Source organism: Spongiactinospora sp. 9N601, from assembly GCF_044326295.1.
Lineage (GTDB): Bacteria > Actinomycetota > Actinomycetes > Streptosporangiales > Streptosporangiaceae > Spongiactinospora > Spongiactinospora gelatinilytica.
On the sequence record NZ_JBIRBB010000015.1, the window covers coordinates 1 to 55482 of the forward strand.

The window sequence follows — 55482 nt, forward strand, 5'->3', positions numbered from 1 at the left end:
CCCCCACCCCCGCCCCGGCCCGCCGATCCACCCCAGCGGCCTCCCCGGCGGCGGCGTCATCCCCCGCGGACGGGTTCTCCCCAGGCCAGATCACCCTCGGCGCCGTCCTGGCCCTCGCCGCCATCGCCATCATCACCTTGATCGCCCGCCAATCCCGCTAACCCCTCCCCCCTCCGGCAAGGGCCGCGCTCCGCGCACCCAACGGCCTTCGCTCCGCTCAGCCGTATTTCTTTGTGTCGGGCTCCGCGCGACGCTCGCGCCACCGGCTCGGCCAAGAAACCCGCCGCACAGTCTCCCGAAACGGCACCACAAGATGAGATCGCGGAAACTCCACATCGAGCCTGGCGTACTCCCTTGAACACGCACCGACACGACCGTCCGGCAGATTGCGCTCTTGGTCAGTGATCGGGTTGTGGGACACCATCATGGTGACCCGCGCGTTCGGGCAGGCCGTCGCGTACCTGGAGATCGGCTGTGGTCCGCTGGTACGGCTACGGCTCACGCCGGGCGGCAGGGTGGTGTTCTCTCATGCTCCCGCTGTGCCGGGCAGCTACGGCGTTCGGGTCGAACCGGCGCCGGATGCGGATCACGTCGGCACCCTGATCGTGGAAGGCCGCTCACCAGGGGCTGTGCCACGACCCGGTGCGGTCTAGGTGTATTGACCACGAACGTTATTGACATCCGGCGGGCGAGCTGTCTGGGCGGTGAGCTGTGGCCCCGCCCTAGGTGGGGCCTGTGCGGTGGTCTTGGTACGGCAAGCCCGGTGACCGTCGCCGCCCCGCCCCGCCGTGCCCGTCCGCGCCTTGTGCCCGGAGCGGACGCGATCATGGTGTCTCGCCGCGAAGGTGTGCGGCTACGAACTCGTAGGCGAGGTCGCCGATGGGCCGGCCGAGTCTGCTGCCCGCGGCGAGGGAGTCGGGGAAGTGGACGCCGCCCAGGAGTCTGCTGCGTGCGCAGTCTCGCGCCCACTCGGTCCAGGTGTCCCAGGCCAGGGTGGTCTGCCGCCGTGGGGTGAGGCCGGGTTCGATGACGGAGCCGCCCGGGGCGAAGGTGACCGAGAAGCCGAGTTCGTCGGTCCCGGTGAACCGGCGGGCGGCCTGGGCGTGGGCGAAGGAGAGTGCCGATGAGGTCGAGGGGTATTCGGGATGGTCGCGCGTTTCGATGTAGCTACGCCACTCCTTCCCCTTGATGTCGCTGACCGTCCCCTGCCCCGGGCCGCCCCAGGCGGTCACGTTCTGGTCGCCGTAGAGGAACCGGACCGCGCTGAACGGCCGCACCGCGTCATAGCGCCGCTTGAAATGCCACACGGCGATGGCCGCGTCGAAAATGGCGACGTTGACCAGGAAGTTGAGGGCGATGTACCGCTCCAGCGTGTACCCGCGGGTGTCGGCGATGTGCCATACGGTCGGCGGGTACGCCTTGAACTTGTCGTCGAACTGCTCCGCGAGCAGCTTTGTCGCATCGGTCAGTTCGGCGGATGCCTTCAGGATCTCGTCCGTCTGCCGTTTGTAGCCCTGCCGGTTGCGCGTCCAGTCGCTGTTTTCCGGCGGGGGCACCTCGAAGCGCTGGGGATTTCGGTAGGAATATGGGCGGGTGACGGCCAGTTGCGGCGTGACGAACTCCTGCGCCCGGAAGATGCCGTTGCCCTCGGTGACGATGTTCGGCTGCCAGCGGGACGGGTTGTGCAGAACATGCGCCGTGTTGACCGGACGGTATCCCAGATAGTCGGCGTAGGGCTGCCGGTTGTACTTTCTGCCGCCTTCGTCCCCGAGTTGGTTCATGCCGTCACGCAGCCGGGCGGCCAGCACCGAATTTCCGGCCTTGTTGCCGATGCCGGCGGGCGTCGTGGTGTTCTCGGCGGTGTCGTCGGGATTCAGGCCGACCGATGTCATCATGTCGCGCCAGTGTGCGCGGAACCGTGGCATTTCCGTGCTGAGGATGCGGAAGCTGGCGTACATGATGGCGATGTTGCGGTTGCGGTTCGTCCTGCCCTCGGATGCGGGCCTGCGGCCCAGGTTTGACGCGACCCCGATGGCCGTGGGGTGATATGGCGCGGTCGAGTCGAACCAGGCGTTGTTCAGGACCACAGCGTGCCGCAGAAAGAGCGAGACATCGCTGCCACTGACCCCGGTGGACAGGAACAGGGGCAGTTCGGCGGGGATGACCACCTCGCGGATGGCGTTTCCGGTGTCGAAGTCGAACGGAACGGCCGCCGAGGCGTGGTCCGCGTGGGCCGTACCGCTGACCAGGCGGTCGAGCGCGGCGGCCGGGAGCAGTGCACCGCCCGCGACGGCGCCTTTGAGGAGTTGTCGCCGGGAGGACATCATGGCCTCCAGTCGGGGGCCGGGGCCGGTGGGCGCGAGGATACGCGACCGCCTCATTATGTGCCGCGCCAATGGCGATCACAATTGATCTGACTGACATAGGACGACATAGGACACGGTGCTGATTTCCCGCCGCCCGCTTTCGGAGGGCATTACGTAGGTTAGAGGTATGTTCTTCGAGCCTCAGCCCGAAATGCCAGAAGCAGCAGACCCTCCGCCCCGGCCAGGGCTGCCAGGTTGGTACGCGCCGCCCGACGAAGAGATGGGCGCGGTGATGGTCAGTGGTCTGACTCTGGCCCGTTCGCCGAATGTCGTGATCACGGCGCCGACGATCTGGGCGTTCAGCACCGGGGGCCTGATCGAGGTGGACATCGTCACGCGGCGCGGCGCATTGTCCCCCGATGATTATCAGGCGCTTCAGATGTCGCTGTTTCCGCATATGATCGCCGGGGCGAGAGCCAAGCGACTGCCCGACCAGTTGCTGCGGTTCGGGGTGCGGTTCGGTGACGGCACCAAGGCGAGCACCGTCGGCCAGCGTTTCGACAGATCGGCGCTTCCGCAGGAACCACCGCGCCCGCCGGAGCTCTCGCTACTGTTCGGCGGGATGTCGATGCGTAGCGGTGGCGAGGACGCGGGTGTCATGCGGGTAGGGCTGTGGCTCTGGCCGTTACCGCCGGCCGAGGCATTCGAGCTCGGCGTGGAATGGCCCGCCGGGGGCGTCGGTTTGAACATTGTGAGTGTGGACGGCGCGGCGATCGTGGCGGCGGCCGGGCGGTCGGTTCCGTACTGGCCGGACGCGGCGGAAAACGAATGACCGAGCCTTTCCCGAATGGCCTCCGTTGTCGGGCGAGATGAGGAGCGGCAGATGGGCGATCAGAGGGTGATCATCAACCTTGACCCCATGGACCCTGTGGTCCTGGCCAAGGACACGGGACGGACGGTGATCGTGGGCGTCGCGGATCCCGCCGAGGCCGCGCGGGCCGTGCCCGGTCTGCTGGCCGATGGGGTCGAATCGATTGAGTTGTGCGGTGGGTTCGGGCCGCTGGCCGCCGTTCCGGTGGTCGAGGCGGTCGCGGGCCGGGTGCCGGTCGGGCTGGCGCTGTTCGGGATGGAGTCGCTGACCAGCGTGGCCGCCTACAAGGCGCGCGCGGAGGCGGGCGAGCCGATGACGGCCGCCTTCATCATCATCGTGCCCGGTACCGATCCGCAGGCCGATCGTGAGGTGCGGGAGCACGAGGGCGGGCGGGCGCTGTTCGTGGCCGTGCCGGAGGAGTCGGCCGCCCCTGAGGTCGCCGCCGACCTGCTGGCGTCGGAAGGCATCGAACTCATCGAGCTGTACGGGGGCTTCACCCCGGCCGGGGCCGCCCGGGTGATCGAGGCGGTCGACGCGAAGATCCCCGTCGGCCTCGCCGCGCACACGTGATCAGGCCCGTGCCCGGCCGCGTTCGATGCCGAACATGGCCAGGCAGGGGTCCAGGCCGGCGATGGTGACCTGGGGACGGTCGGTGGCCTCCCATTGGGCGCGGCTCATCCGGAAGCGCTCCGACATCCGGGCGTTGCCGTCCACGGCGTAGCGGGCCACGCCGTCCGCGCGGTAGCCGAGTTTGCGGGAGATCGCCAGGGCGGCCGGGTTGTCGGCGAAGGTCTCAGAGACCGCGTACGCGGCGTCGAGGCCCGCGAAGGCCAGGTGGAGTACGGCGGAGCGCATCTCGGTACCGATCCCGCGCCCCTGGAACTCCCGCCCCAGCCACGACCCGGTCAGCACCTCGCCCAGCACCGCGAACTCCTTGGCGTGCGCGTGCTGCATGCCGACCGGCCGGCCGGACTCGAAGACGGCCAGGCCGAGCGCCCAGTCGGACGGGCTCCAGGACCCAAGGTGCCGCCAGTGGCGGCGCAGGAACTCCTGGGCCCGCTCGGCGGGGGTCCGGTCGGCCCAGGAGTTGAGGAACGGGCTGCGGCCCGGCTCATGGATGCCCTGGGCGGCCACGTCGGCCAGCGCGGCCAGGTCGTCCTCGGTGGGCGGGCGCAGCTCAAGCCGGGAGGTGCGGACGCGCAGTCCCAGCAGCGGCCAGTGGTCGGAGAGCATGCGCCATTCTCCGGCCGCCCCCCGCCATCCCGCACCCGGTTTTCCGTGAGCCGGAAGCCGGGGGAGAGGATGGACGGTATGAGCATCCGCAGGGCAGTGCCCGACATCACCACCGAGGCGATGGACGAGAGCCGCGCGTTCTACCGCCGGCTGGGGTTCACCGAGGTGATGAACCTGGGCTGGGTGGTGACCCTCGCCTCCCCGGACAACCCCACCGCTCAGGTGATCCTCATGACCAGGGACGAGACCGCGCCCGCGCAGCCGGACATGAGCGTCGAGGTCGATGACGTGGACGCCGTCTACGCGGACGTGCTCGCGTCCGGCGCGGAGGTCGTCCACGCGCTGCGGGACGAGCCGTGGGGAGTACGCCGGTTCTTCGTCCGCGACCCGAACGGCCGCGTCGTCAACGTCGTCGGCCACCGCTGACCCACGGGGATGGTCAGTTCACAGCGGTGTGGTGCATCTTGTTGCTCACGTCGTCGGCGAGCTTGACCAGCAGCCGCTGTAGCTCGGCCCGGTCGGAATCGGACCATTCGGCGAGCGCCGCGCCGATCCATTTGGCGGTGAACCGTCTGCATTGTTCGGCGGTGCCCAGGCCCTGCGAGGTCAGGTTGATCCGCCAGGCCCGGCCGTCGCCGGGGTCGCGGACGCGTTCCAGCAGGCCACGTCGTTCGAGGGCGCAGACGTGCCGGGTGATGTGGGGGCTTTCCACCTGAAGGGCGTCGGCGATGGCGCCGATCCTGCGGGGTTCGCCCGCTTCGAGCAGGTGGACAAGGATCTCCGCGTCCGGGCGATCGATCCGGACTCCCGCGGCGTCGGACAGCGGCTCGGTGGTTCTGGCGCGCTTGAACATGGTCACCAGGCGACGGAAGGCCGCCACGGTCGTGAACAGATCGTAGCCCACTATTGCTTACCTAACTTAGGTATGTATCATCGTCCCTTGTTACTTACCCAAGTTACCTAAAAGGAGTCTTTCGTGGCGACAGTCACCGCGCCCGAGCGCCGCGCCACAGCCGGCGGCAGCCCATGGCCCGCCATGGTCACCCTGGCCTTCGCGACGTCCATCATCGCCGTGCAGAGCACCGCGATCCTCCCTCTCCTGCCGGTGCTGCAACGTGAACTCCACACCAGCCTGCCCGCCGTCACCTGGGCGCTCACCCTTGGCCTGCTGGTCAGCGCGGTCGCCATGCCGCTGCTGTCCAAGCTCGGCGACATGTACGGAAGGCGCACGGTCATCCTCGGCGCGCTCACTCTGTTGGTGATCGGCTCGGTGGTGGCCGCGCTGGCCACGTCCCTGCCCTGGCTGCTCGCCGGACGGATGCTCCAGGGCTTCGTCTCCCCCCTGCTGCCGCTGTCGATCGGGCTGGCCAGGTCGTTGCTGCCGCGCCACCAACTGGCCACCGGCATCGGCGTGCTCAGCGCCACCATGGGATTCGGCGGCGGCGGCGGGATGATCCTCGCGGGCCTGGTCGCCGGCGACTACCAGGCGCTGTTCTGGATCATCGGCGGCAGCGGGGCCGTGGCCGGGGTCCTGGTCGCGTTCCTGGTCAAGGACCCCGCCCCGGTGCGCCGCGGCCGTCCCGACCTGCCCGGCGCGCTGGTATTGACCATCGCGCTGGTGGCGCTGCTGCTGGCGATCAGCCAGGGGGGCTCCTGGGGCTGGACGTCGCCGGGCGTGCTCGGGCTGTTCGCGGTCGCCGTGGTGGCGGCGGTGGTCTGGGTGGCCATCGAACGCCGGGTCGCCGAACCTCTGGTCGAACTGGCGATGCTGACCCACCGCGGCACGGTCGGCGCGACGGTGGCCTCACTCCTGCTCGGCTTCTCCTTCTTCACGGTCGTGACCGGGATGTCGAACTTCGCCCAGACCCCTGCCGCCACGGGGTACGGGCTCGGCGCCACCACCCTCCAAGTCGGCTTCTTCCTGCTGCCGAACACGCTGTTCATGCTGGTCATCTCGCTGTTCTCGGGGCAACTGATGCGCCGCTTCGCGGCCTCCACGATGGTCGGCGCCGGGTCGCTGATCGTCGCGGTGGGCGCTCTGTGGCTGGTGCTCTCGCACGACACCGGCACCGACTTCTACCTGGCGTCCGGCCTGCTCGGCATCGGTCTCGGCATCGGCTACGCGGCCCTCGGCACGATGGCGGTGGAGCACGTGGACCCGGCCAGCACGGCGCTCGCCGCCGGCATCAACGCGCTGGTCCGCCTCATGGGCGGCAGCATGGCGGGCGCGGCGATCGCAGCCGTCCTCGCCTCGCTGCCGGGCGAGCCGGGCTACCAGTGGGTGTTCGCGGTCGCGGCGGTGGGCGCGGTGGTCGCAGCGGTGTTCGCGTTCGTGTTCGGGCTGCTGAACCGCAACCTGGTCCCCGCCGCCTGAACCCAGGTCGTTCGATTCGCGCCCGCAGGCCCGGTGGCGGCGGCATGATCGGAGCATGGCGGGCGTGGAAGCGGTCGTGGCGAGCGTGGGCAAGGCGGTGGCGGAGCGGGCGGTCCGGGAGTGGCTGGCGGTGCGCGCCGGGCGTACCGAACGCGAATCCGACCTCACCGAACTCGTCCAGGTCACCTTCCGGGACCGGATGCTGCGGCGGAAATTCGAAAACCAGGTCGAGGGTATCGCGCTGGCGGTGGAGGACCGGCTCCGGCCGTTGATCGAGCAGGAGTACCGGGGGCTGGACGAGGGGGCGCGCGCCGCCGTACTGGCCGAGGTCACCGACGCCCTGCGCGCGGCCGACCTGTCCGACGCGGCGCTGCTGGCCGCCGACGGCGACGCCGTCAAGCTGGCCGAACGCGTGGCCGACGCCCTCCCCGCGCCGAACCTGGGCGAGGCCGAGGACCGGCTTTTCGCGGTGCTGCTGGCCGAGTCGCTGGAGTGCGTGGTGCGGATGGTCCAGCAACTGCCGCAGTACCTCCCGCGGGTGGCGACCGAGTCGCTGGGCCGGCTCGGCGGCCTCGCTGAGCAGATGGACCGCCTGCTCGCCCGCATGCCGGTGCGCTCGCTGGACGCCCCCGAGGGCCGCCAGGACGACGCGGCCTTCGAGCGCCGCTACTTGGACCACGTCAGCCGGGTGCTGGACGAGGTGGAGCTGTTCGGGGTGCGGGTGGAGACCTACCGCCCGCGTACTTCGCTCAGCGTCGCGTACATCAGCTTGAGCGTGTCGTCCGGTGACCCGGTACGACGTACGCCGCTGGACCGGATGCCGATCGCCTCGCTACGGGAGGACGGCGAGCGGAAGCCGGGCAACGTGCGCATCGAGGAGGCTTTGGGGCGTTCCCGGCTGACGTTGCTGCGCGGGGAGGCGGGGTCGGGCAAGAGCACGCTGCTGCGCTGGCTCGCGGTGACGGCGGCGCGCGGCGGGTTCACCGGCGAGCTGGCGGAGTGGAACGGCTGCGTACCGTTCATGATCAAACTCCGCAGTCACGCGCACGGCCGGTTCCCGGCCCCGGAGAGCTTCCTGGACGACGTGGCGCGTGAGGTCGCGGGGCGGATGCCGCGCGGGTGGGTAGAACGGGTACTCGAACTCGGGCGCGGCTTGCTGCTCGTGGACGGCGTTGACGAGCTGGTCGTGCGGCATCGCCCGGCCGTCCGGCAGTGGCTGGGTGGGCTGCTGGCCGCCTACCCCGGCCTGCGGATCGTGGTCACCTCCCGCCCGGCCGCCGCCGAGTCCCGATGGCTCGCCGACGACGGCTTCTCCAGCGCGCTTCTCGAACCGATGACACCCGAGGACCTGCGCGAACTCATCCGCCAGTGGCACATCGCCATCCGCGACTCGCCGAGCCTGCCGTGCGCCCCGGATGAGTTGGAGGCTCATGAGGGGCGGCTGCTGTCCCGGCTGGAGAGCAACCCGCACCTGCGGCTGCTGGCGGCGACGCCGCTGCTCGCGGCCATGTTGTGCGCGTTGAATTTGGACCGCCGCGGGCAACTGCCGCACCGCCGGATGGCGCTGTACGAGGCGGTGCTCGCGATGCTGCTGGAACGGCGGGACGCCGAGCGGGGGATCGATGATGTCGTCTCGCTGGACCAGGGGCAGAAGGAGTGGGTGCTGCGGCAACTGGCCTGGCGGCTGGTGTCGATGGGGCGGTCGGAGCTGTCCAAGGCGACGGCGCTCAAGTTGGTGGCGCAGAAGCTCGCGGCGATGACCCGGATGCCGCACTCGGCGGAGGAGGTACTGGACCATCTGTTGCGCAGAAGCGGGGTGATCCGGGAGCCGGTACCGGGGCGGATCGACTTCGTGCACAAGACCGTGCAGGAGTACCTGGCGGCGAAACAGGTCGTCGAGGACGAGGACATCGACGCCGTTGTGGACCGGGCGCACCTGGACCAGTGGCGCGAGGTCGTCATCATGACGGCGGGCCACGCGACGGGGCGGCTGCGACGCGACCTGCTCGCGGGCCTGCTGGACCGCGCCGACGGAGAACGGCACAGGCGGCGGCTCAGGCTGGTGGTGGCCGGATGCCTGGAGTCGATCCAGGAGTATCCGATGGACCTGCGCGACCGGATCGACGCGTGCGTTGCGGCGGTGATCCCCCCGAAGAATGAGGAGGAGACGAGGCTGCTGGCAGCGGTGGGGGAGGAGATGCTACGCCGGTTGCCCGACGATCTGCGGGGCCTGTCGGAGAAGCGGGCGGCCTTCCTCGTGCGAACGGCCTGGCTGATCAACGGTGACCAGGCGATGGAGAAGCTGAGTCGCTACGCACTCGATGGCCGATGGGATGTCCAGGGGCAGCTCGTTGCGGGGTGGGACTACTTCGACTCGGCGGCGTATGCCACACGGGTGCTGGCTCAAGCGCCGCTCGGCAACGCCGTGACCCTTCACGGGCATCGGCACCTCCGTCATCTGGAACGACTCCCGAACCTCACCAAGTTGCAGGTGATGGCGCCGGTCTCGGACCTGAGCATTCTCACCGATAGTCCACGGCTGCGGTCTCTCACATTGACCGCCGGCAGCATGGAGAACATCGCCCCTCTCGCGGAACTCGGCGACCTGGAACACCTCTCGATCAGGTTGCTGGAGCATCGCCGGATCGACTGGAGGCCGCTGGAGCGGCTTTCCCGCCTTTGGGGCTTCTTTCTCTGGGGACCATACGACGGGGACCTGTCGTTCCTCGATCGGCTTCCTCGCCTGCGCACGCTCGGGCTCGACATGCAGGAAGGGCAGGACCTTGGGCCATTGGCCCGGCAGGTCCAACTCCACTCGCTCTCCCTCTATGGCAGCGCGTCGATCGACGTGTCCGCCCTGGCGGACATGACCCACCTGACAACGCTCCGGCTAGCCCGAGTGTGGATCGGTGACACTGCGAGCATCGCCGTCGCCTGCCCCTCCCTGAAGGATCTGACCTTGGCGGAGGTGCCCGGCGTGGCTGATCTCGCAGGACTCGACTCGTTGCGGCTGGCCGAACTAATGATCCTGGGCGGAGGTGTCACCGACCTCCGGCCACTGCGAAACCAGACCGAACTTCGCATACTCTCGCTCAACGATCTCCCAAGCGTTGCGGACCTTTCCCCGCTCGCAGACCTTCCCCACCTCATGCAGGTCCATCTGGGCAGGGTGGCGGAGGGTATCGATCTTGCACCGCTTGCTGGCCTGCCCGACCTCCGCGTCACCCTGAGGGCGGGCCAGAGGGTGGTCAACGAGCATCTGCTGGGTGGGCGCGTCAGGACCGTACCTGTATAGGGTCAGGAGGGATGCGAGACGCACCTCATCTCCCTGACGAGACCATCCGAGAGACCCTGGACGCGCACTTCGGTCTCAGGCCCACCACCCTCGAATTCCTCCCCCTCGGCAACGACTCCGCCTCCTGGTCCTTCCGCGCCGATGACCACTTCCTCAAGGTCCGTGCCGGAGACGGCCATATGCCAGGCGCCGCCGTACCCGCGTTGCTCTCGGACATCCCACACGTACTCGCCCCGATCCGTACGATCGACGGAAGGCCCTACGCCACCGTCAACGGCTTCGCGCTCGCCCTCTACCCCCTCCTCGACGCCGCCCCGGCCGTCGAGGTCGGCATGTCGGCGGAGCACTGGCGGACGATCGGGGAGGCCATCAGCAGGCTCCACGCCACCCCCCTCACCCCCGAACTCATCCAGGCCGCCGACCGCGAGACCTACCGCCCCGGCAGGCGAGAACTGATCCCCGCCATCGAAACAGCCCTGCGCACCCCCCAGGACGACATCGTCAAAGAACTCGCCACCCACTGGGCCGCCCGCCAGGAGATCATCGACGGCCTCCTCCGCCGCACCGACACCATGGGCCCGAGGCTCGCCGCCGAGGAGCCGCCCGTCGTACTCACCCACGGTGACCTGCACACCTGGAACATCCTGATCGACGACCAGAACAACCTTTGGATCATCGACTGGGACGAGGCCGCCGTCGCCCCCAGGGAACGCGATCTCATGCTGGTCATCAAGGGCATCGGCCCCGGCCTGGTCAGCGAGGACGACACCGCCGCCTTCTTCCAGGGCTACGGCGAAAGCACCGTCCCCGACGAACGTCTGCTCTCCTTCTACCGCGCGGGCTGGGCCGTCAGGGACATCGCCGAGTTCGGCGAACGCGTCGTACTCGACCCCCGCCTGAGCGACGCCGCCCGCCAAGACGCGGTGGAGGGGTTCCTGAGCCTGTTCGAGCCGGGGGACATCGTGGAGATCGCGGGCTGAGTACGAGGACCCGGGTAAGACTTAGGTAGATCTTCGCATGCGGACTGCAAGCGGGACGCGGCATGCTCGCTCCTATGCAGGAGGCGAACGGCGGCAAATGTCCTGGTTGCGGTGGGCCGCTGGAGCAGGCGGCTGACGCCTGCCCGCGTTGCGGGCTGCCGTTGCGCGGGCCGGTCGCGCATGAGTTGTGGCAGGTGGACGTGGCCATCGCCGGGCTTGACGGGGAACGCGCCCGTCTGCTGGCCCGCCGTACCGAACTGCTGGCCGTACTCCGCCGGTCGCCCGCACCACCCGCACCACCGAACCCGCCTCGGCGGGAGCTTTCCGTACAAGCCACCCAGAACATGCTGCTCGTGCTGGGCGGCCTGCTGCTCATCATCGCCGCCTTCGTCTTCACGGTGGTGAGCTGGGGACATCTCGGCATCGGCGGACGGGCCGCGGTGCTCGCCGGGCTGACCGCGCTGGTACTGGCCGCGCCGGTCGTACTGCTGCGGCGCGGGCTGACCGCGACCGCCGAGACGATGGCGGCGTTCGGCGTCGCGCTGATGGTCCTGGACGGCTACGCGGCCAGGCAGGTCGGCCTGGCCGGTTCGGACGCCCTGCCCGCCCCCTACTACACCGCGCTGGTCTGCGGACTGATCGCGGCGCTGCTGGCCGGTTACGCACGGCTGGTCAGGGTACGGCTGGCCGCCCCGGGCGCCGTGGTGTTCGCGCAGGGCGTCCTGGTCATGCCCGCGCTGAAGCCCGGCGGCGACTGGATCGCCGCCGCGTTCCTGCTGGCCGCCGCGCTCGACACGCTGGCCTGGATGTACCTGGACCGCCGGCAGAGAGGGACAGCGGTCAAGGCGACGGCGGCGGTCTGCGGCGCGGTGGCGGCCGGTTTCGGCATGCTGCTGGCCGCCTACAGCGAAGCGGCCATCGCGCAGGACGTCACACGGGCGCTGACCCCGGCGGCCCTCCTGGCCGCCGCCGCCATCGGGATCTTGGTCATCGTGTCCGTTCTCGCCCGCGGGGAGAAGGCACCGGACGCGGTGCGGGTGCTGACCGCCGTCGCCGTGGTCGCGTTCACCGTGGCCGTCGCGACGCTGCTGGGTCACGCCACCGACGGCGGGCCGGTCGGCTGGCGGCTCGTCGCCTGCATGGTCGTCTCGCTGGCGCTGTGCGGCGGGACGTTCGCCCTCCCCGACGCCCTCGTACGGCGGGCCGCCACGGTCACGGCCGGGATCATCGTCCCGCTGTGGCTGCTGCCGATGGCCCCCGAGGTGATCGCCACGCTGGTCGCGCCGCTGCGCCGGGCCGTCGAGTCGCCCTGGCAGCACGCCGCGCTGATCTGGGGCATCGACTGGCCGCCCGCCTCCACCGCCGCGCCGGCCGCGTTGCTCCTGCTCACCGCCGCCGCGCTCATCGTGCGGGCGCGCCACCGCAGGGCCGAACCGGTCGCGCTCGTCACGGCGGCGGTGGCGCTTGCGGTCGTCCCGGTGGCCTTCCGGCTGCCGGAACCGGCCGCCGTGGCGGTGGTGGTCGCGCTCACCGCGGCCCTCGCGGTGCCCGTCGCGCGGCTGAAAGGCCGGCGGGCCCCGCTCTACGGCGTGGTGGCGGTGCTCGCCGCCTGCCACGCGGCGGCCTGGGCGCTGAACGACGAGACCGCCACGCTCGCCGCGCTGCCGGTGCTGGCCGTCGTCGCGGCGGCGGTCGCGGTGACCGGGCGGGCGGCGGGCGTACGGCCCGCCGCGGCCGGAGCCGCCGTCGTACTGCTCGGCGGGGAGGCGCTGGCCGTGGGGATCTCCGCCGGGCTGCCGCGCGGGCAGGCGGCCTTCCCCGTACTGGCCGTGGCCGCGCTGGCCGCCCTCACCGCCGCTCGCACAAGCACGCTGGGCACTGAGATCGGGGGATATGTCCTCGCCGGGGCCGGGATCCTGCTGACCGCTCCGGACCCCCGGCTGATGAGCCTTTCGTGCGCGGCGGCCGGGGTACTGGCCGCCGGTACCGCGCTGCGCCCCGACCGCCGCCGCCACCCGACGTTCCGGACGGCCGCCGCCCTGCTGCTCGCCGCCACCTGGCTGCGGCTGTGGGCCGAGGACGTGGGCGCGGTCGAGGCGTACACGGCCCCGTTCTCGCTGGTGCTGCTCGGTTTCGGATGGTGGCGGGTCAGGCGGGCCGCGGAGGGCTCTCGCCCGTCGTCGTGGTCGGCCTATGGCCCCGGCCTGGCGTTCACGATGCTGCCCAGCCTGCTCGTCGCGCTGTCCGACCCCGGCTGGGTGCGCCCGCTGCTGCTGGGCTGCGCATCGCTGGCCGTACTGCTGGCGGGGGCCCGGTGGCGGATGCAGGCGCCGGTGGTGCAGGGCGGCTTCACCCTCGCCGTGCTGGGGATCAACGAGCTGATGCCATGGATCTCCGACCTGGTGGTGCTGCTGCCCCGCTGGGTGCCGATCGCGGTCGGCGGCGCGCTGCTGGTGGCGATCGGCGCGACGTACGAGGCGCGCAAGCGCGACGTACGCAGGCTCCGCGACGCCCTCGCCAGGCTCGGCTAGAGAACCCGGCTAGAGCCGGGGCACGAACGGCTCTCCGCGCAGCGCCCGATCGACCAGGTCGATGGCGGCGGCCAGGCGGACCAGGCGCGGCCCCTCCTGGCGGTAGGTCTCCAGCACGGCCTCGACGGCGTGCGGCGGCAGGTGGTCCTTCAACTCGACCGCGGCGTTGCGATAACCTGCCCTGGCCGCCTCGATGGCCGCGCCCACATGGTGGACGGCCATCCGGGACAGCGCGACCGGGTGGCGGCGCAGCACGCCGTAGGAGCGGTAGTCGGGCGGCACGGCGTCGAGCAGCCACGCGACCGCCGAGGTCTCCCAGTCGGGGCTGCCGGGCGGGCGGACCCCCTCCGGCCAGTCAGGTGGCACATACACCCCACCATATTAATCGAATTCCTGTTCGATCGCGTTCCCGCGCCGGTGGCGCTAGCTTTCGTGACGTGAGCGAACGCATCGGAGTGGTCGGAGCGGGCATTCTGGGTCTGGCGGTTGCCCGTGAGCTGGCGAGATCGCGCGGGGCGGAGGTCACCGTGCTCGACAAGGAGCCCGGGATCGCCGTCCACCAGACCGGCCGCAACAGCGGCGTCGTCCACGCGGGCATCTACTACCCGCCGGGCTCGCTCAAGGCCCGGTTGTGCCGGGAGGGCGTGGGCCTGCTGCGGGAGTACTGCGCCGAGCACGCCCTGCCGTACGACGAGGTGGGCAAGCTGGTGATCGCCGCCAACCGGGGCGAGCGCGCGGCGCTGCGCGGGCTGGCCGAGCGGGCCAGGGCCAACGGCGTCCCGGACGTCGCCGAGGTCGACGCGCTCGGCCTGCGCGAGATCGAGCCGCACGCGGTGGGAGTGGGCGCGGTCCACTCCCCGCACACCGCGATCGCCGACTTCGCCGCGGTGGCCCGCAGGCTCGCCGCCGACGTGACCGAACTGGGCGGTTCGGTGAAACTGCGGCACCCGGTCACGGCGCTGCGCGAGTCCGGTGACACGGTACGGGTGCTGGCGGGGGGCGAGCGGTTCGCCTTCGACCGGCTGGTGTCGTGCGCGGGCCTCGGCACCGACGCGGTGGCGCGGATGGCCGGGCGGGCGGGCGACGTACGGATCGTCCCGTTCCGCGGTGAGTACTTCGCGCTGGCCGGCGCGGCCAAGAGCCTGGTACGCGGCCTGATCTACCCTGTCCCCGACCCCCGCTACCCGTTCCTCGGGGTCCACCTGACCCGCCGCATCGACGGCGAGGTGCTGGTCGGGCCGAACGCGGTGATGGCGCTGGCCTACGAGGGCTACTCCTGGCGGCGGATCCGCCCGGACGACCTGCGCCGCATCCTGACCTTCCCCGGCACCGCGCGCCTGGCCGCCGGGCATTGGCGTACCGGCGTGCGCGAGGTGTACGGCTCGCTGGCCAAACGGGCGTTCCTGGCCGCGGCCCGGCGCTACGTGCCCGAGCTGACCGGCGGCGATCTCGTCCGGACCAGCGGCGGGGTGCGCGCCCAGGCGGTGCGCAGGGACGGTTCGCTGGTGGACGACTTCGTCATCGACGTACACAGCCGGGTGGTGCTGATCCGCAACGCGCCCTCGCCCGCCGCGACCTCCAGCCTGGCCATCGCCCGGCACATCGCCAAGGTCGTCCCCTGACCTAGTGCTTCTGGGGACCCGTAGTCTGTGGTTTTAACAGGAATCTCACCCGACCGGGCAAAGATAGTGCAGTGACCGATTCGCCGGAAGCGCGACTTCTGATCGTCGAGGACGAGCCGAACATCCTCGAACTGCTGGCCGCCAGCCTGCGGTTCGCGGGTTTCGAGGTGGCCACGGCCAAGGCCGGGCTGGAGGCGGTGTCCGCCGTGCAGCGGCACCGCCCCGACCTGATCGTGCTCGACATCATGCTCCCCGACATGGACGGCTTCGACGTCGTGCGCCGGTTACGCGGCGGCGGGACGCACACCCCCGTGGTGTTCCTGACCGCCAGAGACGCCGTGGAGGACAAGATCCGCGGCCTCACGCTGGGCGGCGACGACTACGTGACCAAGCCGTTCAGCCTGGAGGAGGTCATCGCGCGCATCCGGGCGGTGCTCCGCCGTACCGGCGGCGACCCGGCCGGGCCGCCGCCGCGCATCTCCTTCGCCGACATCGAACTCGACGAAGAGAGCCACGAGGTCTGGCGCGGCGGCCGGCCGGTGCCGCTGTCGCCGACGGAGTTCAAGCTGCTGCACTACTTCATGTCCAACGCCGGGCGGGTGCTGTCCAAGGCCCAGATCCTCGACCACGTGTGGAACTACGACTTCCGCGGCGACGCCGCCATCGTCGAGTCCTACGTCTCGGTGCTGCGCCGCAAGGTGGACAACGTCGAACCGCGGCTCATCCACACCCTGCGCGGTGTCGGTTACGTGCTGCGAGTACCCCCGTTGTCCTGATGGTCCGGAACCTGTTCCGGCGGACCCCGCTGCGGATCAAGCTGATCGCGGCCATGCTGGCGCTGCTGGCGTTCGGGCTGACGCTGATCGGCGTGGTCAGCGTGTCGGTGCTGAAGAGCTACCTGATGGACCGGGTGGACGGCCAGCTCCACCTGCTCGGCGTCGAGGGCGAACGCCGGATGGAACGCGGCCTTTCGGCCCTGGCCAACATCCGCCTGCCCGCCGACGTGACGGTCGTGCTGCGCCGCCCCGACGGCCGGACGATGCTGACCGTCAACGGCATGGAGACCGGCGGCGTGCCACCGCCCGACGTGTCCGGCCTGTCCGGCGTGTTCGGCCCTCACACCGTCGGCGCGACCTCGGGCGACGCCAGGTGGCGGGTCCAGGCGTTCGCGGTGGGCCACGCGGAGCGCCGTACGCTCATGGTGGCCATGGACCTCAGCGAGGTCACCCAGATCACCGGCCGGCTGGCCATGATCGAGGTGCTTGGAGGCTGCGGAGTGATGCTCACCCTCGCCGGGGTCGGCGTCACCATCGTGCGGCGCAGCCTGCGCCCGCTCGCCGCGATCGAACGCACCGCCGCCGAGTTCGCGGCCGGTGAGCTGGGCCGCCGGGTGCCCGACGTCGAACCGCGCACCGAGGTCGGCCGCCTGGCCAGCGCCCTGAACGGCATGCTCTCCCAGATCGAGGCCGCCATGCAGGCCCGATCGGCGTCGGAGGCCGCGGCCCGGCGCTCGGAGGAGAAGATGCGCAGGTTCGTCGCCGACGCCTCACACGAGCTGCGCACCCCGCTGACCTCCATCCGCGGCTTCGCCGAGTTCTACCGGCAAAACCCGGAGGGCGACCCCGCCGTACTGCTGCGCCGCGTCGAGGACGAGGCCGCCCGGATGGGCCTGCTGGTGAACGACCTGCTGCTGCTCGCCCGGCTGGACCGGCAACGCCCGCTGGCCGCCGACCCGGTGGACCTGCTCGCGCTGGCCGCCGACGCCGTTCACGACGCCCGCATCCTGGCCCCCGACCGCGAACTCACCCTGTCCGTGGACGGCGCGGCCCTGATCGTCAGCGGCGACGAAGTACGGCTGCGCCAGGTGATCGCCAACCTGGTCACCAACGCGCTGACCCACACCCCCGACGGCACCCCGATCACCGTGCGGCTCAGCGCCGACCGCGGCTCGGCCGTACTGGAGGTGGCCGACGAGGGTCCCGGCCTCGCGCCCGAGCAGATCGAGCGGGTCTTCGAGCGCTTCTACCGCGCCGACACCGCCCGCACCCGGGCCGCCAAGAACGACGGCGGCACCGGCCTCGGCCTGGCCATCGTGGCCGCCCTCGTCGAGGCGCACGGCGGCACGGTGTCGGTCACCTCCCAGCCGGGCCGCGGCGCGACGTTCCGCGTGGAACTTCCGCTGGAACCCATCACCTCCGACTGACGAGCGTGCGGCCGTGCGCGACTGTCAGCAAACGCTCAGCGACGGCTGAGCCTGGGTCCAGCGGGCGTCGGCACAGTGGGGGCTTGTGCGAGCAAATAAGGCGGGCGATTTCGGTGGCTGAGCAGGAACCGGCCGCCGGCCGTTCCCCCGAGGCGCGGCTGCTGGTCGTGGACGACGAACCGAACATCCGAGAACTACTGTCGGCCAGCCTGCGCTACTCCGGTTTCGAGGTGATCGCCGCCTCCGACGGCCACGAGGCCGTGGCGCTCGCCGAACGCGTCCGGCCCGACCTGGTCGTCCTCGACGTGATGCTCCCCGACCTGGACGGCTTCGCCGTCGCCAAACGGCTGCGCGCGGGCGGGCGGCGGATGCCCGTGGTGTTCCTGACCGCCCGCGACGGCACCGACGACAAGGTCCACGGCCTGGGCGTCGGCGACGACTACGTGACCAAGCCGTTCAGCCTGGAGGAGGTCGTGGCGCGCATCCGCGCGGTGCTCCGCCGCACCCGGGGAGACCTGGAGCTGCCCTCCCGCCTCCAGGTCGCCGACCTGATGCTGGACGAGGAGGCCCACCACGTCGAGCGGGCCGGGCAGCCGGTACGCCTGTCGCCGACGGAGTTCAAGCTGCTGCACTACTTCATGTCCAACGCCGGGCGTGTGGTGTCCAAGGCCCAGATCCTCGACCACGTCTGGAACTACGACTTCGGCGGCGACGCCGGGGTGGTCGAGTCGTACGTCTCCTACCTGCGCCGGAAGATCGACAACGTGGAGCCGCGGCTGATCCACACCCTGCGAGGGGTCGGATATGTCCTTCGCGCGCCCCGGCACTGAGCTGCGGAGACGCCTGGCGCTGAAGAGACGCCTGGCCAGGACGCCGCTGTGGGCGCGGCTCGTGGCCGGCACGCTGGTCCTGGTCGCCGCCGCCATCGCGCTGACCGGCCTGTTCGCGGTGCAGTCGCTGCGCACGTACCTGATGGAACGGGTGGACCACCAGCTCAGGGCCGCCACCAAGCCGCTGGACCGCGGCGGCGACGAACCGCCGGAGGCCCCCAAACTCCGCCCGCAGCGGCTCTACGGGCTGTTCCACATGGTCGTCATGGACGCCGGGGGCAACGTGGCGCGGACCATCGCCGAATCCACCGACGGGTCCCGGCCCGCGCTGCCGCACCTCACCCCCGGCGAGTTCGCCCGGCGCGAGGGCCGGCCGTTCAGCGTCGGATCGGTCGAGCCGGGCGGCCCCCAGTGGCGGGCGGTGGCCGTGGTGGATCGGTACCGGGAGAGCAAGGTCGTCGCCGTCAGCCTGGCCGACCTCGACCGGACCGTCTCCCGGCTCGTCGTCATCGTCACCGGGGCGGGCAGCGCCGTACTGCTGATCCTCGGGCTGGCCTGCCACTGGCTGGTACGGCGGAGCCTGCGCCCGCTCGGCGAGATCGAACGCACCGCCGAGGCCATCGCCGGGGGCGACCTGTCGCGGCGGGTGCCGCCCCGGCACCGCCGTACCGAGATGGGGCGGCTGGGCAGAGCCGTCAACGGCATGCTCGCGCAGATCGAGAAGGCGCTGCGGGACCGTTCGGAGTCGGAGACCGCGGCCCGGCGGGCCGCCTCGGCGGCGCAGAGCTCGGAGGAACGGATGCGGCGGTTCGTCGCGGACGCCTCGCACGAGCTGCGTACGCCGCTCACCTCGATCAGGGGCTTCGCCGAGTTCTACCGGCACAACCCGGCGGGGGACGTGGGGTCACTGCTGCGGCGCATCGAGGACGAGGCGGCGCGGATGGGCGTACTGGTGGACGACCTGCTGCTGCTCGCCCGGCTCGACCAGCGGCGTCCGCTGGAACGGCGTCCGGTGGACCTGCTCAGCCTGGCGGCGGGCGCGGTGCTGGACGCCCAGACGCTCGCCCCGGGGCGGCCGGTGGAGCTGGTACGGCTGGACGAGGGGGACGGGCCCGTGGTGGTGGCGGGGGATGAGGCGGGGTTGCGGCAGGTGCTGGGCAACCTGGTGGGGAACGCGCTCAGGCACACTCCGGCGGACGCGGCGGTGGTGGTGCGGGTGGGGGTCTCGGCGGCGGGGGAGGCGGTGGTCGAGGTCGCGGACGAAGGGCCGGGGCTGGCCGCGCCCGATGTGGAACGGATCTTCGAGCGGTTCTACCGGGCGGACCCGTCGCGTAGCCGGGCGGAGGGTGAGGGCGGTACTGGGCTGGGGCTGTCGATCGCGGCGGCCCTGGTGGAGGCCCATGGGGGGACCATCGGCGTGGACAGCGCGCCGGGGCGGGGGGCGGTGTTCCGCTTCCGGATCCCCGCTCTCCCGGACGCCGCTGAGGGATCTAGGCGGTGACCGCCAGGAGGCGGCGGAACAGGCCCGACGCGGTGATCGCGCCGACGTAACGATCACCGTCGAGGACCGCCACCAGCGGGGTGTGCGACTGGGTCATCAGCGCGGCGATCTCCATCGCGGTGGCGTCGGGCTCCACGACGGCAAGGCTGATCTTCTCGTCCGGCAGGACGTCACGGACGCGTTTGCCGGCCAGCCTGGCGCACATCTGGTCGGCGTGCCCCTCGTCCACCACCCGGGCCAGCGCGGGGTCGGCCTGAATGTAGGGCGGCACCACCATCCGTAGGAGCTGCGAGCCCGGGAGGATGGCATGCGGACGCCCGTCGGGGTCCATCACGATCACCCCGACCAGCCGCTGCTCGGCCATCAGCCGTGCCGCGTCCATCGCGTCATCATCGATCCCGACGGTGGGGAACGGCTCCACCAGATCAGCAGCACGCACTCTGCGAAGGTAACACCGAATGCTGCTGGTTAGTGCGGCATCTACATCTTCTTGACGGCGGTCCTGGCGCTTCCGAGTCGGTACGTCGTACGGCAGAGCCCAGTGCTCGCCGCCCACCGCCGCCAGTGGCCCCCTTGTGCCCGGCGTTTCGCGTGCGCCGTGGTACCTCGCCGTTCCAGCACCGGCCAACAAGCGCCCTTCCCAGCCCCCGCCTACGGCGGCCCGCGCTCCGCGCGCAGGGGCCGGGCTCCGCCCGAGGCGCCGCGCTGCGCGCGCTGGATGGGCTTCGCCCAAGGGGCCGCGCTCCGCGCAGGTGGCCGGGCTCCGCCCAAGGTGGTCGCGCTTCGCGCGCAATCGCCCTCGCTGACGCTCGGCCTGTTCTTTCTCAAGCGGGCTTCGCCCAGGGGTCGTGCTCCGCACGTTGGACGGGCTTCGCCCAAGGTGGTCGCGCTTCGCGCAAGGGCCGGGCTCCGCCCGAGGGGTCGCGCTTCGCGCAAGGGGCGGGCTCCGCCCGAGGGGCCGCGCTGCGCGCATTCGACCTCGCTGACGCTCGGCCTGTTCTTTAGGGCCGGGCTTCGCCCGAAGGGTCGCGCTTCGCGCGCTGGATGGGCTTCGCCCGAGGGGTCGCGCTCCGCGCAGGTGGCCGGGCTTCGCCCAAGGTGGTCGCGCTTCGCGCGCTGGATGGGCTTCGCCCACGGGGCCGCGCTCCGCGCAGGTGGCCGGGCTTCGCCCAAGGTGGTCGCGCTTCGCGCGCATTCGACCTCGCTGACGCTCGGCCTGTTCTTTCTTCCTGTCGGGCTCCGCCCGACGCTAGCGCCACCGACTACATCGGGAACCCAGGCACCCTGCCCGAAGACCGCCCACCACTGCCCGGCACCTGCCCTCCACCTCACACCAGCGCGCACCATTAAGGGCAGTCTCCGCTTCCTGTAATTGTCACTTGAATGGGACTTAGGGAGATACCGTTTTCTGTAGTCCGCCATCATGGATATTGCAGAGAGTGGGTGAAATGTCCGTTTCTCTTAAAGTGCTCGAAATCCCTCACCTCGCCACGGAAACCCGCAGGTCACCGAGGGTGCTCCCCGCGTACGCGGGGATGGTCCCGTGAGAGGCGGGCTGCGGTCGGCCAGCCGGAGGTGCTCCCCGCGTACGCGGGGATGGGCCCGACCTGCTGTACGAGTACGACCCCGAGGCCGGGTGCTCCCCGCGTACGCGGGGATGGTCCCATGGGCTACATGCCCGACATGCTGGCCCTGAAGTGCTCCCTGCGTGCGCGGGGATGGTCCCTCGGCTACCTCACCCCCGAACACAAGGAGAAGGTGCTCCCCGCGCGCGGGGTTGGTCCGGGGCTGGTACGGGCGGTGGTTGTAGCACAGAGGGCTCGTGGAGGACGGGCACCGCGTGAGATCGACCACTCGTTGGTCTCTTCCGACACGACCGTGTACCACTCGCCCCAGGCGAACCCTACTCAGTCACTCCCAGGGCATCCGGCCATGCCCTTCTTCATCTGCGCCTTCTCCTCGGGAGTGAACTGCGGCGGGTCCGGCTGTGCCCAGGCGAGTACCTGACCCGGTGCCCACGGCACCGCGCTCTCGACGTACCACCCCCCAGGCACCTCCCGAGCCACCTCCGACTTCTCGCCCACCCTGAACTCCTCAATAGAACCCCCCCGCTTGGCCAGCGCCGCCCGCACCTCATCCACCGTCATGCCACGAAACCGCACACAATGCAGCAACTCACCCGCCGCATCCACCCTCCCCGCAAACTCGTACCGCTCACCAGCCCGCGCCGGCCGAGCCAAGCCGAGCCGTATACGGCCCTTGAAGTCCGCCGGAATCCGGAACGAGACCGTGCATCCGCCGCCAGGCAAGTCGCACCCCACCGACTCCTCCTTCACAGGCGTCGTGCCCTCCGCCGTCTCAGAGAACGCGAGCTGCCCCGCCACGCTCGGCGAGCCCGGCGCGGTGAACAGCCCGATGTCGAACCCGCGCGCCTTGAACTCGGACGTGAAGCGCTCAGGATCGGCGTAAAGGTCCTTGACGGTGACGACCCAGTCGTCCCCCACCTGCTGGAACGCCAGTGCCGCGTTCGGCGCGATGCCGATCGGCGCGTCCGCAGGAACGAAGGCCAGTCCAACCACGACGGCGACCGCGCCCAGTACCGCCGCGAGAGGGATCACCACCGCCCGCCGTACCCGCCGCAGACGCCCCCCCTTGACCGGCGTCGCGACGATCGTCTCGAACAGCGCCGCCACCTCCGCTCCAGGCTCCGCCGCCTGCGGAACGGGGTCGATGGCCGCCACCATACGGTCGATTCTGCTCACAGATTCTCTCCCCTCAGCTCCACGATCGCCTGGCCTTCCTCGACGGTGGCCAGCCCCAACGCCCTGGCCAGCCGCTTACGCGCGCGGTGCAACCGGATGCGGGCCGCCGTCCCCGTACAGCCGAGTACCTTGCCGATCTCCGGACCGCTCAGCCCCTCCCAACAGGCCAACGCCAGCACTTCGCGGTCACGGACGGAAAGGTCGTCGAACGCCTCCCGCACATGGTCGAGCCCATCGGCTCTGGAGGCAGGCCGCGTGGCCGACGCGTCCTTGAGCCGTTCGGTCAGCCCGGCCCGCCGGGACTGGGCGCGCCGCTGGTTGGCCAGGACGCGGCGGGCCACGCCGTACAGCCACAGGCGTGCCTGCTCGCCCTCGGGTACGTCGGCGATGCGCCGCCACGCCGTGAGGAACGTTTCGGACAGCACGTCCGCCGTGTCCTCAGGCGAGCCGGTACGGCGGGCGGCGTACTGGTGGATGGCCGGGTAGTACGCGTGATAGATCGCCTCAAAGCGATCTCGCGCGCCCGGGGGATGGGTCACAGATGACGCTCCTCATACCAAGATGTCAGGACACCTCGGTACATGTCCGGCACCTTTTCCGAGCGTTTCACCCCACAGCCGGCCTACCAGCCGTGGGGGGTCAGCTCGTCGAGCAGGGCGGTGACGGTCTCGCGTAGGCGGTCGGCGACCTCGGCCGGGCCGTGGCCGGCGCGGATGAGGCGGCCGGACTCGTCGATGACGGTCTGGGAGATCCAGGCCAGCGTCATGCCACGCAGTTTCGCGACCGCAGCGGACGGTGGCGGCGGGTCCGTGGTCGCGGTGATCGCCTCGGCGAGGGCGTCGGCGAGGCGGTCGGTGCTCTCCAGGGCGAGCCGCCGTACTTCGGGACTGCGCACCGACAGGTGCCCGATCGCCCCCCTTAGCTCCTCGGAGGCCATCGAACGCGCGTAATCGGCAAGCGCGAGCGCTTCGTCCCGAATGGCGGCGGCCAGGGGAGTGCCGGGCGCGTGGTCGCGTACGGCGGCGACTAACCGGGCGCGTACCTCGGCGTCCCGGTCGAGCACCAGGTCACGCTTGACCGGGAAGTGGTTGCAGACGGTCTGCTCGGACACCTCGGCGGCGCGGGCGATCTCGATGACGGAGGTGTGCTCGTACCCGCGTTCGGCGAACAGCCGCGCCGCGACGGGCCACGGGTACCCGATGATGACGGCCCGCCACCTGGTGCCGATCAGTCTCAGTACGGACGTCGAGGTGACCGTTTCATCCGACATGTTCACCCAGATGCGGGCGGCCTACCAGGCCGGCCGGTGGGCGGGGCACGGCTCGGCGGGCGAGCCGGAGTTGTCGGTGCGGGACGTACTGCGCATGGCGACCCTCGCCGGAGCCCGCGCACTCGGCCTGGACGACCGCACCGGCTCCCTGACCCCGGGCAAGCAGGCCGACCTATTCCTGCTCCACTTCCTGCTCCGCGCGGACCGCCCCGACGTCGCGCCTGTCTACGACCCTGTGAGCACGGTGGTGTTGCAGATGGACCGGGTACATGTGGACACCGTCCTCGTCGCCGGACGTACGATGCTCCGCCACGGCCGCCCACTCACCGACGACACGGCACTACTGGCTGAGGCCGCCAAGGCATCCGCCCGCCTCGCACCCCTCCTGTGAAACGCGATCAGATACGGGTGAGTTGATCGTGTTTTACTGCGTGGATGAATGCCTGCCACTCGTCGCGGCTGAATAGCAGGTGGGCCTCATCAGGTCGTTTGGAGTCGCGAACTGCGAAGACGGCTCCAACCCGCGCAACTTCAACGCAGTTGTCGCTTGTCGCCATACTCCGCGTGCTCTTCACCCAGACGACGCCGGAGAGATCTACGTCGAATTGGTTGATCACACCCGGCCTCCCTTCATTCGTTAAGGCAGGGCGCGGCTGTACTGCCGCCACTAGGCTTCCTCCAGTCACCATGGGACAAGGGGAAGGGGCCGGTATGGCTGGGGAAGCCCAGGAAGTCGAGGTCAAGTATCAGGTTACTGACCTTCGCGCCCTAGAGGAATCCCTGGCCCGCCAAGGGGTCATCTTGTCGGCTCCGGTACGACAGGACGATCAGGCGTACGCCGAACCCGGCTGGTCCTATGGGCAGAGCAAGATCGGGGTGGCGTTCGCGCGGCTGCGCACCCAGGGCGGCCGGCACTACTTCACCGTGAAAAAGCCGCTCGCGAACGAGATGGCGTGCCTGGAACGGGAGACCGAGGTCGCCGATCGCGAGCAGATGCACGAGGCCGTCATCGCGATGGGCTTCCGGCCGACCGTACGGATCGTGAAGACCCGCCGCACCGCTCACCTGGACGGTATGACGATCTGCGTGGACGAGGTGGAACACGCCGGGGTGTTCGTGGAGATCGAGCGGACGGTGGACGCTGCGGAGTCCGGCACCGCCGTACAGGAGCAGTTGGACGCCTTCGCGTGCTCCCTCGGCGTGCGGTTGCAGCGCACCACCGACACCTACGATTCCCTGGTTCGCGCCGCACTGACGCCTGCCTAGAACAGCGTGACCTTGGTTGGCATGTGAAACGCCCGGCCGGGGCGCGGCCGGGCGTGTTACGCGATCAGGTGCCGTTGAGTTGATCGTTCTTCACGGCGTGGATGAACGCTTGCCACTCGTCGCGGCTGAATAACAGGTGGGCCTCATCAGGCCGTTTGGAGTCGCGAACTGCGAAGATGGCGCCTACCCGCGCGACCTCAACGCAGTTGGAACCGTGTGCCGTGCTCCGGGTGCTCTTCACCCAAACGGCATCGGAAAGGTCTACGTCGTATCGGATGCGCACGCCCTGCCTCCCTTCGCTCGTCATTCAACGCTCTTTTTGATCGATTGCAGGTGCCGGACCGATTCGTCCGGCCCGAGTGCGATGGCGCGAAGGTGATCGAACGTCAGGGTGAAATGTGCGATCTCCTCCTCTTTCTCCAAATATAGACTGCCGATCGCAGTTTCCAGGTAGACGAGTGGTGCGGACAACTCTGGATTCGGGAAGTCCAGCAGGACGAAGGCTCCGTTCATTCCGGGGTGCGCACCAACGGAGGAGCGGACCACCTGAAGGGTGATGTTCTCCTGCTCCTGGGCTTCGATCAGGCGGTCGATCTGGTCACGCATGATCGCCGGTCCGCCCACGGGGCGGGTCAATGCCGCCTCGTCGATGATCCCCCATAGTTGCGGGTGGCCATCGTCGCCGGTGAGGATGCTCTGCCGCTTCATCCGCGCTGAGACCCGCCGCTCGATATCGCGCGCCACCAGGCTGCCGCGCATGAGCGCCCGCGCGTATCCCTCGGTTTGGAGCAGACCAGGGATCAACGTCGGCTCGAATGTGCGGATGGCCGAGGCTTCGGCTTCCAGCTCCACGTAGGAGTCCGGCAGAATGTCCTGATACCTCGCCCACCAGCCCTTCTCTCGTGCATTCCGGGCGAGCTGGACGAGCGCCTCGCGCTGGCGATCTTCAGCGATCCCATACATGTCCAGCAGGTGACGCATGTCAGCGGGCGTGACGCCGGATCGCGCATTCTCGATGCGGTAGAGCTTGGTGGAATGCCAATCAAGGCGCTGGGCGACATCTTCGCGGCTCACCTCCGCCGCTTCGAGTGAACTGGCGAGCAACGCCGTACGACACACCCGCTCCGGCGAGCCCGGAGGGCGGTTGGTCGTCGTGATCGCCTTCCCGGACCAGGTGACATTGCGCCTGGAGGTGATCGATCAGGGGGCGGAGACGGTACCCCGGCCACGCGACCCGGACTGGGACATGGAGTCCGGCCGGGGGCTGTGGCTGGTGGAACAGGTCTCGCGGTCCTGGGGGGAAGCCGCCCTGCGGGACGGCCGGCACGCCATCTGGGCCGATCTGGAATCCAAGCGGGCCGCGTGAGCTGCGTGCAGCACGTGGAGGGCTTGGAGGCGGTCCGGGCCGAGCCAGGCCGCGCAGCTTCGGTCCGGCTGCGGGACACGGCGGGGCGGGGGTCGGTGTGGGTCAGCCGGGGGCGCTGGACGGCCTTCCTCGCTGCGGTACGTGCGGGCGAACTCGCGCCAGAGCGAGGCACGATCCCGGGTTCGGTACGACTCCCCCTCGGGGACCTGTTCTCGGGGTACGTCGTGTCCGTCCTGACCACCAGTGAGCAGTCATGGGAAGCCTTCCAACACGCAGTGATCAACGGCGACTTCGACGACATCTGACCCCATGCAGCCCGGTCTACGGGCAATCGACTGCCGGACTTGCCCGGGAACTTCACTTGTGGCCACACCGACGCCATGCCGGTCAAGATCGCGAGCTCGTCGCCGATGGCTCGGTGTTGGTGTGCAGCAGGACGGGCGGGGCGGCGTACCGGGTCAGGTGGATGGTGAGGGTGCCGCAGGGGCAGCGCAGGTAGAGGACTCGGCCGAGGGATGTGGGGTGGGTGGAGAGGATCTCCGGCTGGATCGTGGAGTCGCAGGTGTCGCACGGGGTGGTGTGCATGGCTGGACCTCGTTCGGCCACGGAAGTAATTTAATTAGAGGCGAAGTTAGATTACATTGGGGCTTATGGCGAGAACCAGTCCTGCCGAGGTGACCGGTTATCGGAACGATGGGGTCGGTACGGCCGTGGCGCTGATCAATGCCGTGACCATCGGCGAGTCGCCAACGGACGCGGAGACGTTGGGTCCACTGCTGGCCTCGTTCAACTTCAAGGTGGACGTACTGCTGACTCCCGACGAGGTGGAGGCTCTAGCCGCCTGGGCGCGGGGGTTGCGGCCGGTGTTCGTTGAGGATGATCAGGAGCGGGCCATCGGGCTGCTCAATGAGTTGATGGTCGATGTGCCCATGCAGCCGCACATCTCCGATCACGGCCTCGGCCCCCACCTCCACTACGGCCGCCCCGGGGCCGGGCTGGTCGATCGGGTCAGGGCCAATACGGCGGTCGCGCTGGCGTTCGTGCTCTGTGAGTACGGTGGCAGCAGGCTTGGCGTGTGCGCGGACGCCGGGTGTGAGCGGGTCTATGCCGACATCTCACGCGGCCCGCGCCGCCGGTACTGCTCCAAGACCTGCCTGAACCGCAACACCGTCGCCGCCTACCGCGCCCGCCGGTCCGTGCCCCAGGGCGAAGGGCCGGTGTGATGCGACGGGCGGAGGCTCGACGCAGCCTGCTGATCCTCGCCGGATCGCTGTTACTCATGAAGTCCACCTGGTTCTCCGCGACCGCCGTGATTCCCCAGGTCAGAGAGGTGTGGCAGGTCGCGCCGGAGGCCGTGCCCTGGCTGACCATCGCCGTGCAGTGGGGGTTCATGGCGGGGGCGGTGCTGTCGGCGGTGTTCGTGGTGTCCGACGTGCTGCCGCCGATCCGGCTGATCTTCTTCAGTTCGGCCGGGGCCGCCGCCGCGAACCTGGCGCTGCTCCTGGCCGGCGACGCGCTGACCGGCGGCCTGGCCCGGTTCGCGACCGGCTTCTTCATCGCGGGCGTCTACCCGCCCTCGCTCAAGCTCATCTCTACCTGGTACCGCGACGGGCGCGGGGCCGCGATGGGGCTGCTGGTGGGCGCGCTGACCGTGAGTACGGGCGTACCGCACCTGGTCAACGGCCTGGGCGGACTGAACTGGCGTACCGTCATCGTGGCCACGTCCGCGCTGACGCTGGCCGGTGGGCTGATCACGCTGACCTTGATCAAGGAGGGCCCGTACCCGTTCCCGGTCGCGGTGTTGAACCTCCGCCAGGTCGGGCTGATCCTGCGTGACCGGGGCACCCGGCTGGCCATGATCGGCTACTTATGCCACATGTGGGAGCTTTACGCGATGTGGACCTGGTTCCTGCTGTTCTTCTCCGAGGCGCTGCGGGCGCAGGGAATGGCGGGATCGGTTCTGGCGGTGTACGTCACTTTCGCCACGTTCATCGCGGGCGGGCTGGGCAACTACACGGGCGGGCTGCTCGGCGACCGGATCGGACGTGAGCGGGCGGCGATCGTGATGATGGGCGTGTCGGCGTGCTGTGCCGCGTTCATCGGGCTGCTGATGGGGGCGCCGCTGTGGCTGCTCGTGCTCGTGGCGCTGGTGTGGGGGTACAGCGTGGTGGGCGACTCGTCGCAGTTCTCCACATTGGTCACCGAGCTGGCCGACCAGAGCTACGTGGGGACGGCACTGACCTTGCAGATGGCGGCCGGGTTCCTGCTGACCGGCGCGACCATCTGGCTCGTCCCGGCAATGGAACAGGCGGTGGGCTGGCGCTGGGCGTTCGCCGTACTCGCGCTCGGCCCGCTGGCGGGCATCATGGCCATGGTCCGCCTGATCCGCCACCGCCACCGCAGCGGCAACACGACCGTACCGCTGCCGGCGGACACCGCGACCTCCTGAGAGGTCACCTGCCCAGACTCAAGCCCCGGCGAAGTCCACGTGGCGAACCGGCGGGAGCGGGTCATCGGCGGGTTCATACCGTGGCCACCCCTCTGTGCCGCATTCGGCCGCATGGAGCGCACAGCGTACGTTCGCCAGGAAGAGCCTGATCGCGTCACGCGACGTGGATGCTTCGATCCCAAGCAAGATCGACATCTTTCGCTCTGCGAGGTTCGCCGTGACGTCGGGCTCCACTATCCCGGTGTCGATGGCCTGGAGCTTGAGCAACTCGTCGAAGACGCGATCAGTGAAGTCGTCGAACGCCTCGTCACTGTCTGCCTTGTCAGTGCAGACGAAGACCGCATCCAGTCTCAGGTAGTGCGTCATCTCTGCTCCTCACCAACAAGTCACTCGCTTCAACTGCCCGAGCAGGTGCCTCAGGCAGTTGGGATCTGACGGTGTGCTCGGCACCGTCTTCTTGCACTTACGGGCGCACTGGCAGTACATCTTGTAGTGACCGTTGCCACCGAGTGTGACGGTCCAGCCCTTACTCTCCGCTTCTCTGAGGACGGCCTCAAACTCCTTGATCTTGTGTCGAGGTCTGCCCACACGCCACCTTCAAGGCTAGAGTCTACGTTTTGGTCAGCCCTCCGGACAGACCGTCTCACCAGCACTTTGGCATGGGAGCCATCGCTTGATGTGGGCTTTGCCTTCGTTGGCCGGTTGACGGTCCGGCTTTGCGGTGTCATGCGAAGATTGCGACCTGGCCCGGCCTGCCCTGGTGTGGGTCGGCTCGGTGCTCGGACGGCCAGGCAGGGCTGAAGGCTGGATTTCCGGTATAGACCATTATTGTCCCAGCGCACGGTTATTTTCTGGGCCTTATAGCGAATGATGGGGATTAAGGGACAGGTGGGTGGGGCGGCGTTAGCATCGGCGCCATGCGTCTGGTGCGGAGTGCTCCTGTCGTGGTGATGGTCGTCGCGGGTGCCCTGGCGGTGGTGTCTGGGAGTCCGGCGGGGGCTCAAGAAACCACTGTGGCCGGGCGGGTCGTCGGGAACGGGACGGCGGGGAGTTGTACGTCGGAGGCCGTGGTGGCTGCGGTGGCGCGGGGTGGGCACATCACGTTCTCCTGTGGGCCCAGGCCGGTGACGATCGTGATGAAGGCCACCGCCAAAGTACGCAACACCAGCTCCCGGGTCGTGATCGACGGCGGCGGGAAAGTGACGCTCAGCGGTGCGGGTGTACGGCGGATTCTGTACATGAACACCTGCGACAAATCCCTCACCTGGACCACCTCGCACTGCAATGACCAGGCCACCCCGCGCCTCACCGTGCAGAACATCACCTTCACCCGGGGAAACGCCACCGGGCAGCGTAAGGACGGCGGCGGCGGAGGGGCGATCTTCGTGCGCGGCGGGCAGTTCAATGTGGTCAATTCGCGTTTCACGCACAATCGTTGCGACCCGACCGGGCCGGATCTCGGTGGCGCGGCGATCCGGGTGCTCGACCAATATCGCGACCGTCCGGTCAGCGTCGTGAAGGGCGTCTTCTCCGGCGGCGTCTGCGCCAATGGCGGGGCGCTGAGCGGCCTGCACGTCTCGTTCCTGATCAGGAACAGCGTGCTGACCGGGAACCGGGCGATCGGGTACGGCGCCAACCCGGCACAACGCGGCACTCCCGGTGGTGGCAGCGGCGGGGCCATCTACACCGACGGCGATCGGTTCACCGTGCGGCTGGTCAACACGCGCATCGAGAACAACTCCGCCAGGGAGGGCGGTGGCGCGATCTTCTTCGTCAGCAACGACCGTACCGGCACGCTCAGCATCGAACGCTCGACACTTCGGCGCAACCGAAGTGCCAGGTTCGAGACGACCGGATTTCCGGGGATCTTCTTCCTGGGCGCGGGCAAGCCGAAGGTGATCTCCTCGACCATCCGCTGAGGAATTCGAGCCTCAGGGACTCCAGACGACGAAGAGAAGGGCCAGAATTTCGTCGTCGGCGTCACGGGCCTCGAAACCGCGCAGGGTGTTATCCCATACCGGGAATGACAGCACATTCGCCCCGGAGGCCGGGTCCACCAGATCGTCGGTCCAGTTGCCCCGTCTGGAAAGGGCCTCCTCGGAAAGTAGTGACCGTTCGATCCTGAGTATCGCCTCGCTCTTGTTTCCCCAGTGCGGGAGTGTCGCGCGTTCGGCTCCCACGCTCCACAGGCAGGCGTAGTCGCGGAAGTACGGGCCGTCGTCGTAGCCCTCGTCGTCCCACTGCGCGTCGGCGAGCCGATCCGCCGGCAGCAGCGGTACGAGCGGCATGAACAGCGTGTTCACGTAGTAACGCGGGGGCCCGCCCGTGTCGGAGAGGTCGTAGCGGTCGGTGCCCGCATAGACCGGATACCTGCCCGGTGGCACTGCGTGATAGAACGTGCCGTCTTTGGTGAATTCGGGCGTGGACCAATTGACGTCGCCGTCGGTGACGAGGTCGCCGGCCCGGTCGATCCATTGCGGCGGCGGCCCGAACACGTCTTCCAGCTCCAGCTCCACCCAGGTCGTTCTGACGAATTCAGGAGCGAAAGCGTCCATATCCACGACGAGGACTCTCGCACATCGGCGTGCCGCCATCAACTCGACGGCGAACTTTAATATACCGATAAACCGCGCTAATGGCAGATCCAGTCAATCGCCGACCGGCCGCGAGCCGGGTTTCGGCGCCCTTGGCCGCCTGTCGTGGCCGAAGTCGGCATCCGGTGAAGTGCAGGCGATTTGGGGCGTGTCGCGAAGGTTGATGTGGCTTACGATCGGTTTGTACGTCTCGCAGGGCGCCTGGGGGGGAATGCCGGCGGGACCGATGGTGTTGTCCGGTATGTAGTTGAACGTTCAACTTTGGGAGGGGTCATGCCCGCCATCACCGCCGATACGTTGACGCTGCCCCGCGTCACCCAGGCCGGACCCGCCGAGCAGCGGGCGGTGCTGTCCGTGACCACGGCCCCGAGCGGGTTCGAGGGCGAGGGATTCCCGGTCCGCCGGGCGTTCGCCGGCGTGCCCACCGCCGCACTCGACCCCTTCCTGCACATGGACCAGATGGGCGAGATCGAGTACGCGCCCGGCGAGCCCAAGGGGACGCCCTGGCACCCGCACCGCGGGTTCGAGACCGTCACCTACATCATCGACGGGATCTTCGAGCACCAGGACTCCAACGGCGGCGGCGGGACGATCACCAACGGCGACACCCAGTGGATGACCGCGGGCGCGGGCATCCTGCACATCGAAAAGCCGCCGGAGCACCTGGTGGTGTCCGGCGGGCTGTTCCACGGCATCCAACTGTGGGTCAACCTGCCGCGCGCGAACAAGTTCAACGCGCCGCGCTACCAGGACATCCGCGGTGGCGAGACGGTACTGCTCTCCTCCTCGGACGGCGGCGCGCTGCTCCGGGTGATCGCCGGTGACGTCGCGGGGCACAGCGGCCCCGGCGCGACGTTCACGCCGATCACGCTGGTCCACGCGACCGTCAGCCCGGGAGCGGTGCTCGACCTGCCGTGGAACCGGGAGTTCAACGCCCTCGCGTACGTCCTGGCCGGTCAGGGCGGCGTCGGCAGCGAGCGGCGGCCGGTGGGCAAGGGCCGGCTGGCGGTGTTCGGGCCGGGCCAGGGGCTGACCGTGGCGGCCGACACCAAGCAGCCCACGGCCGAGCCCAACCTGGAGGTACTGCTGCTCGGCGGCCGGCCGATCAAGGAGCCGGTGGCGCAGTACGGCCCGTTCGTGATGAACACCAGGGCCGAACTCGTCCAGGCCATGGAGGACTACCAGGCCGGCCGGCTCGGCGTCATTCCGGCCCAGCACATGCCGCACACCGGCCGCTGACCTGTGGCTACTACGTATCGTCGTAATTAGGTAGCGTGTAGTGAGCATCCTGCGATAGTCATTGTCCCGTCGATCCGGCGGTCAGGCGGGCGGGGCATGCGAAACGACGAGGCCCGGGAACAGGTCCGGCAGGGAGCACGCGCGTGGGTCGCCCGGTTGCGGGCGCGATCCGCGGAGGAAGCGGCGCGGGCGATGCCGCGCGTGCTGCTGACCGGCCTGTGCGCCGGGACGCTCGCGCCCGTGGCGGTTGCGGGGCTGGAGCTGCCCGCCGTACTCGCCGCCGCGGGCGTCGTCGGCGGCGTGGGCGTCAACCTGCTCACCGAGGTCGTCAGCCGGGCGCTCACGGCGGCCCGCGAACGCAACCGCGGCGAACCGCCGACCACCGAGCAGGTGGAAACCGAGCTGGCCGCCGAGCTGGACAAGGCGTTGCGGGCGGGCGACCAGGGCGCCGGGGAGCTGGCCTCGGCACTGTCCCGGTTGCTGAGCGGATACGGGGCCGCGCAGGAGGCCCTCGCGGCGGCGGTGGAGCTCGGCGACCGGCGGTTGCTCGACGAACTTGTGCACGGCTTCGCCGCGGTGGGCGCGGAGCTGGCCGAGTTCGCGCCGCTGTTCGACGAGTTGCGGAACGCGTCCTGGGACATCCAGGAGATCCTGCGCCGCCAGGACGTCGAGCACCACCGTGACCGCCGCCTCGCCCAGGAGCAGTCGGCGATGCTGGCCGAAGCGCTCCGGCGGCTGAACGCGCTCTCTGTACGTCTCACGGCGCACTCGCCAGGAGAAGCGCCTCCCACCTGGATCAACGGGTCCCCGTACCAGGGTCTGGCGCCGTTCGGCATGGCCGAGACCGCGATCTTCTACGGGCGGGGGGAGGCCACCAGGCGGCTGGTGGAGCTGGTCGCCAAGCAGGTCATAAAAGAGCCCGAGCCGGTGGAGCCGGTCGTCGACCAGGTCAAGAACGAGCCTGGGCTGGTGGTGGTGACCGGGGCTTCGGGGGCGGGTAAGTCCTCCCTGCTGGGGGCCGGGCTGCGGGCGGAGTTCACCTTCGGGCGGGTGGAGGGCCTGCCGTCGGTATCGTCATGGCCCCAGCTGGAGCTGACGCCGGGAGACGACCCGCTGCGGGCGCTGGCCGTGCAACTCGCGGCCGAGTGCGCGGCGGACGCCGACACCCTGCTTCGCGACCTACGCCGCGACCCTGCCACCGCAGCCGCGCGGGCGCGCGACATCCTTGCGATCGGTTCCCCAGGGCAGCGGCGTGACGGCCCGCGGCGGGTGCTCGTGGTGGTCGATCAGTTCGAGGAGGTGTTCACCCTCCTGCGCGAGGACCGGCGCGGCGACCGAAAGCTGTTCCTGGACGCGTTGCAGGCGATCGCCACGTCGCCCGGTGCGGCGGACGGCGAACCGGCGGGCGTGGTGGTGATCGCGGTGCGCGGCGACTTCATGGACCGGTGCGCCGCCTACCCCGAGCTGGCAACGGCCCTGGAAAAACGAATGTTCGTGCTGGGCCCGATGGACGGCGACGAACTGACGCGGGCCATCACCGGCCCGGCGGCGGCGGCCGGGCTGCTGGTCGAGGACGGCCTGCCCGAGCAGGTCGTGCGCGAGCTGGCCGGATACACCCGCGACACGCCGGGGGCCGGGGCGCTGCCGCTGCTGTCGCTGGCCATGCGCCGTACCTGGGACAACTGCGAGAACGGCCGGCTGACCCGGCAGGACTACGACCGGGCCGGTGGCGTGTGCAGGGCGGTGGAGGCCGAGGCGGAGGGGGTCTACCGAAGATTCACCGAGAAACGGCGGGAGATCGCCAAACGGATCCTCCTGCTGCTGGCCGCCCAGGTCTCGGAGACGGACGTGGCGCGGCAGCGCGTGTCGTACCGCACGCTGGTGGACGCCTGCGGCCCGGAGCACCGGTCCGACGTGGAACACGTGCTGGGCGCGTTCACCGGGAAGCGGCTGATGGTGACCGGTCACACCGGTCCGGCGGAGGCAGGGCGGGCGGTCGAGCTGGCCCACGACGTGCTGCTCACCGCCTGGCCACGGCTGGTGCGCTGGCTCGGCGAAGACCGCGCCGAGCGGGCGTTGCACAACAAACTGGTCCACGACGCGCAGGAGTGGGAACGCGACAAGCGCCATGCCTCCTACCTCTATCAGGGCGTGCGGCTCGACACCGCCCGCGAGGCGCGGGCACGCTGGCAGGCCGACCCCGGCCGTTATCCAGCTCTTCCCCCGTTCACGATGGACTTCCTGGAGGCCGGTGAGCGGGCGGCGGTGCGTAATCAGCGCCTGCGGCGAGGGGCGTACACCGCCTTGGCGGGCCTGATCGTGCTGGTGCTGACCGCGGCGACCGCAGCCCTCCGTTTCGGTCTGGAGAGCGACCACCAGCGCAAACAAGCGCTGTCGCGGCATCTCTCCCTGCTCAGTGAGCAGTCGGCCCGTGATCCGGCCACCTCCGCGCGACTGGCGGCGGCGGCCTGGCAGTTCGCGCGCACCGACGAGGCCCGCGTCGGGCTGGCCGATGTGCTCGGCCGACCCAGCCGTGCCACCTTCATCAGCTCCGACAACCTCCTCTCGGCGACCTTCAGCCCTGACGGCAAGACCCTGGCGGCCACCGGCAAGAACGCCACGATCCAGTTGTGGGACGTGGCGAGCCGGCGTCCGATCGCGATCCTCAAGGGTCATACGGCGCCGGTGTGGTCGGTGGTCTTCAGTCCGGACGGCCGGATGCTGGCGAGTGGCGGGGATGACAAGACGCTGCGGCTGTGGGATGTGGCGGGCCGCCGTTCGGCAGCGGTTCTCAAGGGGCACACCGGCAGTGTCTTCTCGGTGGTTTACAGTCCGGACGGCAGGACGCTGGCCAGCGCGTCCGCCGACAAGACGGCCCGGTTGTGGGATGTGGCGGGCCGCCGTTCGACAGCGGTCCTCAAGGGCCACACCGACACAGTTAGTTCGGTCGCGTTCAGCCCGGACGGCACGACCCTGGCCAGCGGCGGCTTCGATGACAAGGTGCGGCTGTGGAGCCTCGCCGCTCTCCGTCAGACCGATGTGTTCGCCGGCCATACCGGCGGCGTCTGGTCGGTGGCGTTCAATCCCGATGGCAGAACCCTGGCCAGCGGGTCGGCCGACAAGACCGTGCTGCTCTGGGACCTCGCCAAGCGCAAAACCGTCGCCGAATACATCGGTCACACGCACATCGTGCACTCCGTCGCGTTCAGCCGCGACGGCAAGGTCATGGCCAGCGGCGGGGGCGAGGGAAAGGTGCGGGTGTGGGACACGGCGACTCGCAGCCTGCTCGGGGCCCCCATGGAGGTTCACAATGACATGGTGCTCTCGGTGGCGTTCAGCCCCGATGGCCGTACGCTGGCCACCGCCTCCCGCGACGACACCGCCCGGCTGTGGGACATCGGGGTCGGACGGCCCTGGGGGCCTCCGCTCAGCGGGCACACCGGAGAAGTGTGGGCCGTCGCCTACAGCCCGGAGGGGCGCGTCCTGGCCAGTGGTTCGGCCGACGGGACGATAAGACTGTGGGACGCCGCAACGCGGGAGCCGATCGGCGACCCGCTCACCGGCCACGGCGAGCAGGTGATGTCGCTGGCATTCAGCCCCGACGGGCGGATTCTGGCGAGTTCCGGGTTCGATGACACGGTACGGCTATGGGACCCGGCCGGCGGTCGGCAGATCGGCGTACTCACCGGCCATACCCACAACGTGCTGCATCTGGCGTTCACGCCCGACGGCCGCGCGCTGGCCAGCGCCGCCGACGACAGCACGGTCAGGCTGTGGGACGTGGCCACCCACCGGCAGACCGCCGTGCTCACCGACCACAAGGCCGGGGTCCAGACGGTCGCGTTCAGCCCGGACGGGCGGACGCTGGCCAGTGGGGCCGCCGACGGGACGACGCGACTGTGGGACATGACGGCCCGCCGCCCCACCGGCGTCCCGCTTGACGACCGCACCGACGGTGCCGTGTGGTCGGTCGCCTTCGCCCCCGACGGCCGCACGCTCGCCCGCGCGGCGGCCGACGGGACCACACGTCTGTGGGACGTGGCCACCCGCCGTCCGATCGGCATACCGATGAGCCACAGCAACGACGTGCTGTACCTGGCCTTCAACCCCGCCGGTGACGTTTTGGCGACCGCGAGTGGTGACGCGACCGTCCGGCTCTGGGACGTGAAGATCCAGCGGCAGATCGGCGACGCGCTCGCCGGGCATCACGAGAGCGTGCTCAAGATGGCGTTCAGCCCGGACGGTACGACCCTGGCCACCGGCGGTTTCGACGCGACCCTGCGGCTGTGGCGGTTGAGCCGGACCGCCGACCCGCTTGCGGACGTCTGCGCGATCGCCCACCGCCCTTTCACCAGGGAGGAGTGGACACATCTTCTGCCAGGGGAGGATTACCGCGCCATCTGCCCCTCCGCACTGTAGCCGGTGGCCGTTTAGCATTCGAGGTGTCGATCACCGGCCCCCGGGAGTGCAACGTGGCACAGTCCATTCCCCATGACCGTCCCGAGCAGCTCAAGCAGATCCAGAGCGGGCTCATGCCCGGCGAGCAGATCATCGCCGTCTACGACGCGATCGGCGCGGGGACAGGGTTTCTCGGGCTCACCAACCAGCGGGTCATCGTCCAGGACAAGTCGTTCGTGGGCAAGAAGATCGCGATCACCAGCATTCCGTACTCGAAGATCACGAGCGTGAGCGTGGTCAGTAACAAGTCGTGGGCGGGGTCGTTCTTCTCCTCCGGCTCGATCGCGCTCAATGTGGGCACGCACGTGTACGAGGTCGAGTTCCGGGGTGATGAGAAGAGCCACCACGTGCACAACGTGATCCTGCACTTCATCGCCCAGTCCTGACGCCCTGAGGGTCAGCTGCCGAAGGCGTGGGTGAGCGGCGGAAGTACGGCCTGCGCATCGGCCCCGGCGAACCAGAGGCCGATCATGAAGGCGGCGGTGGCCTCCAGCAGGTCGGCGCGGGCCAGGCCGCCGCCGTCCAACGGGTCGCAGCCGAGGTCGCGGACCAGCCGCCGGGTCAGTTCGGTCGCGGCCGGGTCGTCGCCGCAGACCGGTACGGCCAGTGCTCGCCCGCCGAACACCGGTGGCGTCATCCGCCACACGTTCTCGTGGCACAGGTTGAACGCCTTCACGACTCGCGCCCCCGGCGCGGCTTCGGCGATCTGCCGGGCGGCGGACGGTCCGCCTTCGTTCAGCAGTACGCCCTGATCGACCGGGTTGACACAGTCGATGACGGCCTTTCCGGCGAGTGCGGGGGCGGCGGTCCGGACCACGTCCAGGACGCCCTCGTAGCGGATCGCCACCAGTACGGCTTCGCCGAAGCCGGCCGCCTCGGTGAACGAGCCCGCCCCGGCGGCGGGCCCGATCCGCCGGGCGAGGGCCGCGGCCTTGCCCGCGTCCCTGCTCGACACCATGATCTCGTGCCCGGCCCTGGCCCACTGGCCGCCGAGGGCGTCGGCCATGCCGCCCGCGCCGAGAATGCCGATACGCATTTTGTCCTCCTCAGATGGGGTTCACTGGGGATGACGATAAGAAGCGTGATAGGCACCGATTGGTATGCGATGTGGGGGTAGCTTCAGATGCTTACCGGTCCCGCGACGGAGGCGCCCTTTCTTGCCGACTGCCGGGCTCGCCTGGCCTTCGAGCTGATGTCCAACACCTGGAGCGCGGTCACCGTCTGGGCGCTGCGGCACCGGCCGTACCGGCCGGGGGAACTGCGCGCGCGGATCGGCGGGATCAGCCCGAAGGTGCTGAACGAGACCTTGCGCCGCCTTGAGTACCACGGGCTGGTGGCCCGGACGGTCTACGCGGAGTCGCCGCCCCGGGTGGAGTACGCGCTGACCGGGCTCGGCCGCAGCCTGCTCGGGCCGATCGAGTCGTTCGGGCTGTGGGCGGAACGGCACGGTGACGCCGTGCTCGCGGCCCAGGCCGCCCACGAGGAGGCGCAGGCCGCCCATGAGGAGGCGCAGGCCGCCCATGAGGAGGCGCAGGCCGCCCATGAGGAACGGTACGGCTGAACGGGCGTGCCGGAGGGAGAAGCGGGTAGGCGTCCACATTCAGGGCTTATCGGCGGCGGCAGGCGCCTGAGGACAGAGCTTCAGGATTGAGGAGGAGCCGATGCTCGACCACCTGGTGTACGCCACACCGGATCTCGACGCGACGGTCGCCGAACTCGCCGACCGGCTCGGAGTACGCGCAGCCGAGGGCGGCAGGCACCTCGGGTACGGCACCCGCAACCGGCTGATCGGCCTGGGCGGGCGGCGGTACCTGGAGATCGTCGGGCCCGACCCGGAGCAACCGGCGCCGGCCGCGGGGCGGTGGTTCGGGGTGGACGCGCTGGCCGGGGCTTCGCTGACCACCTGGGCGGTGGCGGCGACCGACATCGAGGAGCAGGCGGGCAAGGCCAGGGCCGAGGGCTACGACCTGGGCGAGGTGCTGGAGATGAGCCGCGCGTCCGCGAACGGCGGCGCGATCCTCGAATGGCGGCTGACCCCGCCGCGCGCCGGGAGCATCGTGCCGTTCCTGATCCAGTGGGGGAGCACCGCCCACCCGGGCGCGTCGGGGCTCCCCCCGATACGGCTGGTGTCCTTCGCCGCCGGGCATCCCAACCCGGCGACGGTCCGCGACGACCTGGCCATGGTCGGCGTCGGCCTGGAGGTCTTCCCCAGCGCCCGCCCCATGCTGGTCGCCGTCGTCGAGGGCCGCCGCGGCCCGGTCCGCCTGGTGACCGCCTGAACCATCACGCCCGCCGGGCGTTTCGGGTATGGCGCCTTGGCCGTACGGCCGGGTCTGTCTGGTGACCGCTTGAACCATCACGTCCGTCGGGCGTTTCGGGTATGGCGGCCTTGGTTCCACGGTCGGGTCCGCCTGAGCCGTCGTACCCCGGGGGGCCGTCTCCGGTACGGCGGCTTTGGCTGTATGGCCGGGTTTGTCTGGTGACCGCCTGGGCCATCACGTCCGTCGGGCGTTTCGGGTGTGGCGGCCTTGGTTCCACGGTCGGGTCCGTCTGGTGATGGCCTGGGCCGCCGTGCCCCGGGGGGCCGTCTCCGGTACGGCGGCTTTGGCTGTATGGCCGGGTTTGTCTGGTGACCGCCTGGGCCATCATGCCCGCCGGGCGTTTGCGGTACGGCCGCGCTGTTCGCGCGGTCGCTGGCGCAGTCGGTCCGGGGTGGCGCGGCTGGTAGCACCGTCACGCCCGCGGGTTGAGGCCCGTTATGGGCGGTGTTCGGGGTGGTGTTCCTGCTGGTAGTCCTGCAAGGGGTCGGTGACCGGGTTGGGGGCGGCGTCGAGTTGGCGGGGCCCCGTGGTGGTTTCTGGGGCGGCGGCGTCGGCCACGGCCTCTTCGGCGGCGCGGGCGGCGCGGGCGGCCTCCGCCGCCGCTGCCGAGGCGGCCTCGGACGCCCCGCTGGTGGCGCTCTCGCGGGTCGCCTCTGACGGCGGAAGCGCCTGGGTGAACGCCTTGGACACGCCCTGCAACGCGGAGGTCACCTCACTCGGGATGACCCAGAACGTGTTGTTCTCCCCCTGCGCGAGCTGCGGCAGCACCTGGAGGTACTGGTAGGCGAGCAGCTTGGGGTCGGGGTCGTTGCGGTGGACGGCCTGGAAGACCTGGTCGATCGCCTGGGACTGCCCCTCGGCCTTCAGGATGGCGGCGGTGCGCTCACCTTCGGCGCGCAGGATGTTGCTCTGCTTCTCACCTTCGGCGGTGAGGATCTGGGACTGCCGCTGGCCTTCGGCGTTGAGGATGGCGGCGCGCTTGTCCCGCTCGGCGCGCATCTGCTTCTCCATCGCGTCCTTGATCGTCTTGGGCGGGTCGATCGCCTTGATCTCGACGCGGTTGACGCGGATGCCCCACTTGCCGGTGGCCTCGTCCAGCACCCCGCGGAGCTGGCTGTTGATGGTGTCGCGGGAGGTGAGCGTGCTCTCCAGGTCCATCGAGCCGATGACGTTACGCAGCGTCGTGACGGTGAGCTGCTCGATCGCCTGGATGTAGTTGGCGATCTCGTAGGCTGCCGCCCTGGGGTCGGTGACCTGGAAGTAGAGCACGGTGTCGATCTCGACGACCAGGTTGTCCTCGGTGATCACCGGCTGCGGGCGGAAGGACACCACCTGCTCGCGCAGGTCGATCATCGGATAGACCCGGTCGATGTAAGGGATCACGAAGTTCATGCCGGGCTTCAGCGTGCGGCTGTAGCGGCCGAGCCGTTCGACGTTCCTCGCCCGGGCCTGCGGCACGATGCGCACCGACTTGAGCACCGTGATCACGACGAAGAAGACGATGACGGCGCCGACTATGAGCAGGGGATCCATGTGTTCACTCCCGCGGATATACGAGGGCCGTGGCGCCCTCGATCTTCAATACGTCTACGGTCGCGCCCTCCGGGATGACGAGGGTTTCGTCATAGGCGCGGGCCGACCATTCCTCTCCGCCGATCTGTACCCGTCCGGTACGCCCGGTGACCTCGGTGACGACGTACGCGGTCTGCCCCACCAGGGCCTCGACCCCGAAGCGCTGGGACGGGGGAGGCTGGCGCAGGTGGCGGGCGACGATCGGGCGGACCAGCACCAGCCCGGCGGCGCTGGCCAGAGTGAACACCACGAGCTGGAGGGGAACGGGCAGGCCCAGCGCGGCGGCGATGGTGGTGATCAGGGCGGCGCCCCCGAGCAGCCCGAGCGCGGCCGTCAGCGTGAAGATCTCGGCGACGCCCAGGACCACGGCGAGGATCAACCAGATGACCCAGTCGTCCATGCTTCGGCCCTCCTATGGGGATAACGCGCGGCGCCGCGCAAAGGTTCCCCGGGCGTCTACCGTAACCCTGGTGGCACAGGCGATGGAACGATTGTGATCAGCCCGTCATATGCCGTTCATCAGGCGTCCCGCGAGGGCAGGATCGTTCCGGACACCTCGCCCAAGGAGATCCGCCCCCCGTCCGCCCCGGGAGCGGTCGCGGTGATCGTCACCGTGTCGCCGTCCTCCAGGAAGGTCCGCGTCTCGCCGCCGGGCAGCTTGATCGGCTCGGCGCCGTTCCAGGTGAGTTCGAGCAGCGAGCCGCGCTGCCCCGGCTCCTGGCCGGACACCGTGCCGCTGGCGAACAGGTCGCCGGTGCGCAGCGAGGCCCCGTTGACGGTCAGGTGGGCGAGCATCTGGTCCGGGGTCCAGTACATCTCCCGGTACGGCGGGCGCGCGACCGGCTCGCCGTTCAGCTCGACGACCAGCGCGAGGTCCAGCCCCCAGGGGTCCGACCGGCGCAGGTAATCCACAGGCTGTGGATCCTGCTCCCGCCCCGGCACCCGCGCCGCTTCCAGCGCCGCGAGCGGCGTCACCCACGGCGAGATCGACGTGGCGAACGACTTGCCCAGGAACGGCCCCAGCGGCACGTACTCCCACGCCTGGATGTCCCTGGCGCTCCAGTCGTTGAGCAGCGTGACGCCGAAGACGTGGTCGGCGAACGCCCCGGCGGGCGTGCCGAACGCGCTCGGCGCGCCCACCACGTACCCGAGTTCGGCCTCGATGTCGAGCTTGGCCGTCGGGCCGACGTCACCGGCCTTGCGCTGCCCGTTGGGCCGGGTCACCGGGGTGCCGGACACCACGACCGTGCCGGCCCGCCCGTGGTAGCCGACCGGCAGGTGCCGCCAGTTGGGCTTCAGCGGCTCCTGGTCGGGGCGGAACATCCGGCCGACGTTGGAGGCGTGCTCCAGCGAGCAGTAGAAGTCGACGTAGTCGGAGACCTCCACCGGCAGCAGCATGGTGACCTGGTGCAACGGGATCAGGTGCCGGTCCTCGCCGGCGGCCAGCAGGTCGCGCACCCGCCCGCGGGTGTCGTCCCAGAAGGCGCGCCCGCGCGCCAGGAACGCGTTGAGGCTGCCCGCCGCGAACACCTCCTGGCCGATGTCGCCCAGCGCCGCCGCCAGGTCCAGGACGTGATCGCCGAATCTGACGCCCGCCCGCGGCGGCTCGCCGCTGGGGGCGAACACCCCGTAGGGCAGGTTGTCCAGGCCGAAGCCGGGCGTCGGGATGGTCACCGAGGCTCCTTCGCGCGTGTGGTACCGGGGATCAGGCCGAGTTCGGCCAGGTCGTCAAGGGGGGCGGAGGTGGAGCACGAGCCGTAGGAGACGAGCAGCGCCCTGGTCCGCTCGGCGGTCTCCTCCGTCGTCGCCTGCGCCAGGGCGACGAGTTCGGCGGGGTCGCCCAGCTCCAGGACCGGCACCGGATCGCGGCCCTCGACGGCGGCGCTCACCGCGAGCACCAGGTTGAGGAACCCGTGCCGGTACACGCCGAAGGACGGGTCGGGGTGGCGTACCGCGTGGTGCAGCCCGGCGGTCGCCTTGAACGGGATGCCGTCGCGGACGCAGTGCCGGATGAACGCGCCCAGCTCGTGCGTGCTCGGGAACGCCTCGGGCGTCAGGCCGCCGCAGCGGACCTTCAGCCCGACCCCGGCGGTCACCTGGGCGGGCGGCGAGCCCGCCGGGACCTCGACGAACAGCCGGGCGTCCGGCGGCAGCCAGGGCACCAGCCGCTCACCGCGCGGGCCGGGCACCAGCGCGCCCGAGGGCATCTTCAGCTCCACGAGCTCCACCGTCAGGCCGTCCAGGTCGGGCGGCTGGTCGGTGTCCATGATCAGGCCGAGCCGGATGTCCCCGGGTTCGTGCCGCAGCAGGTCGGGCACCCGGCTGGCCGGGCACAGGAACCGGTGGGTGAGCACCGGGCTGCCGGCCGCCTGGTCGGCCTGGTGCCTGGCCAGGGCGTCGCGCATGGGCAGCGAGGTGGGGGGGAACAGTCCGGCGTCGTCCACCAGATCCGTAAAGAGCCGGTTCATCCCGTACTCCAACATGTCGTCAACGGGCCCAAGTCCAAGCGTAGGCCGAATCCTCACAGGCCAGCGCGGCGGGGCCGAGATCCAGCGGGCGGAAGGTGTCGATCATCACGGCCAGCTCGCTGGTGGTGCTGACCCCGCGGGACACCGCCTCGACGACCGCCTCGACCGCGCCCGGCTGCGGGCCGTGCGTGAACCCGGCCGGGTGCAGCGAGATGGACCCGACGTCGATGCCGGAGCCCTTGCGGGCACTGTAGTCGCCGCCCACGTAGAACATGAACTCGTCGGAGTCCACGTTGTGGTGGTTGTAGGGGATCGGTACCGCCTCGGGGTGGAAGTCCAGCGGGCGCGGGCAGAACGAGCAGATCACGAACCCCGGGCCCTCGAACGTCTGGTGGACCGGCGGCGGCGCGTGCGTCCGCTTCACGATCGGCTCGAAGTCGGCGATGTTGAACGCGTACGGGTACAGGTAGCCGTCCCAGCCCACCACGTCGAACGGGTGGTTCTTGTAGGTGAGCCGGGTCAGCCCGCCCCGGGTGCGGACCAGCACCGGCACGTCCGTGCCGTCCCGCTGGAGCGGCTCGGCGGGCGCGCGCAGGTCGCGCTCGCTGTAGGGGGCGTGCTCCAGGAACTGCCCGTACTGCGACAGGTAGCGCTTGGGCGGGCGGATGTGCCCGGCGGCCTGTACGGCGAGCACCGTCACCGGCTCGCCCGCGGGGACCCACCGGTGGATGGTGCCGGTCGGGATCACCAGGTAGTCGCCGGGACCCGCGTCGATCGCCCCGTAGGTGGTCTCCAGCCGGACCTGGCCGCTCTGGACATAGACGCACTCGTCGCCCATGGAGTTGCGGTACAGCTCGCTCGCGCTGCGCGCCGAAGCGTACGAAATGCGGACATCCCCATTGCCCGCCAGCAGATGCCGGCCGGTGACGAGGTCGCCGGTCTCGGGGAGTTCGGTGGTGCGGAAGTGGCGCGGCGACAGCGGCAGGTTGGGCGCCAGCCCGGTGCGCGGCTCCTCGGCGACCGCCTCGGACTTGAGGATCGCGGTGGGCAGATGCCGGTGGTAGAGCAGCGAGGAGTCGGAGGAGAAGCCCTCCTCGCCCATCAGCTCCTCGGCGTACAGGCCGCCGTCCGGCCGCCTGAACTGGACATGGCGCTTACGTGGTACCTCGCCGACGACTCGGTAATACGGCATGCCTGTCAACTCCGGGCTCGTCCGTTTATCGGACACGTATGTCCTATATACGTACGACCCTCTGATGTTGGCAAAGGATTGTCAAGCGAGCGCCCGGGACAGATCCTCGGCGGCGGCCAGTACCCGCGGCCCGGCCACGGCGGAGTCCAGCGGCCCGAACGTGACCACCCCGACCGACGCCTCCAGCCCCGGCGGCCCGCTCAGCGGCGCGGCCAGGCCGCGCGCCCCCTCCTGGAGCTGGCCCTCGGTGACCTGGTAGCCGCCCCGGCCCTCGCGCAGCGCCAGGATCGCCAGCCCGGCCGCGCCGCTGGTCAGCGGATGCCGCGCGCCCTCCCGGTAGGCCACGTGCATGTCGGTCCAGGACGGCTCCACCACCGCCACGGCCAGCCCGTCGTCCCCCTCGGCCACGGTCAGGTGCGCGGTCGCGCCCGCGCCCTCGGCCAGGGCGCGCAGCGTGGGCAGCGCCGCCGCGCGCAGCAGCGGGTGCACCGCCCGCGCCAGCGCCAGCACGCCGAACCCCAGATGCACCCGGCCGCGCCCGTCGCGGCGGGCGAACCCCTCGCTCTGCAACGTGGTCAGCAGCCGGTAGAACACCGGGCGGCTCAGCCCGAGCGCGCCGGCCAGCTCCGAGGGCGTGCGCCCGCCGTGCCCGTCCGCGAGCAGCCGCAACAGCCGTAGCCCGCGTTCCATGGTCTGTGACGACTCCGCCATTGTTCGATTATGGAAGGCATGAGGTCGGCAGTGGTGGTAGGGGCGGGCATCTGGGGCGCGTCGGTGGCGCTGGCCCTGGCCGAGGACGGATGGCGGGTCACCCTGGTCGAGCGGCATCAGCCGGGGCATCTGCGGCAGGCCAGCGCGGGGGAGACCCGGCTGCTGCGCTGTTCGCACGGTGACGACGAGTGGTACGCGAAGCTGGCCCGGCGGGCCAGGGACGGCTGGCGGGAGCTGTCCCGCCGGGCCGGGGAGGAGCTGTACACCGAGTCGGGGGTGGTGTGGTTCGCCCGGCGGGCGGACGGCTGGGAACGGCGGAGCGCGGCCGTCCTCGCCGGGCTGGACATCCCGCACGAGATCTGGGAGCCGGACCGGGCCGCCCACATGTTCCCCGGCTTCCGCGGCGATGACCTGACGTTCGCGCTGTGGGAGCCGCTGGCCGGGGTGCTGCGGGCGCGGCGTGCCGTCCAGGTCACGGCGGGGCTGGCGCTGGACGCGGGCGTGCGGCTGGTACGCGGGCGGGCCGAGCCGTACGGCGGGGCCGCGGTCCGCGTCGGCGAGGAGGTGATCCGGGCCGACCGGGTGGTGTGGGCGGTCGGCGCCTGGCTGCCGGAGGTGTTCCCCGAGGTCGCCCGGCGGACCGGGCTCATGGTGACCCGGCAGGACACCCTGCACTTCGCCGCGCCCGCCGAATGGGCGCTGCCGCCGGTGCCCGCCTGGGTGGACTACGACGGCTCGATGTACGGGCACGGGGATCTCGGCGGGGCCGGGATGAAGGTCACCTCCGACGAGGAGGGCCCGCCGTACGAGCCGGAGGACGGCGACCGGCGGGTGTCCGCGCGCGGCGAGCAGGTCGCCCGCGCCTACCTGGAACGCCGCTTCCCCGCGCTGGCCGGGGCGAACGTGCTGCTCGGCCAGGTGTGCCAGTACGGGCTCACCCCGGACGCCGAGTGGATCATCGCCGAGGTCGCCGAGCGCACCTGGGTGCTGGGCGGGGATTCCGGGCACGGCTTCAAGCACGCCCCGGCGCTCGCCGCGTACATCCTGGCGGTGCTGAACGGCGAGCGCACCCCGGAGCCCCGCTTCGGCCTGCACGGACGTGCGCCGGCCCGGGGCCTGCGGACCAGTGGGAGCACCGATCTGTCATCTGGAGTTAAGGGCGATCTTGACTCTTAGGTCTGGCTAGCCGGGTTACGGATGGGTAAGGTTTCTGGCGATCTCCGTTCCGGCGACCGCGCCGGTTCTGTAGCCCCCCGGGGAGCTAAACAAATGCGATGGAACCTCCGCAGGACGCTCGCCCTGGGGGCGGCCGTCACGCTGATCGGCGTGGGCCTGCCCAGTGCGGCGTATTCGGAGCGCGACCCGAACCTGTGCAAGGAGCTGTACGGCCCCAGCGCACCGGACTACATGGTCTGTGACAACATGACCGCGCCCGAGGACGTCCTGGACGTCGTCAACTTCTGGCTGAAGGACGACGGCAAGAACCTCAAGGACGCCGAACCGAACCCGCCCAACGTCGCCGACTGCTCCGAGCCGGGCGCGGTCTGCCCCGACGACGGCGAGGGCGACGGCACGCCGCGCGGTGACGGCGACCCCGCGCCCGACGACTACAAGGAGCCCGAGGGCAAGCCGGAGTGCGACACCCCGGGCTCGATCTGCTCCATCGACGGCACCCCGGTGGACGCCCGCAAGCTCGCGGTCGGCGCGGCCGACGTCCAGGGCGCCGCGCAGACCGCCGAGGGCCGCGCGGTGACCTCCGCCAAGGACGCCGGGCTGCGGGTGTGGATCGACACCGAGCTGGCCGACGACTGGAAGGCCGGGGCCGAGCAGTTCGCCGCCGCCGTCAAGCGGGTCGGCGCGCTCGCCGCCCAGCCGGGCGTGCAGGGCATCAGGTTCACCTCCCAGCTCGGCTACAACCAGACGTTCACCGACGCCGGCCAGATCACGAAGTTCGTCACGGCCACGTCGGCGGCGCTGCGGATCGCCGCGCCCGGCAAGAAGCTCGCCGCGCACACGCTGGTGCCCGAGCTGGGCTGCGGGGCCGACGAGACCTGCAAGCAGGCGATGGCGAAGAAGTACCCGCTGCTCACGCCGGACAAGGTCGAGTCGTACCTGACCACCGGCGCGGTGGACCACCTCGCGCTGGACAGCGGCCTGATGCGCGGCGAGTACGCCCCCTACAAGCTGGACGCCAAGCGGGCGCTGCGCAACCAGTGGGTGCAGGTCAGGGCGCGGGCGTGGGACACCTACCTGCACATCGCGGCCGAGGACGCGTCGTTCGCCGGGGCGGGCGCCTCCAAGCTCACCGCGCAGCAGACCACCGGCGTGATCGCCGAGCGGGTCAGCCAGGCGATCATGGACGGCGCGGCCGAGACGGTCAACCTGTGGAGCCGCTGGCAGGACGACCAGGGTCAGGTCTACCGGATCATGGGCGAGAAGCACTCCGGCAGCGCGAGCTGGGACCAGCTCACCAAGCTGGACGAGATCCGTCCCCGGCTGGCGACCCTCTATAACCCGGGCGCGCCCGAGGTCGATCCCGCGGCCGACCTGAAGAAGCTGTCCGAGGCGTTCGGCCAGGTCTTCGTGACCGTCGGCTGACACCTTTCGTGGAGAACGCCCCGGTTCGCCGGGGCGTTTTTCATTGGGCGCCCAGCGTGCGGGCGAGCACTCCGGCCAGCACGGAACGCGCGTCCGGCCCCGCCCGGTCGGCGGTCCGCCAGGCGATGAACCCGTCCGGCCGGACCAGCGTCGCCCCCTCGGGGGATGTACCGGACATCTCCGGCCAGCGGCCCTCCACGTCGGTCGCGTCGCCGCCGATGACGTGGCCGGTGAGCGGCAGGCCGCGGTCCCTGGCGACCTCGCAGGCCGCCCGCGCCCAGTCCCCGCCCTCGGACCCGGCCAGCAGCACCATCCCCCTGGCCCACAGGTCCACGGTGGACAGCCGCTCGCCGTCGATCTCCAGCCACACGTGCGGCACCCGGCTCCCCGGGCCGCCGCCCGGCCGCCGGGGGTCCTCCACCAGCGGCCCGCCGGTGCCCGGCTGCGGGTACCGGTACCCGAACAGCAGGCTGACCTCGTCCAGCAGTTCCGCCTCCGGCGTGCCGGCGGGATTCGCCCGGCCGAACCACGCCGTCCTGGTGGCTACTGCCTGGTTCATGGTGATCTCGGCGATCGGCCGCCGTTCGGTGTCGTAGGTGTCCAGGAGGGCGGGACCGGCCCAGCCGCGGCTCACGTACGCGAGCTTCCAGGCCAGGTTCGCCGCGTCGTGGATGCCGGTGTTGCCGCCGTAGGCCCCGGCCGGCGGCATGACGTGGGCGGCGTCGCCCACCAGGAACACCCGCCCGTCGGAGAACCGGTCGGCCACGGCCGCGGTCGTCTCCCAGGGCGTGACGTCGAGCACTTCGACGTCCAGGCCGGGGATGCCGGTGGCGGCCCTGGCCAGTTCCACGCAGCGCGCGGCGGGGAACAGGCCGGCGGCGTCGCCGTCCTGCGGCTTGTACCGGACGTGCAGCGAGATCCGGTCGCCGACCACCCGGACCATCCCCGAAAAGCCGGGATTGCGCACCTGGCCGATCACGAACCGCTTGCCGCGCAGCGTGTCGCCGAGGTCGGCCCGGACCATGATGGCGGCCACGTGCTCCAGTACGCCGGGACCGTGCCGGTCGATCTTGAGCCGGTCGCGGATCGGGCTGTCCGCCCCGTCGGCGGCCACCAGGTGCCCGGCCTCGATCTCGGTACGCGCCCCGGTCGCGCGGTCGGCCAGCACGGCGGTCACGCCATCGGGCTCGCCGGCGAACGCCACCAGTTCGGTACCGAACCGCAGATCCGCGCCCAGCGCCTCGGCGTGCTCGCGGAGCACCGGTTCGAGCACGTCCTGGGACAGGATCGCGTCGTTGGCCGGGCTCACGTCGGAGTAGTCGGCGTGCGCGCCCCGGGCGTTGGGCGGTTGTAGCCAGCGGTGGTTCGGGCTGGTCAGGCTCTCGGCCCAGAGCAGCCCGGTGCCGTCCAGCGCCCATGGACCGGCCGCGCGCACGGAGTCCTCCACCCCGGCGGCCCGGAACAGTTCCAGCGTCCTGGCGTTGTAGCCGGGCGTGCGCGGGTGGTTCGAGGTGCCGGGATGGCGTTCGACCAGCGTGACGTCCACCCCGTGGCGGCTCAGGAACAGCGCGGTGCACAGGCCGCTCAGGCTGCCGCCCACGACCAGCACCGGGGTCGTCGGCACGGACATGGGCCACCCCCTTGCGTCAGCGGAGGGCTCAATCGAGCTAACCATTTCCGGCTGAATCACCGGATCAACGAACCGGAAAGACTTTCTCCGGGTTCTCGGGTACGGAGAGGGATGTGGCGGACAAACTCGGCAGGTACCGCGGCAAGCGCGACCCCCGGCGCACGCCGGAGCCGGTGCCGGAACTGGCGCCGGAGGGCGGCGGGGACGACACGTTCGTGGTCCAGGAGCACCACGCCCGCGCCCTGCACTGGGACCTGCGGCTGGAACGGGACGGCGTGCTGGTCTCCTGGGCCGTCCCCAAGGGCCTGCCGGCCGACCCCCGGACCAATCATCTGGCCGTCCACACCGAGGACCACCCGATGGAGTACGCCTCGTTCGAGGGGGAGATACCGCAGGGCGAGTACGGCGGCGGGACCATGACGATCTGGGACCACGGCACGTACGTCACCGAGAAGTGGACCGACCGGGAGGTCAAGGTCGTGCTCTCCGGGGAGCGGGTCTCCGGGCGGTACGTGCTGTTCCACACCAAAGGCCGCAACTGGATGATCCACCGGATGGACCCGCCCGCCGCCGGATGGGAGCCGCCGCCGTCGCCGCTGGCCGCGATGCGCCCGGTCACGCGGACCCGGCTGCCCCGCGACCAGGGGGCACACGCGTACGAGTTCGCCTGGCCGGGGCGGCGGGCCTTCGCGTACGTGTCCGGCGGGCGGCTCACCCTGCGGTCCGGCGCGGACGACATCACCGCAGGCCACCGCTGGCTGCGGTCGCTCGGCGGCGAGCTGGGCAGCCGCGCGGTGGTGCTCGACGGCGAGATCGTCACCCTCCAGGGCGGCGAACTGTACGTCTGCTACGACCTCGTCTACGACGACGGCCGGTCACTGCTGGGCGAGCCGTGGTCGCGCCGCCGTAACTCGCTGGAGGCCCTTGCGGTGAACGGCCCGCGCTGGCAGACCGCGCCGGTCTGGCGCAGCGGCCCCCAGGACGTACGGCGGGCCGCCCGCGAGCAGGGCCTGCCCGGCGTCGTCGCCAAACGGCTGGACTCGCGCTATGAGCCCGGCGCGGAGTCGGCCGCCTGGGTGTACGTCCCGAGCTGAAACGTCAGCGGCTCACGCCGACGATGCGCCGGGCCTCCTCGACGTTCGCGATCGGGCGGCCGATCTGCTCGGCCATCTTGACCACGTTCTCCACCAGCTCGGCGTTGCTGCGCGAGGGCTCGCCGCCGGGCAGGTAGGGGTTGTCCTCCCAGCCGACGCGCACATGCCCGCCCATCGCGATGGCCAGCGGCAGCAACTGCCACTGCGCGACCGGGTCCATCACGCTGATGTTCCAGTTGGTGTCCGGCGGGAGGTGCTTGACCATGTACATGAGCGCGTCCGGGGTCGGCGGGGTCCACGCGCCGCCCTGCCAGCCGAAGAACAGCGTGGCCCAGACCGTGTCCTTCAGCAGGCCCTGCCGCCGGACGTACTCAAGGTTCCAGAACGCGCCGGTGTAGAAGCACTCGATCTCCGGCTTGACGCCGTTCGCCTCGGCCGCGGTGACGAACTCGACCAGCTCGTCGCGCGGGTGCAGGGAGTACATCTCGTTGGCCGGGTAGGCCGGGTCCGGCTGGAAGTACTCATCGTGCACGTTGAACGCGTACGACATCATGTCCGGGTTCAGGGACATCAGCTCCACCTTCTCCGGAAGACGGGCGCTGGCGATGCCGAACTGCATGATCGGGTCGGTGCCGACCGTCCGGATCTTGTCGGTGAGGTCCTTCCAGCCGGCAAAGTCGATCTTGGACAGCTTCTTGCCGTCCGCCTGGATCTCGTCCTCCAGATAGTGCACACCGTGGTGGTGGCACAACGTCGCACCCGCGTTCACCGAGTCGATGTACTCCTGGCCGACCTTGCCGGTGTCCTCGATCGGCGGCATGCCCTGGTAGCCGGGATAGGACATCGTGCTGTCCACCGTGACGGTGATGACGAGCGGGTCCATGAAATCTCCTTTGCGTGGGTATTAATGGGGGGCAGGTTCAGAGCGGCACGGGCAGGCCCGTGGCCACCGACTCGTAGGCGCGTTCGATGACGCGCACCGCGTACGCGCCGTCCTCCGCCGCGACGGCGGTCGGCTCGCCGTTCGCGATCGAGTGGGCGAAGCTCTCGATCCCCGCCGCGATCGACTCGTACTTCCAGGTGCCCGGCGCGTAGGCGGCGCCGGGCAGCGGCGATCCGGCGTGGTCGCGCTTGCCGTGGAAGATCATCGCCGGCGGGTTCTGGTGCTGGTCCACGACGATCAGGCCCTTGGTGCCGTGTACTTCAAGGCGCTCGTTCCACGGCCCGCCGGAGGTGAACGTGGACTCGACGGAGAACAGCGCGCCCGACCGCATCCGGCCGCACACCACCGACCAGTCCTCGACCTGGCTGGCCCCGACCAGGCGCTCGGACAGCGCCCGCAGCGACGCGATCTCGCCGAACATCCACTTCAGCAGGTAGAAGGAGTGCGCGCCGGCGTCGATGATGGTGCCGCCGCCGGAGCCGTCCTGGCGTCCCTTCCACAGCTTGGGATCGCCCAGCCGCTCGAACTCGTTGCCGCTGATCAGCGTGCGGACGAGGGTCACCTCGCCGATCTCGCCCGCGTTGATGGCGGAAAGGGCCGCCTGGTAGGCGGGGATGAACCGGGTGTTCTCGTTGACGGTGAATGTGAGGCCCTTGCCGGCCGCGAGCGCGACGAGTTCGGCGGCGTGCCCGGCGTCCACGGTCATCGGCTTCTCGATCAGGACGTGCTTGCCCGCCTCCAGGAACTCGCGGGCGATCTCGTAGTGGACGTTGTGCGGGAGTACGAGGTCCACGGCGTCGATCCGGTCGTCTTCCAGCAGCCGGCGGTGGTCGGCGGTCGCCTCCGCGCCGAGCGAGGCGGCCGTCCGCTCGGCGACCGCCTGGTCGAAGTCGCAGACGACGACGGCGGCGAGGCCGTCCGCCCGCTGGTAGGCCAGGTGGTGGGCGAGCTGGTAGATCTCTCCGAGGCCGACGACACCGAACCTGATGGGGCCGTTCACTTGGCCACGCTCCCTTCGAGGCGTTCGCGGATGACGGCGCGGTTGTGGGTGAGCGAGTCCATGACCCGCGACTCGTGCCGGAAGACCGCCACCGAGGCGACGCCGTCGAATCCGGCATCGCGCAGCGCGGTGAACACCTCGTCCCAGTCGATGTCGCCCTGGCCGATGTCGAGGTGCTGGTGGTTGCGCACGCCGGGGCTCGACGGGTTGAGGAACGTACGGCCGGGCAGCAGCGTGTCCGCCAGGTGGACGTGGTCCATGGTGTCGCCCGCGTAGGCGATGATGTCGCGGTTGACGCCCTCGATGTGGCCGCGCTCGTCCTCCACGCCGGTGAGGTAGTAGGTGTGCGGCACGCAGTGCAGGTAGGTGACGTGGTCGCTCTGCAACCCGCGGATGAAATCGACGGCCGCGACGCCGGACTCCACCCAGTCGCCCGGATGCGGTTCGAGCGCGATCGTGATGCCCTCCGACTCCGCCAGCGGCAGCACCTCCTCAAGGGAGCGGCGCATCGCGGCCTCACCGGCCTGCGGGGCGGCCGGGTGCCCGGTGAACTCGGAGTTGATCCGGTCGCAGCCGAGATCGACGGCCAGTTGCACGGTCTGCTTCCAGTAGCCGACCGCCGCCCGCCGGATGTCCTCCTCCGAGCTGCCCCACGCCTGCTCGATGAAGATGGACGCGATCTCGACGCCGTGCGTCTTCGACGCCGCCGCGATCTCGGCGATCTTGGCCTTGGACGCCCGCCTGCCGCCGTAGCTCGGCATCACGTCCGGCCGGGGGGACAGCTCCAGGTGGTCGAAACCGGCCTCGCGCACGGTCGAGAACACCGTGTCGATGGGGTGTGGACGCAGCATCCACGTATCGGTCGCGATCTTCATCTCGCTCCTCGTTGATCAGTTGCCGTGCTTGGTGAGGGTCTGGTCGCGCAGTGCCTCGTGCGTGATCACGACCCGGCCGCGGGCCTGGCCGCCGCGCAGGCGGGCGAGCGCCTCGTTGGAGCGCTCCAGCGGGTACTCCTCGTCCAGCGGCGGGGTGATGACGCCCTCGGCGAGCAGCCGCAGCGCGTCCTGCTGGTCGCGGCGGTCGCCGTTGCGCGAACCGACGATCTCCAGCTCGCGCTGGGCGATGGTGGTCGAGCTGATGCCGGGGAAGTCGGGTTCCTCGCCGACCACGACGATCCGGCCCCGGCGGCGCACGTACTGCGCCGCGTCGGCCATCGACGCAGCCGTTCCGACCAGGTCGATCACCAGGTCCGCACCGTCGGCCCAGGCTTGGATCCGTGCCACGCGGTCCGGTGCCGAGGCCAGGGCGGTGTGACCGGCCCCGTTGCGGGCCGCCAGCGCCAGGTTGTCCTCGCGCGCATCGACCGCCGCCGCCGCGATACCGGCGTCGGCCAGGATCTGGAGGACGATCTGCCCGATGCCGCCCGCGCCGATCACCACCGCCGTCTCCACCGGCGTCACCGTGCCGCGGCGGCAGGCGTGCAGGGCGGTGACGACCGCGCAGCTCGACAGCCCGGCGATCCTGGGGTCCAGCCCCTCGGGGACCTTCAGCAGGTTCGCGGCCGGGGCGGTGAAGTACTCGGCGAAGCCCCCGGGCAGCGTCACGCCGATGATGCCGCGCAGGTGCAGGGCCTGCGCGTGGGCGCCCGCCCGGGTGAACCGGCAGTCCCGGTCCGCGACGAACAGGTGCGGTACGACGACCTGGCCGACCTCGGCCTCGGACACCGCCGCGCCGCGTCCGACCACGATGCCCGCAGGTTCGTGGCCCATGATGTGCGGCAGCCGCGGGACGTAGGCGAGGCCGTCCTGGATGTGCAGGTCCGTCCGGCACACGCCGCTGGACAGCGTGCGGATCAGCACCTCGTCAGGACCGACCCGGGGGACGGGCACCTCGCGGATCTCCAGCGGGCGGCCGATCCCGGTCAGCAGCGCGGCCCGCATGAGGGTGTTCATCGCCACCGCTCCGCCCACGCGTCGAAGAACCGGGTCGCCGCCACGGCGGTCGATTCGTAGTACCCGTAGCAGCCCTCGGTGGTCACGAGTGTCGGCAGGCGCAGCCCGGCGATGCGGTCGGCGAGGGCGGCGAAGTCGTCCGACTCCAGGCGGAGCAGCCCGAACCCCTGCTCCCGGTGGGCGTCATAGCCCAGGGCCAGGACCAGGTACTTCGGGGCGAAGCGGGTGATCGCCGCAAGCGCGGTCGCCAGGGCCGCCTCGTAGGCGGCGAAGCCCGATCCGACCGGCAACGGGAGGTTCAGGTTGGCGTCCGGCGCGCCGGGGCCGCCGGTCTCCTCGGCGAACCCGGCCACGTGCGGCCACCCCTCGGCGTGGATCGAGACCGTCAGGACCGAGGGGTCGTCGTAGAACGCGGCCTGGGTGCCGTTGCCGTGGTCCTGGTCGATGTCGAGCACGGCGACCCGCCCATCGCGCGAGAGTTCGCGCGCGGCGATGGCGGCGTTGGCGAACAGGCACAGGCCGCCGCCGATGGCGGGCAGCGCGTGGTGGCCCGGGGGACGGCACGGCACCAGCACCATCGCCGGTTCCCCGCCGCGCGCGGCCAGCCAGCGGGCCCCCTGGTGGGAGGCCGCCGCGCTGTGCAGCGCGCCCTGGCACACCGCGGGCGTGGCCCGGGTGACCTCGTCGAAGAAGTACAGGATGTGCCGGCCCTCGAAGGTGCGCGGCTTCGACACCCGCAGTTCGGGCAGCGCGACGACGTTCAGCGGGAACTTCGTGGCGCCCTCCGGCCGCCCCGCGCCCTCCTTGACGAACTCGACATAGCCCGGGGCGTGCACGCTGAGCGCCGCCGC

The 55482-nt window shown here is 70.5% G+C and carries 55 protein-coding genes and 1 CRISPR repeat array (1 of these 56 only partly in view); of the genes, 28 read left to right on the forward strand and 27 right to left on the reverse strand.

Going from position 1 to position 55482, the window contains the following annotated elements; genetic code table 11:
* Positions 1-401: 401 nt before the first annotated feature.
* Entirely contained in the window at positions 402-653 is a 252-nt protein-coding gene (locus ACH34R_RS31410) for a hypothetical protein (protein ID WP_397565183.1), read from the forward strand.
* 171 nt (positions 654-824) lie between these two features.
* On the opposite strand, the gene ACH34R_RS31415 is transcribed toward ACH34R_RS31410, so the two are convergent.
* Positions 825-2324, reverse strand: a complete 1500-nt coding sequence (locus tag ACH34R_RS31415) for a vanadium-dependent haloperoxidase (protein ID WP_397565184.1) — start codon at positions 2322-2324, stop codon at positions 825-827.
* 169 nt (positions 2325-2493) lie between these two features.
* Here ACH34R_RS31415 and ACH34R_RS31420 point away from each other — a divergent pair, with 169 nt between their 5' ends.
* Both ACH34R_RS31420 and ACH34R_RS31425 read left to right on the forward strand, forming a co-directional pair.
* Positions 2494-3138 carry a hypothetical protein gene (locus ACH34R_RS31420; protein WP_397565185.1) on the forward strand — a complete coding sequence of 215 codons (645 nt, stop codon included), beginning with the start codon at positions 2494-2496 and terminating at the stop codon, positions 3136-3138.
* Positions 3139-3189: 51 nt separating this feature from the next.
* Complete coding sequence (locus tag ACH34R_RS31425) at positions 3190-3747, forward strand: DUF6506 family protein (protein WP_397565186.1); 558 nt, start codon at positions 3190-3192, stop codon at positions 3745-3747.
* Here ACH34R_RS31425 and ACH34R_RS31430 read toward each other — a convergent pair whose 3' ends face one another.
* A complete protein-coding gene (locus ACH34R_RS31430; protein WP_397565187.1) occupies positions 3748-4410 on the reverse strand; it encodes a GNAT family N-acetyltransferase in 663 nt (220 codons plus the stop codon).
* Positions 4411-4488: 78 nt separating this feature from the next.
* Between ACH34R_RS31430 and ACH34R_RS31435 the strand changes: the two genes are divergently transcribed.
* Positions 4489-4836, forward strand: a complete 348-nt coding sequence (locus ACH34R_RS31435; protein WP_397565188.1) for a VOC family protein — start codon at positions 4489-4491, stop codon at positions 4834-4836.
* 13 nt (positions 4837-4849) lie between these two features.
* On the opposite strand, the gene ACH34R_RS31440 is transcribed toward ACH34R_RS31435, so the two are convergent.
* Positions 4850-5314 (reverse strand): MarR family winged helix-turn-helix transcriptional regulator, encoded by a 465-nt coding sequence (locus tag ACH34R_RS31440; RefSeq protein WP_397565189.1) that lies wholly within the window; start codon positions 5312-5314, stop codon positions 4850-4852.
* Between the two features lie 72 nt (positions 5315-5386).
* Between ACH34R_RS31440 and ACH34R_RS31445 the strand changes: the two genes are divergently transcribed.
* The 4 genes from ACH34R_RS31445 to ACH34R_RS31460 all read left to right on the forward strand — a co-directional run bounded on the left by ACH34R_RS31445 (position 5387) and on the right by ACH34R_RS31460 (position 13590).
* Positions 5387-6784: an MFS transporter gene (locus ACH34R_RS31445; protein WP_397565190.1), complete on the forward strand. Its 1398-nt coding sequence runs from the start codon at positions 5387-5389 to the stop codon at positions 6782-6784.
* 55 nt (positions 6785-6839) lie between these two features.
* The gene (locus ACH34R_RS31450; protein WP_397565191.1) at positions 6840-10079 is read left to right on the forward strand and encodes an NACHT domain-containing protein; all 3240 of its coding nucleotides are present in this window, start codon (positions 6840-6842) and stop codon (positions 10077-10079) included.
* An 11-nt stretch (positions 10080-10090) separates the two neighbouring features.
* A complete protein-coding gene (locus tag ACH34R_RS31455; protein ID WP_397565192.1) occupies positions 10091-11059 on the forward strand; it encodes a phosphotransferase in 969 nt (322 codons plus the stop codon).
* Between the two features lie 74 nt (positions 11060-11133).
* Positions 11134-13590 (forward strand): SCO7613 C-terminal domain-containing membrane protein, encoded by a 2457-nt coding sequence (locus ACH34R_RS31460; protein WP_397565193.1) that lies wholly within the window; start codon positions 11134-11136, stop codon positions 13588-13590.
* Between the two features lie 9 nt (positions 13591-13599).
* Here ACH34R_RS31460 and ACH34R_RS31465 read toward each other — a convergent pair whose 3' ends face one another.
* On the reverse strand, positions 13600-13962 hold the full coding sequence (locus ACH34R_RS31465) for a hypothetical protein (RefSeq protein WP_397565194.1): 363 nt from the start codon (positions 13960-13962) through the stop codon (positions 13600-13602).
* 65 nt (positions 13963-14027) lie between these two features.
* Between ACH34R_RS31465 and lhgO the strand changes: the two genes are divergently transcribed.
* From lhgO to ACH34R_RS31490, 5 genes are all read left to right on the forward strand, one after another.
* Positions 14028-15212: an L-2-hydroxyglutarate oxidase gene (gene lhgO / locus ACH34R_RS31470; protein ID WP_397565195.1), complete on the forward strand. Its 1185-nt coding sequence runs from the start codon at positions 14028-14030 to the stop codon at positions 15210-15212.
* Between the two features lie 71 nt (positions 15213-15283).
* Positions 15284-15988, forward strand: a complete 705-nt coding sequence (locus ACH34R_RS31475) for a response regulator transcription factor (protein WP_111169914.1) — start codon at positions 15284-15286, stop codon at positions 15986-15988.
* Positions 15988-17415 carry an ATP-binding protein gene (locus ACH34R_RS31480; RefSeq protein ID WP_397565196.1) on the forward strand — a complete coding sequence of 476 codons (1428 nt, stop codon included), beginning with the start codon at positions 15988-15990 and terminating at the stop codon, positions 17413-17415. The genes ACH34R_RS31475 and ACH34R_RS31480 overlap by 1 nt, the downstream gene beginning before the upstream one ends.
* A 113-nt stretch (positions 17416-17528) precedes the next feature.
* The gene (locus tag ACH34R_RS31485; RefSeq protein WP_397565197.1) at positions 17529-18245 is read left to right on the forward strand and encodes a response regulator transcription factor; all 717 of its coding nucleotides are present in this window, start codon (positions 17529-17531) and stop codon (positions 18243-18245) included.
* Complete coding sequence (locus tag ACH34R_RS31490) at positions 18220-19746, forward strand: sensor histidine kinase (RefSeq protein WP_397565198.1); 1527 nt, start codon at positions 18220-18222, stop codon at positions 19744-19746. Before ACH34R_RS31485 ends, ACH34R_RS31490 begins: the two co-directional genes overlap by 26 nt.
* Here ACH34R_RS31490 and ACH34R_RS31495 read toward each other — a convergent pair.
* From ACH34R_RS31495 to ACH34R_RS31510, 4 genes are all read right to left on the reverse strand, one after another.
* Entirely contained in the window at positions 19736-20185 is a 450-nt protein-coding gene (locus ACH34R_RS31495) for a CBS domain-containing protein (RefSeq protein ID WP_397565199.1), read from the reverse strand. The two genes, ACH34R_RS31490 and ACH34R_RS31495, sit on opposite strands and share 11 nt — an antisense overlap.
* Before the next feature lie 1074 nt (positions 20186-21259).
* Positions 21260-21527: direct repeats of the CRISPR family, unit length 25 nt; unit sequence GTGCTCCCCGCGTACGCGGGGATGG.
* Positions 21528-21653: 126 nt separating this feature from the next.
* On the reverse strand, positions 21654-22508 hold the full coding sequence (locus ACH34R_RS31500; protein WP_397565200.1) for a hypothetical protein: 855 nt from the start codon (positions 22506-22508) through the stop codon (positions 21654-21656).
* The gene (locus ACH34R_RS31505; protein ID WP_397565201.1) at positions 22505-23047 is read right to left on the reverse strand and encodes an RNA polymerase sigma factor; all 543 of its coding nucleotides are present in this window, start codon (positions 23045-23047) and stop codon (positions 22505-22507) included. The genes ACH34R_RS31500 and ACH34R_RS31505 overlap by 4 nt, the downstream gene beginning before the upstream one ends.
* An 83-nt stretch (positions 23048-23130) precedes the next feature.
* Positions 23131-23745, reverse strand: a complete 615-nt coding sequence (locus ACH34R_RS31510) for a TetR/AcrR family transcriptional regulator (protein ID WP_397565366.1) — start codon at positions 23743-23745, stop codon at positions 23131-23133.
* Between ACH34R_RS31510 and ACH34R_RS31515 the strand changes: the two genes are divergently transcribed.
* The gene (locus ACH34R_RS31515; protein WP_397565202.1) at positions 23642-24169 is read left to right on the forward strand and encodes an amidohydrolase family protein; all 528 of its coding nucleotides are present in this window, start codon (positions 23642-23644) and stop codon (positions 24167-24169) included. The two genes, ACH34R_RS31510 and ACH34R_RS31515, sit on opposite strands and share 104 nt — an antisense overlap.
* Before the next feature lie 7 nt (positions 24170-24176).
* Here ACH34R_RS31515 and ACH34R_RS31520 read toward each other — a convergent pair whose 3' ends face one another.
* Entirely contained in the window at positions 24177-24395 is a 219-nt protein-coding gene (locus ACH34R_RS31520; protein WP_397565203.1) for a DUF397 domain-containing protein, read from the reverse strand.
* Between the two features lie 94 nt (positions 24396-24489).
* Here ACH34R_RS31520 and cyaB point away from each other — a divergent pair, with 94 nt between their 5' ends.
* Positions 24490-25044, forward strand: a complete 555-nt coding sequence (gene cyaB, locus ACH34R_RS31525) for a class IV adenylate cyclase (protein ID WP_397565204.1) — start codon at positions 24490-24492, stop codon at positions 25042-25044.
* Positions 25045-25108: 64 nt separating this feature from the next.
* Here the strand turns inward: cyaB and ACH34R_RS31530 are convergent, their stop codons facing one another.
* Positions 25109-25327, reverse strand: coding sequence for a DUF397 domain-containing protein (locus ACH34R_RS31530; protein WP_397565205.1), 219 nt, complete (start codon positions 25325-25327; stop codon positions 25109-25111).
* 20 nt (positions 25328-25347) lie between these two features.
* Positions 25348-26148 carry a helix-turn-helix domain-containing protein gene (locus tag ACH34R_RS31535; RefSeq protein WP_397565206.1) on the reverse strand — a complete coding sequence of 267 codons (801 nt, stop codon included), beginning with the start codon at positions 26146-26148 and terminating at the stop codon, positions 25348-25350.
* Here ACH34R_RS31535 and ACH34R_RS31540 point away from each other — a divergent pair.
* Positions 26075-26410 (forward strand): ATP-binding protein, encoded by a 336-nt coding sequence (locus ACH34R_RS31540; RefSeq protein WP_397565207.1) that lies wholly within the window; start codon positions 26075-26077, stop codon positions 26408-26410. The two genes, ACH34R_RS31535 and ACH34R_RS31540, sit on opposite strands and share 74 nt — an antisense overlap.
* A complete protein-coding gene (locus ACH34R_RS31545) occupies positions 26407-26715 on the forward strand; it encodes a hypothetical protein (protein ID WP_397565208.1) in 309 nt (102 codons plus the stop codon). Before ACH34R_RS31540 ends, ACH34R_RS31545 begins: the two co-directional genes overlap by 4 nt.
* Positions 26716-26797: 82 nt before the next feature.
* Here the strand turns inward: ACH34R_RS31545 and ACH34R_RS31550 are convergent, their stop codons facing one another.
* Positions 26798-26995, reverse strand: a complete 198-nt coding sequence (locus ACH34R_RS31550) for a hypothetical protein (RefSeq protein WP_397565209.1) — start codon at positions 26993-26995, stop codon at positions 26798-26800.
* Positions 26996-27060: 65 nt separating this feature from the next.
* Here ACH34R_RS31550 and ACH34R_RS31555 point away from each other — a divergent pair, with 65 nt between their 5' ends.
* Together ACH34R_RS31555 and ACH34R_RS31560 are read left to right on the forward strand one after the other, a co-directional pair.
* On the forward strand, positions 27061-27633 hold the full coding sequence (locus ACH34R_RS31555; RefSeq protein WP_397565210.1) for a CGNR zinc finger domain-containing protein: 573 nt from the start codon (positions 27061-27063) through the stop codon (positions 27631-27633).
* The gene (locus ACH34R_RS31560; protein ID WP_397565211.1) at positions 27633-28859 is read left to right on the forward strand and encodes an MFS transporter; all 1227 of its coding nucleotides are present in this window, start codon (positions 27633-27635) and stop codon (positions 28857-28859) included. The genes ACH34R_RS31555 and ACH34R_RS31560 overlap by 1 nt, the downstream gene beginning before the upstream one ends.
* An 18-nt stretch (positions 28860-28877) precedes the next feature.
* On the opposite strand, the gene ACH34R_RS31565 is transcribed toward ACH34R_RS31560, so the two are convergent.
* The gene (locus tag ACH34R_RS31565; RefSeq protein WP_397565212.1) at positions 28878-29225 is read right to left on the reverse strand and encodes a hypothetical protein; all 348 of its coding nucleotides are present in this window, start codon (positions 29223-29225) and stop codon (positions 28878-28880) included.
* A gap of 758 nt (positions 29226-29983) precedes the next feature.
* On the opposite strand from ACH34R_RS31565, the gene ACH34R_RS31570 reads away from it, so the two are divergent.
* Entirely contained in the window at positions 29984-30778 is a 795-nt protein-coding gene (locus tag ACH34R_RS31570; RefSeq protein WP_397565213.1) for a hypothetical protein, read from the forward strand.
* 12 nt (positions 30779-30790) lie between these two features.
* Here ACH34R_RS31570 and ACH34R_RS31575 read toward each other — a convergent pair whose 3' ends face one another.
* Complete coding sequence (locus tag ACH34R_RS31575) at positions 30791-31414, reverse strand: hypothetical protein (protein ID WP_397565214.1); 624 nt, start codon at positions 31412-31414, stop codon at positions 30791-30793.
* Positions 31415-31726: 312 nt separating this feature from the next.
* On the opposite strand from ACH34R_RS31575, the gene ACH34R_RS31580 reads away from it, so the two are divergent.
* The 3 genes from ACH34R_RS31580 to ACH34R_RS31590 all read left to right on the forward strand — a co-directional run bounded on the left by ACH34R_RS31580 (position 31727) and on the right by ACH34R_RS31590 (position 37536).
* Positions 31727-32692 (forward strand): pirin family protein, encoded by a 966-nt coding sequence (locus tag ACH34R_RS31580; RefSeq protein WP_397565215.1) that lies wholly within the window; start codon positions 31727-31729, stop codon positions 32690-32692.
* Positions 32693-32788: 96 nt separating this feature from the next.
* Positions 32789-37111, forward strand: coding sequence for an NACHT and WD repeat domain-containing protein (locus ACH34R_RS31585; protein WP_397565216.1), 4323 nt, complete (start codon positions 32789-32791; stop codon positions 37109-37111).
* Positions 37112-37164: 53 nt separating this feature from the next.
* Complete coding sequence (locus ACH34R_RS31590; RefSeq protein WP_111168693.1) at positions 37165-37536, forward strand: PH domain-containing protein; 372 nt, start codon at positions 37165-37167, stop codon at positions 37534-37536.
* 11 nt (positions 37537-37547) lie between these two features.
* On the opposite strand, the gene ACH34R_RS31595 is transcribed toward ACH34R_RS31590, so the two are convergent.
* Positions 37548-38186, reverse strand: coding sequence for an NADPH-dependent F420 reductase (locus ACH34R_RS31595; RefSeq protein ID WP_397565217.1), 639 nt, complete (start codon positions 38184-38186; stop codon positions 37548-37550).
* Positions 38187-38273: 87 nt separating this feature from the next.
* Between ACH34R_RS31595 and ACH34R_RS31600 the strand changes: the two genes are divergently transcribed.
* Together ACH34R_RS31600 and ACH34R_RS31605 are read left to right on the forward strand one after the other, a co-directional pair.
* A complete protein-coding gene (locus ACH34R_RS31600; RefSeq protein WP_397565218.1) occupies positions 38274-38711 on the forward strand; it encodes a winged helix-turn-helix transcriptional regulator in 438 nt (145 codons plus the stop codon).
* Between the two features lie 100 nt (positions 38712-38811).
* On the forward strand, positions 38812-39429 hold the full coding sequence (locus ACH34R_RS31605; protein WP_397565219.1) for a VOC family protein: 618 nt from the start codon (positions 38812-38814) through the stop codon (positions 39427-39429).
* A gap of 477 nt (positions 39430-39906) precedes the next feature.
* Here the strand turns inward: ACH34R_RS31605 and ACH34R_RS31610 are convergent, their stop codons facing one another.
* The 6 genes from ACH34R_RS31610 to ACH34R_RS31635 form a co-directional block, all read right to left on the reverse strand.
* Positions 39907-41004 carry an SPFH domain-containing protein gene (locus ACH34R_RS31610; protein ID WP_397565220.1) on the reverse strand — a complete coding sequence of 366 codons (1098 nt, stop codon included), beginning with the start codon at positions 41002-41004 and terminating at the stop codon, positions 39907-39909.
* 4 nt (positions 41005-41008) lie between these two features.
* On the reverse strand, positions 41009-41443 hold the full coding sequence (locus ACH34R_RS31615; RefSeq protein ID WP_397565221.1) for an NfeD family protein: 435 nt from the start codon (positions 41441-41443) through the stop codon (positions 41009-41011).
* A gap of 119 nt (positions 41444-41562) precedes the next feature.
* Positions 41563-42717 (reverse strand): fumarylacetoacetase, encoded by a 1155-nt coding sequence (gene fahA, locus ACH34R_RS31620; RefSeq protein WP_397565222.1) that lies wholly within the window; start codon positions 42715-42717, stop codon positions 41563-41565.
* Positions 42714-43511, reverse strand: a complete 798-nt coding sequence (locus ACH34R_RS31625; RefSeq protein ID WP_397565223.1) for a hypothetical protein — start codon at positions 43509-43511, stop codon at positions 42714-42716. The genes fahA and ACH34R_RS31625 overlap by 4 nt, the downstream gene beginning before the upstream one ends.
* 19 nt (positions 43512-43530) lie before the next feature.
* Complete coding sequence (locus ACH34R_RS31630; protein ID WP_397565224.1) at positions 43531-44703, reverse strand: homogentisate 1,2-dioxygenase; 1173 nt, start codon at positions 44701-44703, stop codon at positions 43531-43533.
* A gap of 81 nt (positions 44704-44784) precedes the next feature.
* Complete coding sequence (locus tag ACH34R_RS31635; RefSeq protein ID WP_397565225.1) at positions 44785-45414, reverse strand: IclR family transcriptional regulator; 630 nt, start codon at positions 45412-45414, stop codon at positions 44785-44787.
* An 18-nt stretch (positions 45415-45432) separates the two neighbouring features.
* Between ACH34R_RS31635 and ACH34R_RS31640 the strand changes: the two genes are divergently transcribed.
* Both ACH34R_RS31640 and ACH34R_RS31645 read left to right on the forward strand, forming a co-directional pair.
* On the forward strand, positions 45433-46590 hold the full coding sequence (locus ACH34R_RS31640) for an NAD(P)/FAD-dependent oxidoreductase (RefSeq protein WP_397565226.1): 1158 nt from the start codon (positions 45433-45435) through the stop codon (positions 46588-46590).
* Positions 46591-46683: 93 nt separating this feature from the next.
* Positions 46684-48012 carry a hypothetical protein gene (locus tag ACH34R_RS31645; protein ID WP_397565227.1) on the forward strand — a complete coding sequence of 443 codons (1329 nt, stop codon included), beginning with the start codon at positions 46684-46686 and terminating at the stop codon, positions 48010-48012.
* 40 nt (positions 48013-48052) lie between these two features.
* Here the strand turns inward: ACH34R_RS31645 and ACH34R_RS31650 are convergent, their stop codons facing one another.
* Positions 48053-49642, reverse strand: a complete 1590-nt coding sequence (locus ACH34R_RS31650) for an FAD-dependent oxidoreductase (RefSeq protein WP_397565228.1) — start codon at positions 49640-49642, stop codon at positions 48053-48055.
* A 113-nt stretch (positions 49643-49755) separates the two neighbouring features.
* Between ACH34R_RS31650 and ACH34R_RS31655 the strand changes: the two genes are divergently transcribed.
* Entirely contained in the window at positions 49756-50736 is a 981-nt protein-coding gene (locus ACH34R_RS31655; protein ID WP_397565229.1) for a DNA polymerase ligase N-terminal domain-containing protein, read from the forward strand.
* A gap of 4 nt (positions 50737-50740) precedes the next feature.
* Here ACH34R_RS31655 and ACH34R_RS31660 read toward each other — a convergent pair whose 3' ends face one another.
* The 5 genes in view from ACH34R_RS31660 to ACH34R_RS31680 are tightly spaced (at most 37 nt apart) and all read right to left on the reverse strand, a layout consistent with a single transcriptional unit that may run on beyond the window.
* Positions 50741-51619 (reverse strand): 3-keto-5-aminohexanoate cleavage protein, encoded by an 879-nt coding sequence (locus tag ACH34R_RS31660; RefSeq protein ID WP_397565230.1) that lies wholly within the window; start codon positions 51617-51619, stop codon positions 50741-50743.
* Positions 51620-51656: 37 nt separating this feature from the next.
* Entirely contained in the window at positions 51657-52679 is a 1023-nt protein-coding gene (locus ACH34R_RS31665; RefSeq protein ID WP_397565231.1) for a Gfo/Idh/MocA family protein, read from the reverse strand.
* The gene (locus ACH34R_RS31670; RefSeq protein WP_397565232.1) at positions 52676-53554 is read right to left on the reverse strand and encodes a sugar phosphate isomerase/epimerase family protein; all 879 of its coding nucleotides are present in this window, start codon (positions 53552-53554) and stop codon (positions 52676-52678) included. Before ACH34R_RS31670 ends, ACH34R_RS31665 begins: the two co-directional genes overlap by 4 nt.
* A gap of 15 nt (positions 53555-53569) precedes the next feature.
* Complete coding sequence (locus ACH34R_RS31675; RefSeq protein WP_397565233.1) at positions 53570-54631, reverse strand: alcohol dehydrogenase catalytic domain-containing protein; 1062 nt, start codon at positions 54629-54631, stop codon at positions 53570-53572.
* A protein-coding gene (locus ACH34R_RS31680; RefSeq protein ID WP_397565234.1) for a hypothetical protein crosses the window boundary here: on the reverse strand, positions 54628-55482 show its 3' portion. 165 nt of this gene lie beyond the right edge of the window; only the last 855 of its 1020 coding nucleotides appear in the window; its start codon lies off the right edge, out of view; it ends in the stop codon at positions 54628-54630. The genes ACH34R_RS31675 and ACH34R_RS31680 overlap by 4 nt, the downstream gene beginning before the upstream one ends.

What these genes read in the sequence shown, in the direction of transcription:
- ACH34R_RS31415 (WP_397565184.1), bottom strand. Translation starts at nt 2,324, where the DNA reads ATGTCCTCCCGGCGACAACTCCTCAAAGGCGCCGTCGCGGGCGGTGCA.
- ACH34R_RS31420 (WP_397565185.1), top strand. Translation starts at nt 2,494, where the DNA reads ATGTTCTTCGAGCCTCAGCCCGAAATGCCAGAAGCAGCAGACCCTCCG.
- ACH34R_RS31425 (WP_397565186.1), top strand. Translation starts at nt 3,190, where the DNA reads ATGGGCGATCAGAGGGTGATCATCAACCTTGACCCCATGGACCCTGTG.
- ACH34R_RS31430 (WP_397565187.1), bottom strand. Translation starts at nt 4,410, where the DNA reads ATGCTCTCCGACCACTGGCCGCTGCTGGGACTGCGCGTCCGCACCTCC.
- ACH34R_RS31435 (WP_397565188.1), top strand. Translation starts at nt 4,489, where the DNA reads ATGAGCATCCGCAGGGCAGTGCCCGACATCACCACCGAGGCGATGGAC.
- ACH34R_RS31450 (WP_397565191.1), top strand. Translation starts at nt 6,840, where the DNA reads ATGGCGGGCGTGGAAGCGGTCGTGGCGAGCGTGGGCAAGGCGGTGGCG.
- ACH34R_RS31455 (WP_397565192.1), top strand. Translation starts at nt 10,091, where the DNA reads ATGCGAGACGCACCTCATCTCCCTGACGAGACCATCCGAGAGACCCTG.
- ACH34R_RS31460 (WP_397565193.1), top strand. Translation starts at nt 11,134, where the DNA reads ATGCAGGAGGCGAACGGCGGCAAATGTCCTGGTTGCGGTGGGCCGCTG.
- ACH34R_RS31480 (WP_397565196.1), top strand. Translation starts at nt 15,988, where the DNA reads ATGGTCCGGAACCTGTTCCGGCGGACCCCGCTGCGGATCAAGCTGATC.
- ACH34R_RS31490 (WP_397565198.1), top strand. Translation starts at nt 18,220, where the DNA reads ATGTCCTTCGCGCGCCCCGGCACTGAGCTGCGGAGACGCCTGGCGCTG.
- ACH34R_RS31515 (WP_397565202.1), top strand. Translation starts at nt 23,642, where the DNA reads ATGACGGAGGTGTGCTCGTACCCGCGTTCGGCGAACAGCCGCGCCGCG.
- cyaB (WP_397565204.1), top strand. Translation starts at nt 24,490, where the DNA reads ATGGCTGGGGAAGCCCAGGAAGTCGAGGTCAAGTATCAGGTTACTGAC.
- ACH34R_RS31550 (WP_397565209.1), bottom strand. Translation starts at nt 26,995, where the DNA reads ATGCACACCACCCCGTGCGACACCTGCGACTCCACGATCCAGCCGGAG.
- ACH34R_RS31555 (WP_397565210.1), top strand. Translation starts at nt 27,061, where the DNA reads ATGGCGAGAACCAGTCCTGCCGAGGTGACCGGTTATCGGAACGATGGG.
- ACH34R_RS31560 (WP_397565211.1), top strand. Translation starts at nt 27,633, where the DNA reads ATGCGACGGGCGGAGGCTCGACGCAGCCTGCTGATCCTCGCCGGATCG.
- ACH34R_RS31565 (WP_397565212.1), bottom strand. Translation starts at nt 29,225, where the DNA reads ATGACGCACTACCTGAGACTGGATGCGGTCTTCGTCTGCACTGACAAG.
- ACH34R_RS31575 (WP_397565214.1), bottom strand. Translation starts at nt 31,414, where the DNA reads ATGGACGCTTTCGCTCCTGAATTCGTCAGAACGACCTGGGTGGAGCTG.
- ACH34R_RS31580 (WP_397565215.1), top strand. Translation starts at nt 31,727, where the DNA reads ATGCCCGCCATCACCGCCGATACGTTGACGCTGCCCCGCGTCACCCAG.
- ACH34R_RS31585 (WP_397565216.1), top strand. Translation starts at nt 32,789, where the DNA reads ATGCGAAACGACGAGGCCCGGGAACAGGTCCGGCAGGGAGCACGCGCG.
- ACH34R_RS31595 (WP_397565217.1), bottom strand. Translation starts at nt 38,186, where the DNA reads ATGCGTATCGGCATTCTCGGCGCGGGCGGCATGGCCGACGCCCTCGGC.
- ACH34R_RS31600 (WP_397565218.1), top strand. Translation starts at nt 38,274, where the DNA reads ATGCTTACCGGTCCCGCGACGGAGGCGCCCTTTCTTGCCGACTGCCGG.
- ACH34R_RS31605 (WP_397565219.1), top strand. Translation starts at nt 38,812, where the DNA reads ATGCTCGACCACCTGGTGTACGCCACACCGGATCTCGACGCGACGGTC.
- ACH34R_RS31610 (WP_397565220.1), bottom strand. Translation starts at nt 41,004, where the DNA reads ATGGATCCCCTGCTCATAGTCGGCGCCGTCATCGTCTTCTTCGTCGTG.
- ACH34R_RS31615 (WP_397565221.1), bottom strand. Translation starts at nt 41,443, where the DNA reads ATGGACGACTGGGTCATCTGGTTGATCCTCGCCGTGGTCCTGGGCGTC.
- ACH34R_RS31625 (WP_397565223.1), bottom strand. Translation starts at nt 43,511, where the DNA reads ATGAACCGGCTCTTTACGGATCTGGTGGACGACGCCGGACTGTTCCCC.
- ACH34R_RS31630 (WP_397565224.1), bottom strand. Translation starts at nt 44,703, where the DNA reads ATGCCGTATTACCGAGTCGTCGGCGAGGTACCACGTAAGCGCCATGTC.
- ACH34R_RS31635 (WP_397565225.1), bottom strand. Translation starts at nt 45,414, where the DNA reads ATGGCGGAGTCGTCACAGACCATGGAACGCGGGCTACGGCTGTTGCGG.
- ACH34R_RS31640 (WP_397565226.1), top strand. Translation starts at nt 45,433, where the DNA reads ATGAGGTCGGCAGTGGTGGTAGGGGCGGGCATCTGGGGCGCGTCGGTG.
- ACH34R_RS31645 (WP_397565227.1), top strand. Translation starts at nt 46,684, where the DNA reads ATGCGATGGAACCTCCGCAGGACGCTCGCCCTGGGGGCGGCCGTCACG.
- ACH34R_RS31650 (WP_397565228.1), bottom strand. Translation starts at nt 49,642, where the DNA reads ATGTCCGTGCCGACGACCCCGGTGCTGGTCGTGGGCGGCAGCCTGAGC.
- ACH34R_RS31660 (WP_397565230.1), bottom strand. Translation starts at nt 51,619, where the DNA reads ATGGACCCGCTCGTCATCACCGTCACGGTGGACAGCACGATGTCCTAT.
- ACH34R_RS31670 (WP_397565232.1), bottom strand. Translation starts at nt 53,554, where the DNA reads ATGAAGATCGCGACCGATACGTGGATGCTGCGTCCACACCCCATCGAC.
- ACH34R_RS31675 (WP_397565233.1), bottom strand. Translation starts at nt 54,631, where the DNA reads ATGAACACCCTCATGCGGGCCGCGCTGCTGACCGGGATCGGCCGCCCG.